59 protein-coding genes and 1 pseudogene (2 of these 60 cut by a window edge) are annotated in these 56878 nt (G+C 46.2%); 48 read left to right on the plus strand and 12 right to left on the minus strand.

Going from position 1 to position 56878, the window contains the following annotated elements:
• Positions 1-373: the final stretch of a YibE/F family protein gene (locus NtB2_RS04145; protein WP_109245686.1), read on the plus strand. The gene continues 383 nt to the left of window position 1, outside the view; only the last 373 of its 756 coding nucleotides appear in the window; its start codon lies off the left edge, out of view; it ends in the stop codon at positions 371-373.
• A gap of 3 nt (positions 374-376) precedes the next feature.
• Here the strand turns inward: NtB2_RS04145 and NtB2_RS04150 are convergent, their stop codons facing one another.
• The 3 genes from NtB2_RS04150 to NtB2_RS04160 are packed head-to-tail and all read right to left on the minus strand — an operon-like array spanning position 377 to position 2030.
• Positions 377-1012 carry an ATP-binding cassette domain-containing protein gene (locus NtB2_RS04150; protein WP_109245687.1) on the minus strand — a complete coding sequence of 212 codons (636 nt, stop codon included), beginning with the start codon at positions 1010-1012 and terminating at the stop codon, positions 377-379.
• Positions 1009-1662, minus strand: coding sequence for a molybdate ABC transporter permease subunit (gene modB / locus NtB2_RS04155; protein WP_109245688.1), 654 nt, complete (start codon positions 1660-1662; stop codon positions 1009-1011). The genes NtB2_RS04150 and modB overlap by 4 nt, the downstream gene beginning before the upstream one ends.
• Complete coding sequence (locus NtB2_RS04160) at positions 1659-2030, minus strand: MerR family transcriptional regulator (protein ID WP_109245689.1); 372 nt, start codon at positions 2028-2030, stop codon at positions 1659-1661. Before NtB2_RS04160 ends, modB begins: the two co-directional genes overlap by 4 nt.
• A gap of 69 nt (positions 2031-2099) precedes the next feature.
• Between NtB2_RS04160 and NtB2_RS04165 the strand changes: the two genes are divergently transcribed.
• Complete coding sequence (locus NtB2_RS04165; RefSeq protein ID WP_109245690.1) at positions 2100-2471, plus strand: carboxymuconolactone decarboxylase family protein; 372 nt, start codon at positions 2100-2102, stop codon at positions 2469-2471.
• 153 nt (positions 2472-2624) lie between these two features.
• Here NtB2_RS04165 and modA read toward each other — a convergent pair whose 3' ends face one another.
• The 4 genes from modA to NtB2_RS04185 form a co-directional block, all read right to left on the minus strand.
• On the minus strand, positions 2625-3419 hold the full coding sequence (modA, locus tag NtB2_RS04170) for a molybdate ABC transporter substrate-binding protein (RefSeq protein WP_109245691.1): 795 nt from the start codon (positions 3417-3419) through the stop codon (positions 2625-2627).
• A gap of 65 nt (positions 3420-3484) precedes the next feature.
• Positions 3485-3733 (minus strand): hypothetical protein, encoded by a 249-nt coding sequence (locus tag NtB2_RS04175; RefSeq protein ID WP_109245692.1) that lies wholly within the window; start codon positions 3731-3733, stop codon positions 3485-3487.
• On the minus strand, positions 3733-4197 hold the full coding sequence (locus NtB2_RS04180) for a MogA/MoaB family molybdenum cofactor biosynthesis protein (protein ID WP_109245693.1): 465 nt from the start codon (positions 4195-4197) through the stop codon (positions 3733-3735). Before NtB2_RS04180 ends, NtB2_RS04175 begins: the two co-directional genes overlap by 1 nt.
• Complete coding sequence (locus NtB2_RS04185; protein ID WP_109245694.1) at positions 4190-5182, minus strand: HesA/MoeB/ThiF family protein; 993 nt, start codon at positions 5180-5182, stop codon at positions 4190-4192. The genes NtB2_RS04180 and NtB2_RS04185 overlap by 8 nt, the downstream gene beginning before the upstream one ends.
• A 95-nt stretch (positions 5183-5277) precedes the next feature.
• On the opposite strand from NtB2_RS04185, the gene NtB2_RS04190 reads away from it, so the two are divergent.
• From NtB2_RS04190 to NtB2_RS08530, 7 genes are all read left to right on the plus strand, one after another.
• Positions 5278-5853 carry a hypothetical protein gene (locus tag NtB2_RS04190; protein ID WP_109245695.1) on the plus strand — a complete coding sequence of 192 codons (576 nt, stop codon included), beginning with the start codon at positions 5278-5280 and terminating at the stop codon, positions 5851-5853.
• 257 nt (positions 5854-6110) lie between these two features.
• Positions 6111-9752: a nitrate reductase subunit alpha gene (locus NtB2_RS04195; protein ID WP_109245696.1), complete on the plus strand. Its 3642-nt coding sequence runs from the start codon at positions 6111-6113 to the stop codon at positions 9750-9752.
• Positions 9753-10381: 629 nt separating this feature from the next.
• A complete protein-coding gene (gene narH / locus NtB2_RS04200; RefSeq protein WP_109245697.1) occupies positions 10382-11944 on the plus strand; it encodes a nitrate reductase subunit beta in 1563 nt (520 codons plus the stop codon).
• Positions 11937-12515: a nitrate reductase molybdenum cofactor assembly chaperone gene (narJ, locus tag NtB2_RS04205; RefSeq protein WP_109245698.1), complete on the plus strand. Its 579-nt coding sequence runs from the start codon at positions 11937-11939 to the stop codon at positions 12513-12515. Before narH ends, narJ begins: the two co-directional genes overlap by 8 nt.
• A complete protein-coding gene (narI, locus tag NtB2_RS04210) occupies positions 12508-13203 on the plus strand; it encodes a respiratory nitrate reductase subunit gamma (protein WP_109245699.1) in 696 nt (231 codons plus the stop codon). Before narJ ends, narI begins: the two co-directional genes overlap by 8 nt.
• A gap of 87 nt (positions 13204-13290) precedes the next feature.
• Complete coding sequence (locus tag NtB2_RS08525) at positions 13291-13971, plus strand: ParA family protein (protein WP_125194951.1); 681 nt, start codon at positions 13291-13293, stop codon at positions 13969-13971.
• Positions 13972-14189: 218 nt separating this feature from the next.
• The gene (locus tag NtB2_RS08530; RefSeq protein WP_125194953.1) at positions 14190-14408 is read left to right on the plus strand and encodes a hypothetical protein; all 219 of its coding nucleotides are present in this window, start codon (positions 14190-14192) and stop codon (positions 14406-14408) included.
• A 47-nt stretch (positions 14409-14455) separates the two neighbouring features.
• On the opposite strand, the gene NtB2_RS04220 is transcribed toward NtB2_RS08530, so the two are convergent.
• Entirely contained in the window at positions 14456-14989 is a 534-nt protein-coding gene (locus tag NtB2_RS04220) for an NTP transferase domain-containing protein (protein WP_109245700.1), read from the minus strand.
• 28 nt (positions 14990-15017) lie between these two features.
• Between NtB2_RS04220 and mobB the strand changes: the two genes are divergently transcribed.
• The 17 genes from mobB (at position 15018) to NtB2_RS08610 (ending at position 30047) form a co-directional block, all read left to right on the plus strand.
• Positions 15018-15506 (plus strand): molybdopterin-guanine dinucleotide biosynthesis protein B, encoded by a 489-nt coding sequence (mobB, locus tag NtB2_RS04225; protein ID WP_109245701.1) that lies wholly within the window; start codon positions 15018-15020, stop codon positions 15504-15506.
• Between the two features lie 2 nt (positions 15507-15508).
• Complete coding sequence (locus NtB2_RS04230; protein WP_109245702.1) at positions 15509-16456, plus strand: FAD:protein FMN transferase; 948 nt, start codon at positions 15509-15511, stop codon at positions 16454-16456.
• Positions 16457-16471: 15 nt separating this feature from the next.
• Positions 16472-17077, plus strand: coding sequence for an NADPH-dependent FMN reductase (locus tag NtB2_RS04235; protein WP_109245703.1), 606 nt, complete (start codon positions 16472-16474; stop codon positions 17075-17077).
• Between the two features lie 15 nt (positions 17078-17092).
• Positions 17093-18325: an NAD(P)H-dependent oxidoreductase gene (locus NtB2_RS04240; protein WP_109245704.1), complete on the plus strand. Its 1233-nt coding sequence runs from the start codon at positions 17093-17095 to the stop codon at positions 18323-18325.
• 10 nt (positions 18326-18335) lie between these two features.
• Entirely contained in the window at positions 18336-18821 is a 486-nt protein-coding gene (locus tag NtB2_RS04245; protein WP_109245705.1) for an SRPBCC domain-containing protein, read from the plus strand.
• 69 nt (positions 18822-18890) lie between these two features.
• Positions 18891-20108: a nitrate/nitrite transporter gene (locus NtB2_RS04250; protein WP_109245706.1), complete on the plus strand. Its 1218-nt coding sequence runs from the start codon at positions 18891-18893 to the stop codon at positions 20106-20108.
• The gene (locus tag NtB2_RS04255) at positions 20098-20679 is read left to right on the plus strand and encodes a uracil-DNA glycosylase family protein (protein WP_109245707.1); all 582 of its coding nucleotides are present in this window, start codon (positions 20098-20100) and stop codon (positions 20677-20679) included. The genes NtB2_RS04250 and NtB2_RS04255 overlap by 11 nt, the downstream gene beginning before the upstream one ends.
• A gap of 37 nt (positions 20680-20716) precedes the next feature.
• Positions 20717-21064, plus strand: coding sequence for a nucleoside triphosphate pyrophosphohydrolase family protein (locus NtB2_RS04260; RefSeq protein WP_109245708.1), 348 nt, complete (start codon positions 20717-20719; stop codon positions 21062-21064).
• On the plus strand, positions 21061-21717 hold the full coding sequence (locus NtB2_RS04265) for a thiamine diphosphokinase (RefSeq protein WP_109245709.1): 657 nt from the start codon (positions 21061-21063) through the stop codon (positions 21715-21717). Before NtB2_RS04260 ends, NtB2_RS04265 begins: the two co-directional genes overlap by 4 nt.
• Positions 21718-22075: 358 nt before the next feature.
• The gene (locus NtB2_RS04270) at positions 22076-23170 is read left to right on the plus strand and encodes an alanine dehydrogenase (RefSeq protein ID WP_109245710.1); all 1095 of its coding nucleotides are present in this window, start codon (positions 22076-22078) and stop codon (positions 23168-23170) included.
• 33 nt (positions 23171-23203) lie between these two features.
• The gene (gene tdcB, locus NtB2_RS04275; protein ID WP_109245711.1) at positions 23204-24244 is read left to right on the plus strand and encodes a bifunctional threonine ammonia-lyase/L-serine ammonia-lyase TdcB; all 1041 of its coding nucleotides are present in this window, start codon (positions 23204-23206) and stop codon (positions 24242-24244) included.
• A 211-nt stretch (positions 24245-24455) separates the two neighbouring features.
• Positions 24456-25646: a glycine C-acetyltransferase gene (locus NtB2_RS04280; protein WP_109245712.1), complete on the plus strand. Its 1191-nt coding sequence runs from the start codon at positions 24456-24458 to the stop codon at positions 25644-25646.
• Between the two features lie 54 nt (positions 25647-25700).
• Positions 25701-26654, plus strand: a complete 954-nt coding sequence (locus tag NtB2_RS04285; RefSeq protein WP_109245713.1) for an L-threonine 3-dehydrogenase — start codon at positions 25701-25703, stop codon at positions 26652-26654.
• 481 nt (positions 26655-27135) lie between these two features.
• A complete protein-coding gene (locus NtB2_RS04290) occupies positions 27136-28542 on the plus strand; it encodes an APC family permease (RefSeq protein ID WP_109245714.1) in 1407 nt (468 codons plus the stop codon).
• A gap of 78 nt (positions 28543-28620) precedes the next feature.
• Complete coding sequence (locus NtB2_RS04295) at positions 28621-29544, plus strand: Gfo/Idh/MocA family protein (protein WP_109245715.1); 924 nt, start codon at positions 28621-28623, stop codon at positions 29542-29544.
• A 12-nt stretch (positions 29545-29556) separates the two neighbouring features.
• Positions 29557-29883, plus strand: a complete 327-nt coding sequence (locus NtB2_RS04300; protein WP_109245716.1) for a heavy metal-binding domain-containing protein — start codon at positions 29557-29559, stop codon at positions 29881-29883.
• Positions 29880-30047, plus strand: coding sequence for a hypothetical protein (locus tag NtB2_RS08610; RefSeq protein ID WP_165814953.1), 168 nt, complete (start codon positions 29880-29882; stop codon positions 30045-30047). Before NtB2_RS04300 ends, NtB2_RS08610 begins: the two co-directional genes overlap by 4 nt.
• Before the next feature lie 399 nt (positions 30048-30446).
• Here the strand turns inward: NtB2_RS08610 and NtB2_RS04305 are convergent, their stop codons facing one another.
• Complete coding sequence (locus tag NtB2_RS04305; protein WP_109245717.1) at positions 30447-30746, minus strand: GIY-YIG nuclease family protein; 300 nt, start codon at positions 30744-30746, stop codon at positions 30447-30449.
• A 68-nt stretch (positions 30747-30814) separates the two neighbouring features.
• Here NtB2_RS04305 and NtB2_RS04310 point away from each other — a divergent pair, with 68 nt between their 5' ends.
• The 10 genes from NtB2_RS04310 to trxB all read left to right on the plus strand — a co-directional run bounded on the left by NtB2_RS04310 (position 30815) and on the right by trxB (position 41490).
• Positions 30815-31489, plus strand: a complete 675-nt coding sequence (locus NtB2_RS04310; protein ID WP_109245718.1) for a hypothetical protein — start codon at positions 30815-30817, stop codon at positions 31487-31489.
• Positions 31490-31675: 186 nt separating this feature from the next.
• Positions 31676-34492: an excinuclease ABC subunit UvrA gene (gene uvrA, locus NtB2_RS04315; RefSeq protein ID WP_109245719.1), complete on the plus strand. Its 2817-nt coding sequence runs from the start codon at positions 31676-31678 to the stop codon at positions 34490-34492.
• A 93-nt stretch (positions 34493-34585) separates the two neighbouring features.
• Positions 34586-35689, plus strand: coding sequence for a 3-phosphoserine/phosphohydroxythreonine transaminase (serC, locus tag NtB2_RS04320; protein ID WP_109245720.1), 1104 nt, complete (start codon positions 34586-34588; stop codon positions 35687-35689).
• Entirely contained in the window at positions 35673-36863 is a 1191-nt protein-coding gene (locus NtB2_RS04325) for a phosphoglycerate dehydrogenase (protein WP_109245721.1), read from the plus strand. The genes serC and NtB2_RS04325 overlap by 17 nt, the downstream gene beginning before the upstream one ends.
• Positions 36864-36865: 2 nt before the next feature.
• On the plus strand, positions 36866-37519 hold the full coding sequence (gene serB, locus NtB2_RS04330; RefSeq protein ID WP_109245722.1) for a phosphoserine phosphatase SerB: 654 nt from the start codon (positions 36866-36868) through the stop codon (positions 37517-37519).
• 110 nt (positions 37520-37629) lie between these two features.
• Positions 37630-38490, plus strand: coding sequence for a transporter substrate-binding domain-containing protein (locus NtB2_RS04335; protein WP_109245723.1), 861 nt, complete (start codon positions 37630-37632; stop codon positions 38488-38490).
• 113 nt (positions 38491-38603) lie between these two features.
• Positions 38604-39500, plus strand: a complete 897-nt coding sequence (locus NtB2_RS04340) for an amino acid ABC transporter permease (protein ID WP_109245724.1) — start codon at positions 38604-38606, stop codon at positions 39498-39500.
• A complete protein-coding gene (locus NtB2_RS04345; RefSeq protein WP_109245725.1) occupies positions 39497-40252 on the plus strand; it encodes an amino acid ABC transporter ATP-binding protein in 756 nt (251 codons plus the stop codon). The genes NtB2_RS04340 and NtB2_RS04345 overlap by 4 nt, the downstream gene beginning before the upstream one ends.
• The gene (locus tag NtB2_RS04350; RefSeq protein WP_165814954.1) at positions 40253-40486 is read left to right on the plus strand and encodes a DUF4059 family protein; all 234 of its coding nucleotides are present in this window, start codon (positions 40253-40255) and stop codon (positions 40484-40486) included.
• Between the two features lie 74 nt (positions 40487-40560).
• Complete coding sequence (gene trxB / locus NtB2_RS04355) at positions 40561-41490, plus strand: thioredoxin-disulfide reductase (RefSeq protein WP_109245726.1); 930 nt, start codon at positions 40561-40563, stop codon at positions 41488-41490.
• 117 nt (positions 41491-41607) lie between these two features.
• Here the strand turns inward: trxB and NtB2_RS04360 are convergent, their stop codons facing one another.
• From NtB2_RS04360 to NtB2_RS08785, 3 genes and pseudogenes are all read right to left on the minus strand, one after another.
• Complete coding sequence (locus tag NtB2_RS04360) at positions 41608-42036, minus strand: hypothetical protein (RefSeq protein WP_109245727.1); 429 nt, start codon at positions 42034-42036, stop codon at positions 41608-41610.
• An 8-nt stretch (positions 42037-42044) separates the two neighbouring features.
• Positions 42045-42899, minus strand: a complete 855-nt coding sequence (locus tag NtB2_RS04365) for a C39 family peptidase (RefSeq protein ID WP_165814955.1) — start codon at positions 42897-42899, stop codon at positions 42045-42047.
• A gap of 51 nt (positions 42900-42950) precedes the next feature.
• Positions 42951-43046, minus strand: a pseudogene (locus NtB2_RS08785) (hypothetical protein); the annotation flags it as partial.
• A 228-nt stretch (positions 43047-43274) separates the two neighbouring features.
• Here NtB2_RS08785 and NtB2_RS04370 point away from each other — a divergent pair.
• The 12 genes from NtB2_RS04370 to glgA all read left to right on the plus strand — a co-directional run.
• The gene (locus NtB2_RS04370; RefSeq protein WP_109245729.1) at positions 43275-44282 is read left to right on the plus strand and encodes a CAP domain-containing protein; all 1008 of its coding nucleotides are present in this window, start codon (positions 43275-43277) and stop codon (positions 44280-44282) included.
• Between the two features lie 67 nt (positions 44283-44349).
• The gene (secG, locus tag NtB2_RS04375; RefSeq protein WP_109245730.1) at positions 44350-44598 is read left to right on the plus strand and encodes a preprotein translocase subunit SecG; all 249 of its coding nucleotides are present in this window, start codon (positions 44350-44352) and stop codon (positions 44596-44598) included.
• Between the two features lie 38 nt (positions 44599-44636).
• Positions 44637-46805 carry a ribonuclease R gene (gene rnr, locus NtB2_RS04380; RefSeq protein WP_109245731.1) on the plus strand — a complete coding sequence of 723 codons (2169 nt, stop codon included), beginning with the start codon at positions 44637-44639 and terminating at the stop codon, positions 46803-46805.
• 33 nt (positions 46806-46838) lie between these two features.
• Complete coding sequence (locus NtB2_RS04385; RefSeq protein ID WP_109245732.1) at positions 46839-47426, plus strand: isochorismatase family protein; 588 nt, start codon at positions 46839-46841, stop codon at positions 47424-47426.
• A complete protein-coding gene (locus tag NtB2_RS04390; protein ID WP_109245733.1) occupies positions 47426-48466 on the plus strand; it encodes an endonuclease/exonuclease/phosphatase family protein in 1041 nt (346 codons plus the stop codon). The genes NtB2_RS04385 and NtB2_RS04390 overlap by 1 nt, the downstream gene beginning before the upstream one ends.
• Before the next feature lie 80 nt (positions 48467-48546).
• Positions 48547-48909: a hypothetical protein gene (locus NtB2_RS04395; protein WP_109245734.1), complete on the plus strand. Its 363-nt coding sequence runs from the start codon at positions 48547-48549 to the stop codon at positions 48907-48909.
• A 93-nt stretch (positions 48910-49002) separates the two neighbouring features.
• Positions 49003-50328, plus strand: a complete 1326-nt coding sequence (gene eno, locus NtB2_RS04400) for a phosphopyruvate hydratase (RefSeq protein ID WP_109245735.1) — start codon at positions 49003-49005, stop codon at positions 50326-50328.
• Between the two features lie 247 nt (positions 50329-50575).
• Positions 50576-52912, plus strand: a complete 2337-nt coding sequence (locus tag NtB2_RS04405; protein ID WP_201797349.1) for an FdhF/YdeP family oxidoreductase — start codon at positions 50576-50578, stop codon at positions 52910-52912.
• A gap of 137 nt (positions 52913-53049) precedes the next feature.
• Positions 53050-53634 carry a hypothetical protein gene (locus NtB2_RS04410; RefSeq protein WP_109245736.1) on the plus strand — a complete coding sequence of 195 codons (585 nt, stop codon included), beginning with the start codon at positions 53050-53052 and terminating at the stop codon, positions 53632-53634.
• A gap of 675 nt (positions 53635-54309) precedes the next feature.
• A complete protein-coding gene (locus NtB2_RS04420) occupies positions 54310-55455 on the plus strand; it encodes a glucose-1-phosphate adenylyltransferase (RefSeq protein WP_109245738.1) in 1146 nt (381 codons plus the stop codon).
• Complete coding sequence (gene glgD / locus NtB2_RS04425) at positions 55445-56605, plus strand: glucose-1-phosphate adenylyltransferase subunit GlgD (RefSeq protein WP_109245739.1); 1161 nt, start codon at positions 55445-55447, stop codon at positions 56603-56605. Before NtB2_RS04420 ends, glgD begins: the two co-directional genes overlap by 11 nt.
• A 36-nt stretch (positions 56606-56641) precedes the next feature.
• Positions 56642-56878 carry the 5' end (the start) of a glycogen synthase GlgA gene (gene glgA, locus NtB2_RS04430; protein ID WP_109245740.1) on the plus strand. 1203 nt of this gene lie beyond the right edge of the window, so 237 of the gene's 1440 nt are visible here — the first part of the coding sequence; the start codon lies at positions 56642-56644; its stop codon lies beyond the right edge, outside the window.

Genomic DNA, 56878 nt, shown 5'->3' on the forward strand with positions numbered 1-56878 from the left:
TGCCATCGTTGTCATTGTCATCTCGATGATTGGAGCTGTGGCCGAAGCCGCTATGGCACTGACTGCCAACCTCTTTGAGGTCATCGAGCAGGACGAGGCCATGACCCTCAGCCAGTTCCGCAATCAGCGACTGATCATCAGCCAGCAGATCCTGGGGACAGCCGTCAACACGCTTTTCTTCGGCCTCCTCGGCTCATCTGTCGGCCTGGTCCTCTGGTTTGTCCGCCTGCATTATAAGCTTTCTGAGATTCTTAATTCAAAGCTTCTTATGGCTGACCTAGCCGCCATGCTCGTCGGGATGCTAGGGATTCTCCTAGCCATCTGGCTGGCTGGCTATTTCGTAGAGCGGGAATTTGATAAGAAAAAAGCCTGATTGTCAGGCTTTTTTAGTAATACTAATGATGTCGTCGCAGAGGGCCTCAAGCTCGCTCTTGCGATGGGAGACAATCAGGGTCGGAATCTGAGCCTCTAGGATGATGCCTTTGATGAGGGCCATGCTTTGTTCAGTCGTTGCCTCATCGAGCCCGTTAAAAGGCTCATCTAGTAATAAGAGGCTGGGCTGGCTATAGAGGGCCCGGGCCAATGCCACCCGCTGTTTTTGTCCGCCAGAGAGCTTCTGGATGGGCTGATGGAGAAAGGCCTCAATCGAGAGCTCTTGGGCTAATTTTTCAATTAAATTAAGGTCTTCGCCCAGTGAAGCCTTTTCTTTTGTTCTTCTCGAAAAGGCGACATTATCAAGCACATTCATGTTGGGAAAGAGAGCGACCTCCTGCATAACATAGGCAAGATTCCGTTTGTGGGCGGGAACAAAGGCTTTCCTGTCCTCCCAGACCTGACCTTGAAAGGAAATCTCAGCCTGGTCAGCCCGGGTCAGGCCGGCGATGATATTGAGGATGGTCGTCTTACCAGCACCAGAAGGGGCAGAAATCCCTGTGATGAGCTGGTCGAGCTCAGCCTCAAAATCCAGCCGTTCAGGATAGAGTTGATGATGAATTTTTACAGACAAGCTCATGATATTTTTCTCCTATTGGTCAAGGCGTAGATCATCGAAAGGACGAGCAGGCCAAAGAGGACGTTGACAAGGCTCAGCTGGAGGGCCCGTGTATCCTCTCCATTTTGAACGGCAAAATAGATGGCATTGGCAATCGTGTCCGTCTTGCCAGGAATGTAGCCAGCCACCATCAGACTGGCCCCAAACTCGCCCAGAGCCCGGGAAAAGGATAGCAGGATGCTAGCCAGAACAGCCGGCCAACAGTTGGGTAGAATCACTCGAAAGAGGACCTCAAAAGGGCTGGCAGAAAGTGTGGCAGCGACATCAATCAGATTTTTAGGGACTGCAGCCATGGCCGACTTTAGACCCTGATAGACCAAAGGCAGGATGATGATGCTACTGGCAATCACGGCTCCTGACAAATTAAAGATGATGGTCAGATTAAAAAAGTTAAGAGCCTGGCCGAGCAAGCCGTAGTGGCCAAAGGCCTGGAGAAGGTAAAGGCCGACCACAGTAGGTGGCAGGACCAGAGGGAGCAGAAGCAGGCTTTCGACGAGCCACTTGCCGGCGTATCGCTTAAAGGCCCCCAGATAGGCCAGGGGGAGCATGAGGATGAAGGCGATGGCTGTGGCGATGCTACTGACGATGAGCGAGTGAATGATGGGGGTCATAAGTCTTGGTTTTGATAGTCTTGATAGGACTTTTTCTTGTTTTGGATAAAGGCGATATGCCCTTGGAGTTCTTGGATTTTAGCTTGTAGTAAGCCTTCTTGCTCATCGAGTAGAAGGAGGCGGGCCTCTATCGTGCTGTCGCCCTGCTCTCTGAGATGAGAATATTCGAGAATTTTATCTAATGACATGCCAGTAGCCTTTGCCTTTTGTATAAATTCTAGCCAGGAGAGGTCTTGCTCACTAAAGCTCCGGTAATTGCTCTGATTTCTCTGTGGCTTAATAAGACCGATTTCTTCATAATAGCGAAGGGTGGCTACTGAAAAACCAGTCAAGTCCGCAATTTCTGAAATTTTATAGTTCTTTTTCATCTTATGCCTTGCTATCAAGTTAACTTGAGGGTTTATAATGATTATATCACATGAAAGGAGAAAATAGTGATGACATATGAAAGAGGTCTAAAGACCAGGATTGAAGTGATTGGTAAGGCCAATAGTGACCTGGTCACAGAGAGTTTGAAGGACCTGGCTCCTATCGTTGATGATTGGACTCAGAGAGCTTTTGAGGACGTGATTGACCGGCCAGTTTTAGATATAAAGATGCGGGAGATGATTACCATTACGAATCTAGTCAGTCAGGGTGATACCGCCCCTCAGCTCAAGATTCATATTCAAGGGGCCTTGAACACAGGCTGGACAGTGGAAGAGATTCTTGAAGCCTTCATTCATCTGATTCCTTATAGTGGCTTTCCCCGGGTCTTGAATGGGATTCGGATAGCGAAAGAGCTGTTTGAAGAGAAGAAAAGCCTGTGAGGGCTTTTTTTTAATTCACATCAGTTTGTCTTTGCTATAAATTTGTCTTTGGTTATAAGCGTTCACTTGAGATGAGTTTGGCTGCTTAACTTGAACTTGTAATTTATCAAATTTTTTGTAAATAAAAATGAGGCAAAAATTTGCCTTCATTTTTTATTTCTTACTAAATCCATAACTGGCAAAAATCTTCTGAGCCTTAGGACTCGATAGATAGTCATTAAAGACCTTGACCTGGCTATTATATTTAGTCGTCGTCACAGTCGCTGTATAATAACTGATTTTTTCATGAAGATTTTCTGGCACTGTCGCTAAAATTTTAACATTCTTATTGTTCATGGCGTCAGTCTTGTAGACAAAGCCGACATCAGCATTACCAGCAGCGACGTAGGAGAGGACCTGGGTCACGTCTGAGGCCTGGACAAACTTAGACTTGAGGCTGGATAAGAGGCCGAGCTTGTCCAGGCTTTCTTCAGCGTATTTGCCGGCAGGGACGGTAGCAGGCTCGCCGATGGCGATTTTTTGGGCAGTCTTCAATGTATCAGTGATGCTGTCAGCTTCTTCAATATCCGAATTTTTATTTGCAATCATCACTAGGCTGTTGCCGAGGACTGCCTGAGCCTCAGTGGCTTTCTTAGAGCTGGTCAGCTTTTCTGTATCGGCCTTTGAAGCCAAAAAGACTGCATCAATCGGGGCTCCGGCCTCGACCTTTTCACGGACGGCACCAGATCCTGAAAAATCAAAGTCAATTTTAATTTTAGGATGCGTTTTTTCAAAGTTGGCATAGGCCTTGGTCAGTGACTTTTGGAGGCTGGCCGCAGCAGAGTAATGAAGATGGACGGCCGGGTCATTGTCATCAGAAGCCTGGTTAGCCTTGTTTGAGCAGGCAACCAGTGAGAGGCCAGAGAGGGCGACTGCTGTGAGGGCGAGAAATTTGAAGTGACGTTTCATGTGACGGCCTTTCTAAAGCGTTTTAATTATACTAACAAATTAAGATTAAAAAATACTTAAGCTGACTAATCGTAGTAATTTTCAAGGTCAATCTTGATGGTCGGGTCCAGCATGGCCTTGTAGTGGTCATAGTCTCTTGAGATAAGCAGAATGCTGTGATCAAGCTTTTCAAGCTCATCATCACGTTCCAGAGTGCGCATTTCTTTGTTGAGCTCTGCGACTTGATTTTCAAGAAGTGTCTTTTGGATAGCTAGGCTTTGGAGAGCAATGTGTAGAAGTTTTTGAAGGTCTCCGTCAGTGATGTTTTGAGGCATTATTTTCTTCTTTCCTTGATGAGGTGATAGACTTCTTTATTGATAATTTCTTCCATAGCAAGCTTTACAGCAGCTGTTGAGCCGGGAAGAGCAAAGATGAGTTGGTCTTGTTTTGTGAAAAATGCAGTGGCGCGTGAAGCAATAGCGTGACTTCCAATATCTTGAAAACTCAGCATCCGGAAGAGCTCTCCGAAGCCTGGAATTTCTTGACTGATAAAAGGACTGAGGGCTTCAAAAGTCACATCACGTTTTGCAATGCCTGTGCCGCCATTGCAGATGATGACGTCAAAGTCTGGCCAGGACTTGATTGCTTTTTGGATTTCTAGAATGTCGTCTTTAACAATTTTCCTAGTGACTTCTTGTTGAAGTTGTTGAGTAATTTCATCACCAGAGCTGTCATTATCAAAGTTTCTAGTATCTGAAATTGTCAAAACGGCGATTTTTAATTCGATTTTTTCAGACATTGGCGATGACTCCTTCTAGTAACGCTTTGGCGTCGTTTTCTTCAAATTGATAGAAGAGGAGACGGCCTGTCCGGAAAGCAGTAATACTGCGCTCTTCATCAATACTAATCCGGCTGGCAATAGGATTGCGTTTAAGTGGCCAGTCTTGACTTTCACAATAGGCTAGCCACTTGTCATTATCAAAGCTTGAAAATATTGCCTGATAGACACCGCCACAGCTCTTATCAAATTTCACCTTATTATTTTGACTTTGAACTTGACAAGCTTCACAATTATCTCGCTTCTTGACTTTGAACTTATCAATACTGAGCCTCCAAGCATCTACGATATGAAGGCTTTCCCAGTCGACTTTTTCAGGTTCGATAAGAATTTGGAAGGCAAGAGAGACTTCTAAAGAAGCAATGAGTGGAAGAAGTGGGGTAATTACTCCTAAGGTTTCACAGTCTTTCTCAAGCTCCAGTAAGTCAGGGAAAACACAGCTCAAGCATGGCGAGTTTTGCCCGGGCTTTATCGCCATGACTTGCCCGTTTGTGCCAGCAGCTGATGCAAAAACAAAGGGAAGATGATAATAAAGGCAGAAGTCATTAATGGCCTGTCTTGCAAGGAAATTATCCGTACAGTCGAGCACAAGATCAACTTCTGAAAAGTTCTCAAAATGCTCAGCTTCAAATTTTTCTGAGTAGACATCAATTGTCAAATCAGGATTGATTGCAAGAAGTGCTTCTTTGCTAGCCTCTACCTTTAGGCGGTCAAGGTCACTGTTTTTGTAAAGGCTTTGCCTTTGCAAGTTGCTGAGCTCTATTCGATCGTCATCAAAGAGACTGATGCGCCCAATTCCGGCACGGGTCAGTTGCTCAGCGACATTGCTGCCAAGACCTCCTGCACCGATGATGAGAACATGGGAGCTCGAAAGCTTTTCTTGCCCGTCTTGCCCGATTCTTCCGACACGGACTTGCCTGTCGAAACGTTCATTATTATATGTCATGGTTTGCCTTATTTCCTAAAAAGTGTTAAAAATAATAGGAATAAAAATTATATTCTTGTTCTATTTTATCATACGAGAGCAGGAAGAGGAGAAACATGGATATTAGAAAAGAATTTAGCAATGCTTTAACAGCATTTGAGCCAATCTTTAACGACACATTTGGACAACAGCGCCAGGCTGAGCAAGAGGATGTAGAAATCATCAAGATTCTCTCTGAACAAGAGGATACAGCTGAAAAAGAAGATGTCATTGCCAATATTGATAATCTGGAAAAAGTCTATGATGTTGTACAATTTCAGACCGAGATGATGGTAGAATATGTTCGGGCGACGGTTGGTAGTATTGCTGCTCGCTTTGACGACGAAGCGACACAGGATGACGAACGTCTTCAAATGCTGCTTTTTGTCCATGAAAAGATGGTGAAGCTGCATAACCAACTGGATTTCTTCTTTTCATCTTTTGAAGAAGAAGATCTAAAAAAAGGTTTCAGTATTGCCCGTCGCTCAGTGACGGCAATGGCCTTTAAGAAAAATACGGAAAAAGATCAGATGATTGCCTTTGTCCGTGAGCTTCGGAGCAATACAATGAAATACCTAACCATCGTCAATAACATCCACGACTGGTTGCATAGCATTTTGGATATGCTGGACAAGGAGAATGCTCCGGCATAAGATAAAAGCTTTTAACAGTGGTTTTTCAGAAAGGAGTTCAGCCTCATTAGGGCTGGACTTTTTCTTTTTAAGTAGGAAATTGGCGGAGTTTTTCTTGTATCTTGGCCTTGAGCTAAAAACTTATCCTAGACTTAACTGTGTTAAATAAGTTTGACACAGTTTAAATCTATCAACACAAAAAATTTGGCGTTATAATATAATCAGTTAATTCTACAATGAAAGCCTTTTCCTCCCATCGAAAAGGTATGGAGAATCCTATGAGAACCCCTAAATTTTTCTCAAAAGTCGAAAAGTTCAATGGCTCATTTAGCCAGCTTGAAGAAAACAACCGCCGCTGGGAGAATATCTACCGGCGTCGCTGGTCACATGACAAGGTCGTCCGTACCACGCACGGTGTCAACTGTACGGGTTCATGTTCCTGGAACGTTTATGTCAAGGAAGGACTGATTACTTGGGAACACCAAGCGACAGATTATCCGACCTGTGGCCCTAATATGCCTGACTATGAGCCGCGTGGTTGTCCGCGTGGTGCCTCATTCTCATGGTATGAGTACAGTCCGCTTCGTATTAAGTACCCTTACATTCGTGGCGTCCTTTGGGGACTTTGGGAAGAAGCACGAAAAGCCAACAATGACGATCTTGTTAAAGCCTGGGCATCTATCGTAGAAGATCCAGCAAAAGCAGCAGAATACAAGGCTGCGCGTGGTCGTGGTGGGCTTGTCCGTGTGAAATGGGACGATGCACTGGAAATGATTTCGGCGATGCTGACCTATACTATTAAGAAATATGGTCCAGACCGGATTGCAGGATTTTCTCCAATTCCAGCCATGTCTATGATTTCTTATGCTTCTGGCGCACGATTCCTTTCACTGCTCGGTGGGGAATTGCTCAGTTTCTATGACTGGTATGCTGATCTTCCCCCTGCTAGCCCTCAAATCTGGGGTGAGCAGACGGACGTTCCTGAAGCAGGTGACTGGTATAACTCACAATACATCATGATGTGGGGTTCAAACGTGCCATTGACACGTACACCAGATGCTCACTTTATGACTGAAGCCCGTTACAAGGGAACAAAAGTTGTTGCGGTCAGCCCTGACTATGCTGAAAATGTTAAATTTGCAGATAACTGGTTGGCACCAAAACCTGGTACAGACGCAGCCCTTGCACAAGCAATGACGCATGTCATTCTTCAAGAATATTACCAAAATCAAAGCACTGAATACTTTACAAATTATGTAAAACAATATACTGACTTGCCTTTCTTGATTACTTTGGACAATAAAAATGGCGGTCATTTCCAATCTGGTCGTTTCGTTCGCCTGTCAGACCTCGGTCAAGCTGACGAACACGCAGAATGGAAGCCTGTCCTGATTGACGAAGTCGACGGACAAATCAAAGCGCCAAACGGAACCATCGGTCAACGTTGGGAACACGGTCAAGACTGGAACTTGAAGCTTGACGGCATCAAGCCACAGCTTTCTATCGGTCTGGACAATATGGTCAAGATTGACTTCCCTTACTTCGATGAAAAAGGCGCATCAATCCTCACGCGTAATGTTCCTTCAAGAACAATCCAGTTCGCAGACGGTACAGAACAGCGTGTAACGACTGTCTTTGACCTGATGATGTCTCAATACGGGATTGACCGTACAGGCAATGATGAACTCGCTGCAAAAGGCTATGATGATGCGACATCAGCCTTCACGCCAGCTTGGCAAGAAGCGATTACGGGTGTTAAGCAAAGCTTGATTATCCAAATCGCAGAAGAATTTGCACAAAATGCCCTTGAAACAGAAGGAAAATCAATGGTTATCATGGGTGCCGGTATCAACCACTGGTTTAACTCAGACATGATTTACCGTTCTATCATCAACATGCTCCTGCTCACAGGTTGTGAAGGTGTCTCTGGTGGTGGTTGGGCTCACTATGTGGGTCAAGAAAAACTCCGTCCTGCTGAAGGCTGGGGAACGATTGCTTTCGCAAAAGACTGGACTGGCGGTGCCCGTCAACAACAAGGAACCTCATTCTTCTACTTTGCAAGTGACCAATGGAAATATGATGAGCTGGATAATGAAGCCCTGAAATCACCATTGTACACAGCTTCAAGCAATTCCTATAAACACCCTGCTGACTATAACCAAATGGCGATTCGCCTTGGCTGGCAGCCAAGCTATCCGCAGTTTGACCGCAACAGTTTGGACTTCGTCAAACAATACGGCACGACAGATGAAAAAGAAGTCGTTTCTAAACTCGTTGAAGAATTGAAAGCAGGCAGCCTAAAATTTGCTGCTGAAGACCCAGACAAGAAAGAAAACCAACCTAAAGGTCTCTTTGTATGGCGGAGTAACCTCTTCTCAAGTTCTGGTAAGGGTCAAGAATATTTCATGAAACACTTGCTCGGAGCTGAAAATGGTCTCCTTGCCAAGACAAATGACAACTTCCGCCCTGAAACAATGGAATGGCACGAGGAAGAAGTCCAAGGGAAACTCGATCTTGTCGTTGACTTGGATTTCCGTATGGTTGCCACACCAATGTACTCTGATATCGTCTTGCCAGCAGCAACTTGGTATGAAAAAGAAGACTTGTCTTCAACAGACATGCATCCCTTTATTCATCCATTTAACGCTGCGGTGAGTCCACTTTGGGAGTCTAAGACAGACTGGAATATTTTCCGCGAGCTTGCTAAGAAATTCCAAGCTTTGGCTGAAAAAGAATTCACAGAGCCTGTTTATGACTTGCATGCGAGTCCGATTGCTCACGATACGATTGGGGAAATTGCTCAACCAATGGGGCAAGTGAAGGACTGGAAGAAAGGTGAAATCGAAGCTATTCCAGGTCAAACCATGCCTAACTTTAAGCTCGTGAAACGTGATTATACTAAAGTTTATGACCAATACAATGCCTTAGGCCCACTCATGGAAAATGGTAAAGTGGGTGCGATTGGTTTGACTTATTCGATTGCTGATCAGTATGAAGAACTTAAAGCAACGCTCGGTACGACAAAAGATGGCTTGCCAAAACTTGATGATGCCAAGAAAGTTGCAGATGCCATTCTTACCTTGTCATCCACCACCAACGGTAAAGTTAATAACAAGGCTTGGGCGGCAGCTGAAGAAGAACACGGTGTGCCATTGAAAGACATTGGTCAGGACTATGGTTCTGTGCATATGAACTTCAAGAATATCACGGCTCAACCAATGGAATCTATTCCAACACCGATTGGAACATCAGCAAATACTGACGGCGAACGTTATTCTAGCTTTACCTTGCAGATTCGTCGTCTTGTACCCTTCCGTACTTTGACAGGACGTCAACAGTTCTATATTGACCATGAAATCTTCCAAGAGTATGGTGAAGCCTTGACGACTTATAAGCCAACATTGCCTCCACAAGTCATGGGTCCAAAAGACCAAGATATCGAAGCAGATGGCTCAGAAATTACGCTCCGTTACATGACGCCACACGGTAAGTGGAATATCCACACCATGTATCAGGACAATCTCATGATGCTCACTCTTTTCCGTGGTGGACCAAATGTTTGGATTTCTGATGTTGATGCGAAGAAGGCTGGGATCAAAGATAATGACTGGCTCGAACTCTACAACCGTAATGGGGTCATGACTGCGCGTGCTGTCGTTTCACACAGAATGCCAGAAGGCACAATGTATGCTTATCACGCACAAGATATGACAATCCAAGAACCGCTTTCTACGATCACAGGAAACCGAGGCGGTTCACACAACGCACCAACGCAAATCCACATCAAACCAACCCAAATGGTCGGTGGATATGCCCAACTCTCATACGGTTTCAACTATTACGGCCCTATCGGAAACCAACGTGATCTCTACGTCAACGTCAGAAAACTCAAAAAAGTAGACTGGTCAGACGAAAATTAATTACCCTTGAGCGGGCAGCACTCTGCTCTTGGGATGTTTCTAGTAATGGGTGCTCGCGGAATTAGCTTCGAGTGTTGCTAAGCCCTGCTTAGCCAACAACCTCACATCTTCGATATGAGGTCAGGCTGTCCCGGAAGTCTAAGTGCTAAAGCACTAAGACCCTCGGGCAGTCTCGCTTACGCGAGCCGTCGCAAGGCAAAGCAACACTACTTGCGGATTTCCGCTCCGCGGATTACACGACAGCAGAGCTGTCGGTAATCCCACTACTAGAAAATCCCTCTGGGATTGGCCTTCGGCCGTTTGGCTAAGCCAAACCCGCGAAGCGGTCCGCCTTTCAAAGGCGGAAAGGCGAAGTCCTTATTCTAATAACGCGAAGCGATTCGCCGCAGGCGAGGGCGAAGCCCTAAAAAGGGGATTTTCTAATAATGGGAAGACAAGCAGCTTTGCTGCTTAGTCTTCTGCACAGGGGAGATCCGCAAGTACTATTTCTTAGGCTGATGACGGCTCCCGCAGGGAGACTAAATCAGACTTAGAAATAGTCGCAGCTAGCTTCCCGAGCACTCCATTATTAGAAATATCCCCAAGCCCGAAGGGCCAAAGCCGTACGCAGTACGTATGAAAGGAAAAATATGAAAGTTAAAGCTCAAATCGGGATGGTCCTCAACCTCGACAAGTGTATCGGCTGTCATACATGTTCAGTAACATGTAAAAACACTTGGACCAATCGCCCAGGAGCAGAATATATGTGGTTCAATAACGTCGAAACCAAACCGGGTGTCGGCTATCCAAAACGTTGGGAAGACCAGGAACAATACAAAGGTGGTTGGAAACTCGACAAACATGGTAAATTGACCCTCAAATCTGGTGGTAAAGTAGAAAAAGCAGCCAGCCTCAAAATTTTCTACAACAACGATATGCCAACAATCGATGACTACTACGAACCTTGGACTTATGATTACCAAAATCTTTTTGGTAAAGCACAAAAGCACCAACCAGTTGCTCGTGCAAAATCACAAATCACAGGGAAAACAATGGATCTCCAATGGGGACCAAACTGGGATGACGACCTTGCAGGTGGTGAAGCTTCTATCGCTAACGACCCCAATATTGCAAAAATCGAGTCAGACATTAAGGCAAACTTTGAAACAGCCTTCATGATGTACTTGCCACGTCTTTGCGAACACTGTTTGAACCCAGCCTGTGTGTCAGCTTGTCCAAGTGGCGCCATGTACAAACGTGATGAAGACGGGATTGTCCTCGTCAATCAAGACCAATGTAAAGGTTGGCGTTTCTGTATGTCAAGTTGCCCTTACAAAAAAGTTTACTTCAACTGGTCAACCAACAAGGCTGAAAAATGTACTTTCTGCTACCCACGTATCGAAGAAGGTTTGCCAACCGTATGTTCTGAAACCTGTGTTGGTCGTATCCGTTACATCGGTGTGATGCTTTATGATGCAGACCGTGTGGCAGAAGCAGCGAGCGAACCTGATGAAAAGCTCCTCTACGAACGTCAACTTGAAGTTTTCCTCGATCCATACGATCCAGAAGTCATTGCTGCAGCGCGTGCAGAAGGGATTTCTGAAGAAATGCTTGAAGGGGCTCAAAATTCTCCGATTTACAAGATGGTCATCGAAGAAAAAATCGCTTTCCCACTTCACCCAGAATACCGTACGATGCCAATGGTATGGTACTGCCCACCACTTAGCCCAATCATGAGCTATTTCGAAGGTAAAAACACACTTCAAAATCCTGAAATGATTTTCCCAGGCATTGATGAAATGCGTATTCCAGTGGATTACTTGGCTTCTATCTTGACAGCTGGTAATGTCGAACCTGTCAAACAAGCCCTTTACAAGCTTGCCATGATGCGTTTATTCATGCGTGCTCAAACTTCTGGTAAGGCCTTTGACGAGTCTAAACTTGCAGAAGTTGGACTTGATGCAGACACAGCACGTAGCCTTTACCGTCTCCTTGCCATCGCTAAATATGAAGATCGTTTCGTGATTCCTAAAGCTCACCGTGAAGACTACATGGAAGCTCCTGATAAAGCTCAAGGTGCTGTTGGTTATGAAGCATGTAACGGTTGCTCACTTGCAGATATGCACGCTTCTATGATTCAAAAAGCCCAAAATGGCACTAAGGGTGCAGACATCTATGCGGAAAGCTTCTACGGAGGCATATGGCGTGATTAGTGCTCAAAAACTTGAAGAGCTGAGAAATGCTTATCTTATTTTGGCTCAAATGATGGACTTCCCTGAGGAAGAGCTTTTGACATCAGACTTTCTGGCTGAAGTCAAAGGACTCTTCCCAGAGACTGAGGAAAAAGCAGAAGTCATCGCCATCCTTGAGGCCTTGCAAGGCAAGAATTTGATGGTGCTCAAAGAAGAATACACAGGGATTTTCGAGCTCAACAAGCGGATTACCTTGTATACGACTTATTATCGTTTTGATGATAGTCGTGAACGTGGTGGCGTGCTTGCTAAGTTGAAAATGCTTTATGAGATGTTTGGGGTCAGCCTTGATGCGGCTGAACTGACAGACTATTTGCCAAGCATGCTTGAGTTTCTCGGCATGGGCGAATGGGCTGGTGATGAACGTTTAGAGGATTTGCAGCTCCTCTTTGACGTTTTGGAAGATGGTACTTACGAGATCCTTCAAGCTGCGAAAGAGATCCAAGACGAGCCATATATTCGTCTGATCTCAGTGATTAGAAATACCTTACGCTATGCCCTCATTAACGAAAGGAAAGAAGTAAATGGCTAATTTTGGAAGTTTCTTACTTTGGGTTGTTTTCCCATATGCAATGATGCTCTCCTTTGTCTTTGGAACCATCTGGCGCATGAGAAAGCCGGGTTCTGTTACAGCGAAATCAAGTGAATTGATGGAGAAGAAAACGCTGATTTGGGGTTCAATCCTCTTTCACCTTGGTCTGCTCGGTGTCCTTGGTGGACACATTATCGGGATTTTCATTCCGGAGTCTTGGACACAAGCGATTGGCATCAGCAATGAAATCTACCACAAAGTGCTTGCTCTCGGCTTTGGTGGTGTCTTCGGTGTCATGTTGCTTATCGGTGTGATTACCTTGGCTTACCGTCGCTTTAGCAATCCACGCGTCTTTGCGACCTCATCAATCAATGACAATATCGTTATTATTGCCTTGACCATTACGATTGTCCTTGGCATGCTCAGTTCTTTCTGGGCGGGTCCAATGACACCAGGATTTGACTACCGTACAACGATTTCTATCTGGGGACGGACACTCTTCGTCCTTCATCCTCAATATGAATTGATGGCAAATATTCCATTGTTTTATAAACTGCACATCATCTGTGGCTTTGCGATGTTTGGCTTCTTCCCTTACACCCGTCTCGTCCATGCCCTTTATGTGCCAATGCAGTATCTGACACGTCGTTTTGTGGTTTATCGTCGTTATCCTGGAAAAAATTTTTAGAAAATATTTCAGCAAAATTGGAATTAAGGAAAAGACGAAAAGGAATGTATCGTCAAAATAAGTTCCACAATCAGATAGGAGGTTTAAATGAAAATTATTTCACTCTTTAATAACAAAGGTGGTGTTGGTAAATCGACTCTAAGTTACCATTTGGGATGTGCTCTGGCAGAGCTAGGAAAACGAGTTCTTTTTGTTGATCTGGATCCTCAGTGCAATTTGACGATTAACTCAATGTTTGAGGAAGAACTGGAAGATATTTGGGCAAAGGAAGAGCCTTATATGGAGGATTTTTCAAGTGCACGAGCAAATTTCGGTGATGAAATATTGGAATCACCACGATCTGTTCATTTCCTACTAAAACCTGTACAAGATGGACAAAATGATATTGATAATCTTCCACCTGCAAAAGAATTAAGAGAAAATTTGTGGATTTTGCCCGGAAGATTATCTCTATATCAGTTTGAAGCAACAATTTCAGACCGTTGGAATCGACTATATGAAGGGGATCCACTGAGTATAAGGACTATAACCGCTTTTAGGACACTATGTCAAGAGTACGGTGATAAGTATAATTGTGATTATGTTATTGTGGATACTTCATCAAGTTTGGGAGTCATGAATAAAACAATTATTTCAACAGTAGATGGATTTTTTGTTCCAACACTTCCAGACATGTTTAGTCTGTATGGAATAAAGAATATTGGAAGTTCATTGAGTGGCAGAAGCAGTTTGATACGATTAAAAAACTTATTGGAGAGAATAAGGTAGCTAAATTTCCAGAACACTTTGTTCAATTTATAGGATTTACCATCTATAATGCAAAAAAATATTCACCTACAAAAAATCCAAACAAATATAACTTAGCTTCTGCCCATTACAGGTATGTCAACTTAATCCCTGAGATTATCAAGGAAAATATTCAACCAAATAACATAGCTAATATTGGAGATGATGCTCTAAAAACACCTATAGGTGAAGATAGTGTAATGTATACTCATAACACTTTCCCATCAGTCGCACAAGGCTTAAAATGTCCGATGTGGCTAGTTCCTGAAACATATAAGAAATATAAAGAAGAAAAAACTGAATACATAAGTGAGAACGATATTCAATATAATGGTGGTGCAGCTGGAGCATATAGAAAGACTTTAGAAGCTTATAAAGTCTTTGCTGCAGATGTTATGAAGCGTTCAGAAGTATTATAATTGTTCGAGGAAGAGACACATTCACTTTATTAAGATAAATTACTCTTTCAGGCTTCATTATGATTCACTAATTCCTCATCTGGAAGTTGGATGGCCGAAGCAGCTAACTGATTTAAAAATCCAATCACTCGGCGTTGACCTGTTTGAAGATAGCTTTCAATATCGTCAGCTGAAAAACGGAGATATGCGATGGTGAAATGATTTTCAGCATATTGATTAGGCTGACGCATCAAGCTTCTTAGGGAATTTATGGAGATTTCGGGGTTATCAACAGACAGGATCAAATAGTCTTGAGCTTGTCCTTGAGGAAAGTGCTTAGCCACACTGTAAAGTGCCGAGAGTGGCCCTTCACCAGAGAAATCGGAATGATCAAGTTGGATATGGCCACCGGCTAAGTCCTGCTTGATTTTTTCATAGTTTGTGGCTGATGCTGAGATAAAGACCTCATCAGAGACTTGCTTGAGCTTGTCAAAAGCGATCTCAAGCCAGCTTTGACCGAGTCTTTCATCAAAAAATAAGGCCTTGTCGCCTTGCTTAAAGCGGGAGGATTTTCCTCCAGCTAGTAAAATTCCTATTGTCATAGCTTTATTTTAACATAAGAAAGAAATCATGAAAATTTTACAAATCGCTGGACGAAAGAAATCTGGAAAGACGACGACCACCATTGATTTTATCAAGGCTGCCCGCGAGCTCGATCTTAAAGTGGCGACCTTTAAGCACAGCCACCACTGCGTTGCAATGGATGTCGAAGGGACGGACACCGCCCGTTTTTCCGAGGCTGGTTGCCAGCAGGTGGCCCTGTCTAATGATTCTGGCTTTTTCTGGCATGAAGTCAGAAAGCCCAAGCGCTTAGAAGAAGAAATCCGCGACTTCGTGGATCCAGATACAGACATCGTCTTCACAGAGAGCTTCAACCATGAGGCACTCCCTAAGCTCTTACTGGTCCGACCGGAAGATGACTCAGAAAGTCTTGACAAATTTAAGCCAGCAGATTATATTGCGAGCATTTATAATGAAGCGGATTTCACGGATAAGATTGACCTGTCCACAGAAGCTTTAAGAAAAGCCTGGCTCAAGGCCTGGCTAGCCGAGGCTTAAAGATGAAACAAGCCTCAAGACAAGTCCAAATGATGGGCACGACCATCGACCTGCTTTTTGAAGCAGAAGAAGGGCTGCTAGAAGCCCTTCTCGATGAAGCCATCGAGCGACTCAAGCTTTATAATCATCGCTTTTCTGCTAATGATGCGGATTCTGAGCTCTCAGCGATTAACCAGGCAGCGGGATTGAACGCCGTCAGTGTGCAAGGAGAACTTTATGAACTCATCAAAAAGGGTAAAGAGGAGAGCTTAGCTGAGCCGAGTAATCTCGACATCGCCCTGGGCCCAGTCGTTCAAAGCTGGCGGATTGGTTTTGATGATGCCAGAAAGCCTTCTGAGCAGGAAATTGAGCAGGCCTTAAAGCTGACGGATCCAGAGCAAATCCAGCTCAACGATGCTGAACAGTCGGTTTTTCTGGCGAGATCTGGCATGAAAATCGATCTGGGTGCCCTGGCCAAAGGTTATATTGCTGACTTGCTCATGGCCTGGCTGAAGACGAGGCCGGTCCAGTCCGCCTTAATCAATCTGGGGGGCAATGTCCTTGTCTACGGCGATAATTCTAAGCAGCCAGATGGCCTCTGGTGGATTGGCCTGCAAGCGCCCGGCTCAAAAAGAGGCCAACACATGGGCCTCATCCCTATCCAGAATGCTTCGCTCGTCACCTCTGGCATCTACGAACGCCAGTTTGAGCTGGACGGTCAGTGCTATCATCATATCTTTGACCGGAAGACAGGCCAGCCCATCGAGACAGAGATGGCCAGCCTGACCATCCAAGCCAGTTCTTCACTGGCCTGTGAAATCTGGAGCAGCCGACTTTTTGGTCTGGACCTCTGGACGGCCATGTCAACCATTAATGCTGTTCCCGACATCGAAGGAATTATCGTTTTAAAAAATCAGAAAATCTTGCTGTCTGACGGCATGAAAAATAAATTCCAGGCCCTGCCTGAATAGAAAAGAGGAGAATCAATGAAATTGATTGGTCTCGTTGGTACTAATAATGCCAACTCTACAAATCGCAAGCTCCTTCAATTCATTCAAAAGCACTTTGAAAAAGATGCTGAGATCGAATTGATCGAAATCAAAGATTTGCCGATGTTTAACAAACCGGCAGAAAAGAAGTTACCAGAAGTGGTTACTGAGATGGCGGTTAAGATTGATGCAGCCGACGGTGTGATTATCGCAACGCCTGAGTATGATCACGCGATTCCAGCAAGCCTCATGAATGCTCTTGCTTGGCTATCCTATGGTATCTATCCATTCTTGAATAAGCCGGTAATGATTACAGGAGCTTCCTATGGTACGCTAGGTTCATCACGTGCCCAGCAGCAGCTCCGCCAGATTCTGGATGCACCAGAGCTCAAGGCCAGTGTGATGCCAGGCTCTGAATTCTTGCTCAGTCACTCCCTCCAGGCTTTTGATAGTGAGGGGAATCTCAATGATATTGAGCTTACTCAAAAGCTTGAAGCCTTGTTCACTGACTTCCGCCTTTTTGTCAAAATGAATGAAAAATTGAGTCATGCCCAAGCTCTTTTGCAAAAAGAAGCGGAAGACTTTGACTGGGAAACACTTTAAGAGAGGAGCTGAGATATGAAATTAGTTGCACTTGTTGGCTCAAATGCTGAGCAATCCTATAATCGCATGCTTTTGCAGTACATCCAAAAGCAATTCAAACTCAAATTTGAACTTGAACTTTTAGAAATTAAAGATGTACCAATGTTTAATCAAGACGAAGCAGAACTGCATAAAGACAACTTTGCTTTGACTTATATTAACAATAAAATCGAACGTGCAGACGGGGTTATCATTGCCACACCTGAGCATAATCATACCATCACAGCTGCTTTGAAAAGCACGCTTGAATGGCTTTCTTTCAACCTTCATCCTTTTGAAAATAAGCCTGTTATGATTATCGGTGCCTCATACTATGACCAAGGCTCGTCTCGTGCCCAGCTCCAACTGCGTCAAATTCTTGATGCCCCAGGTGTGAATGCTTATGTTTTGCCAGGCAATGAATTCCTCCTCGGTAAAGCTAAAGAAGCCTTTGATAATGAAGGCAATATCACCAATCAAGGCACAGTACAATTCTTGGAAAGCTGTCTTGACAATTTTATTAAATACATTGAGGTGGTCACACCATTGAAAGTACCTAAACCAATCGCTTCTGAAGATCTCGACTGCAATCATCCGATTAAAACAACGATTTCTGGGATTGACCCAGATGATCCAGAATGGTTGGAAAAAGCGGCTGCACAGGTCGGTGCAGTCTCTGGCGATAGCTATGTCAAATTGGATAATGGCCTCTTGACCGTTGACCAACTCAACATGTTCCTCCAAGCCATGCCATTTGAGTTGACTTATTCAGATGATAATAACCAATTCCTCTATTATAATAATCAGGCGCAAGAAGCTTCTACGATGTTGGCGCAACGTGTTCCCGAGCAAGTCGGTAACCGTTTGAGTACAGTTCACGGTTCATTACAAGCAGCGCGTATGAAAAATGTAGAATGGGTGATTGGCAGCCTCCGCAATAACAATCAAGAATACGTTCGTACCGTTATTCCTGGGACACCAGAAAGCTTGATTAACGTTCACAATTACCAAGCCATGTATTATCCCAATGGTAATTTTGCTGGGATCAATGAAATTGTCTTTAACTTCAAACCTTGGCTTGACTGGTACTTGAAAGAAACAGGTCAACGTTTGGTTGGTGGGAATGCTGGCGCAGCCGATGCGACGACCGGTGCGTCAGATGCTGGCGGACATGGTGGAGGCCATGCAGCACCTACAGCTGATGCGACGACGGGTGCTTCAAGCCATTAGAAAGTAAAACATGATTGAAATTCAAACAAGAATGCTGATTAAAGCGCCAACTGAAGCAGTCTATCAGTCTTTTATCAATCCTGACCGCATCGGAAACTTCTGGTTTTCAAATGCTTCAGCGACTTGGGAAGTGGATAAAGAAATTCAGCTCAGCTACGAAGAATTTGAAGGTAAAGTTGACCTTCGCGTCCTTGACCTCAAAGAAAACAGTCGAATCATCTTTGAATGGGGACCAAGTTCAGACAGTCGAGTGGTGACTATTGCTATTAAAGCACTTGGTCCTGCTCAAAGTTTGGTAGAAGTCAAAGAACAAGGTTTTAAGGATTTTGAAGGTTTGCTGACAGACCCTAATCTTTCGGAAATTCTCAGCTTTGAGTATGAAGATATTCTCGATAGTCTGATGGGGGGGAAAGCAGGTTGGACCTTTATGCTCACTTGTCTCAAAGCCTACCTCGAATCAGGCATTACAAGTTTAAGAACAGGTTTGATGCCTTAAAAATATTATGCTGCTTGGCTGACTTTTTGGCCAGACAGTCATTAGAAAAGGAAAACAAAACTAAAAACAATGGAAAATGTAAAAAATAAAAAGTATGCGGCGACCATGGCCCTAATCATGGGAACGCTCGCCATGCTTGTCTCATTCATGGCTTGGTCCAGCATCGCACCACTAGCCACAGCCTTTGCCCCCAAGCTCGGCTTTGAAGCAGGTTCTGCAGCTCAAAAAATGCTAGTTGCTGTTCCTGTCTTGCTTGGCTCTATCGCCCGCATTCCGATGGGAATTCTCTCAGACCGCCTAGGTGGGAAGAAGGTCTATCTGGCCCTCATGGTCTTTACACTGATTCCCCTCTTGATCATCCCTCATGTCCACAGTTACAGCGTCATGCTCTGGGTGGCCCTCTTGCTCGGTATGGCAGGGACTTCATTTGCCGTTGCCATCTCATACGTTTCTGTCTGGTTCCCTGCAGAAAAGCAAGGTCTTGTCCTTGGTATCGCCGGCATGGGTAATATCGGTAACGCCGTGTCAGCCCTCATCTTGCCTACGATCATCGGTGCCAACAAAGACATCAGCAAGGCCTATACCTTCCTGGTCATCCTCATGGTCATCTTTATCATCCTCTTTGCCGTCTTGACCAAAGAAATGCCAACGGATAAGAATAAGACTATCGGTCAAGCCCTCTCAGTAGCCAAGGAAAAAGATACCTGGTATCTCTCACTTTTCTACATGTTGACTTTTGGATCATTCATGGCCTTTGGTAACTTGATTCCAACCTTGATTGGTAAAGGGAATGTCAACCACTTTGTCATTGCAGACTCACCTGCCAAGGTCTTGGTCGTTGCTGGTTTCTGGGCAGCTGGATTTTCAGCAGTTGCTACTTTATTGCGTCCAGTGGGCGGTATGCTGGCCGATAAGATTCTTCCTAAGAAGCTCTTGATGCTTGTCTTTGGCGGTGTTCTCATCTCTACACTGATTCTTGCAGCAGGCAGCCATAGCTTTGCTATCCTCATGACAGGGATTTTCGTCCTTGCTGTCTTCGCAGGGATTGGTAATGGTGTTGTCTTCAAGATGGTGCCATATGTCTCTAAGAAAAATACAGGTGCTGTAACAGGATTTGTCGGTGCCATTGGTGGACTTGGTGGATTCATCTATCCATTCGTTGTTGCTGGTATTGGCAACCTCAAGACAAGTTTCCTCGTCTTGACAGCTTTCACAATCCTTTGCGCAATTGTCCTTTATCTCGTATTCTTCCGTGGCGGAGATACTGTTGTTGAAAATGAAAGATAAATTAAAAGACATCTTTGAAGCGATTAAAGCTGATGAGATGAACCAAAACTATAGCAAAGCGGGCATTGACCCGCTTTATGCTGTCCATCCCAAGGCAAAAATCCTGATCATTGGCCAAGCACCAGGTCAAAAGACCCAAGATGCAGGCATTTATTGGAAAGATAAGTCTGGGGATCGTCTTAGAGATTGGCTCGGTGTGACTGAAGAAGACTTCTATAAGCCGGAGCAATTTGCGATTCTCCCCATGGACTTTTACTTTCCAGGTAAAGGAAAATCGGGGGATCTGCCACCCAGAAAAGGCTTTGCAGAAAAATGGCACCCAGAGCTCTTGGAACTCATGCCAGAGATAAAGTTTACGCTCCTGATAGGAAACTATGCTCAGCACTATTATCTGGACATTCCAAAGACCATGCCTTCGACCCAAGTGATAAGAAATTATCAAGATTTTCTACCAAGAATGTTGCCTTTGCCGCATCCTTCGCCAAGAAATAATATTTGGCTAGCTAAGAATGCTTGGTTTGAGGTAGAAGTTATTCCGGAGCTTAGAAAGAATGTAAAGAAGTGGCTTTAGTCACTTTTTTCAATCCCCAATCTGCTATAATAAAATCATGAATCTCAACGACTACCAAGAAAAAATTATAAAGTTTGACGTTAACGGCCCAATTACGGATATAGAACAGGTCGATCTAGCCTTTATCGATAAGGTCCTAGGTCTGCCAGGTGAGGCGGGCGAAGTGGCTGACAAGGTCAAGAAGCTAATTCGTGACCAGGAAGGCCGTATCAAGGCTGAAGACAAGGAGGCTCTTGCTAAAGAGCTGGGCGATGTCCTCTGGTATCTTGCGACGACAGCCCGCTACCTGGGCCTGTCGCTGGAAGAGATTGCTAAGGGCAATATTGACAAGCTGGAGAGCCGGCTAGAACGCAATGTGATTTCTGGAAATGGAGATGAACGATGAAAATTCTTGTGGTGGCTGGTCTGCCCTCATTTTTGCCTGATGAGGCCTTTGACTTTATCATCGGTGTCGACCGGGGCAGTCTCTGGCTGACCGAGCAAAAACTCCCTTTAGACCTTGCTGTGGGCGATTTTGACTCGATTACTGAGAAGGAGAAGTGCCTGGTCAAGGTCCATGCCAAGAGCTTTGTTGAGCTAGCGGCTGAAAAGAACGACACGGACACAGAAGTCGGCTTGAGGCTGGCCTTTGAGCAAGACCCGAAAGCCCAGGTTACGATTATTGGTGGCATGGGTGGTCGGGCTGACCATCTTTTGACCAATGTTTTTATGCCTATTTCTGAAGAGTTCAAAGAACATTGCAGGCAGGTGACACTGCTTGACCCGCAAAATGAGCTGACTTATTTTCCTGCAGGAAGCCACCAAATCAAGAATGACCCATCCTATAGGTACCTGGGCTTTGTTGAGGTTGGTATTCAGAAGAGCCTGGCCATTCAGGGAGCCAAGTATGAGCTTGAGGCCGGCCAGGGCTTTAGCCATATTTATGCGAGCAATGAGTTCAAAGATGACGAAGTAAGCTTCAGTTTTGCCGAAGGCCATCTGATTGTCATTCGTTCTAAAGATGGGAGCCCATCAAAAAATAAGGAAAACATCAGTTGAAGACTGCCTTTTGGGCAGTTTTTCTCTATCTTCAGAAGGAGAAAATTCGTTTTGTTTTCAGAACGCACAAAAGGCTTATTTCATACATTAACATTAGTGAAACCGTTAACAAAGCCTCTAGAAGGAAAAAATATTTCTGAGTAAGAGCAGACAGTTTAGTTTTTCGGGCGAATTTCCTATCCTTTTACGGAAGATAAAGAATAGGGAAGCTCGGAATAAAATCCTGTTAAAAATAGATGTCATCGCCAATGAAGCCTTGTCAAAAGTTTGTGAAAGTGCTATCATTAAATTTGTGAAGGCGGATTCATAAATCTGGACCTGCCTATCAAATAATGTAAAAATTCCAAAGGAGACCAAAATGAAAATTGGTGTAATCAAAGACCCTAAACAAGGTGAAGCTCGTGTCGGCATGACCCCTGAAAATGCGAAGATCCTCGTTGAAGCAGGCAACGAAGTCCTCGTTGACAGCAATGCAGGTGCAGGATGTGGCTTTACAAACGACCTCTACGAAGCAGCAGGTGCCAAAATCGTGGACACTGAGACTGCTTGGGAGGCTGAGCTCATCGTCAAGGTCAAAGAGCCAATGGAGTCTGAATACAAGTACTTCAAGCCAGGTCAAATCATCTGGGGCTTCCTTCATTTGGCAGCCAACAAGGCCTGTGTTGAAAAGATGATGGAAGTGGGCGTGACAGCTATCTCTGGAGAAAACATCTCTATCAATGGCGTCCTTGAGCTCTTGAAGCCAATGTCAGCCATTGCTGGTCGTCGTGCCGTTAACATCGGTCAATACTATCTTGAAAAACAACATGAAGGCGAAGGCATCCTCCTTCCCGGTATTCCTGGTATCGAAGCAGGTACTGTTGTCATCTTCGGTGGTGGTAATGCTGCTGAAAATGCGGCTGATATGGCGGTTGCCATCGGCTGTAAGGTCATCATCATCGAACTTGGCGATGCCCGGATTGCACAGCTTAAAGAACGTTATGCCGGCAAGAATGTAGAAATCGTTAAGTCTACGACGGAAGCCCTTGAAGAAAACATTAAAATCGCTGACGTCTTCATTTCTACCATCTTGATTCCTGGGGCTAAGCCACCAAAACTCGTCAAAGAATACATGGTGGAATCTATGAAACCAGGTTCAGTGATTGTCGATATCGCCATCGACCAGGGTGGTACAGTTGAAACCATCGACCACGCCACCAACCACGCTGACCCAGTCTTCATCAAGCACGGCATCATTCACTACGCTGTGCCAAACATGCCAGGTGCAACACCACGTACTGCCACTATCGCACTGGCTCAGGGCAATATCTCATTCCTCAAAGACATCTCAGTTAAGGGTCTTGATGAAGCCTTGAAGGACGAAGAACTCCACTCAGGACTTAGCGTTTACAAAGGTAAAGTCGTTTCTAAAGCCCTTGCGGAATCTATCGACGTTGAATACACTGAACTTTAATTAAATCTAGTCAAAATTTAAGGAAGAAAAATCATGACAAATTTAGAAAACCTACCTGTAACCATTACAGATATCAAAAAAGCCCAAAACACCGTAAACCAATTTGCTCGTCACACACCACTCCTCCAGTCCATGTTCATGACTGCCAAGACCGGTGGCGAAGTATACTTGAAGCTTGAAAACATGCAGTTGACTGGTTCTTTCAAGTTCCGTGGGGCCTTTAATAAAATTGCCCAACTTTCTCAAGAAGAAAAAGACCGTGGCGTGATTGCATGTTCAGCGGGTAACCACGCTCAGGGTGTGGCCTTGACCTCAAAATTGCTGGGTATCAAGAGCATCATCGTGATGCCGAAGGGTGCTCCAAAAGCCAAGGTTGAAGCAACCAAGGGCTACGGTGCAGAAGTCATGCTTGAAGGCGACCAATTTGATGATTCTAAGGCCTTCTGCGAACAGTATGCCAAAGACAACAACCTGACCTACGTGCCACCTTATGATGACAAGGAAGTCATGGCAGGCCAAGGAACTATCGGTCTTGAAATCCTTGACCAACTCTGGGATGTTGACACTGTCCTCTGTCCAGTTGGAGGTGGTGGCCTGATTTCAGGTCTGGCTGTTGCCCTTAAATCTTTCAACCCACACATCAATGTGATCGGTGTGCAGGCTGAAAACTGCCACGGCATGACCGCTTCATTTAAGGAGCGCAAGAAGGTTCATCATGACGAAGCTCCAACTATCGCTGATGGCTGTCACGTGGCCTACCCAGGCGATTTGACCTTTGAAGTGGTCAACCAAATCGTTGACAACATGGTCCTCGTGACTGAAGACGAAATCGAGCTGGCCATCAAAGACCTGATGCAACGGACAAAAATCGTTGTTGAAGGTGCTGGAGCCCTTGCGACTGCAGCCATTCTTGCCGGCAAGGTAGACGAATACGTCAAGGGTAAGAAGACTGTCGCTATCGTCTCTGGTGGTAACGTTGACCTCTCTCGTATCGAGTCAGTGGTTGACCATTTCTTGATTGCTAATGATGCAGAAGAAAAAGTTTGTGAAGAAGTGGTTGTTCAAGCCTTCTAAAATAATAAAACAGGACCTTTGCTGGCCCTGTTTTTTAATATTTTGACAATTATTCACTTCACTAGAAAGATTACGCTTGCATTTAGTTTCAATAAAAAATCAAATTCTGGCTTGTGAATTCTTGCCTGACTTTGTGAAAAATGTTAGAATGATTCATGTAATCGGTTACATTTTCTATTTCCCGATGTTAAAAAAGAAAGAAGGTTTATCAATGACTTCAAAAGTTTTAACAGACTTCCTGGAACAAGGCCTGGGCGAGCTGAAAAGCAAGGGCCTGCTCAACACCATCGATGTGCTTGATTCAGCCAATGGCCCAATGATCACAGTCGAGGGCAAGGAGCTCATCAACCTGGCTTCAAATAACTATCTGGGCTTTGCGACCCGTCCTGAGTTGATCAAGGCGACCATCGACGCAAGCAACAAGTACGGAGCCGGTGCAGGTGCCGTCCGGACCATCAACGGAACGCTCGACATCCACATTGACCTTGAAAAAACCATCGCTGAATTTAAGGGGACTGAGGCGGCTATCGCCTTCCAGTCTGGCTTTAACTGTAATATGGGAGCCATCTCAGCGGTCATGAAAAAAGGCGATGCCATTCTCTCTGATGAGCTCAATCACGCTTCTATCATCGATGGTTGCCGGCTTTCTGGGGCGAAAATTATCCGGGTAAAACACCAGGACATGGCTGACCTTGAAGCTAAGGCCAAAGAAGCCAAGGCCTCAGGCGAATACAATAAGCTGATGTATATCACGGATGGTGTCTTCTCAATGGACGGCGACGTAGCTAAATTGCCTGAAATTGTTGAGATTGCTGAAAAATACGACCTGATTACCTATGTCGATGATGCCCACGGCTCAGGTGTCATGGGTGGCGGTGCTGGAACGGTCAAGCATTTCGGCCTCCAAGACAAGATTGATTTCCAAATCGGGACTCTGTCTAAGGCCATCGGTGCCGTAGGTGGCTATGTGGCCGGCTCTAAGCTCCTGATTGACTGGCTCAAGTCTCAAGGCCGTCCCTTCCTCTTTTCTACCTCGCTCACGCCAGGTGCAGCAGCGGCGGCCAAGGAAGCCTTTGTCCTCATGCACGATCATCCAGAATATGTCGATACACTCTGGGACAATGCCAAATACTTCAAAGAAGAGCTCAAGAAAGCTGGCTTTGATACGGGTGTCTCTGAAACACCAATCACACCAGTGATTCTGGGCGATGAAAGCAAGACTCAAGAGTTTTCTAAAAAACTCATTGAAAATGGGGTCTACGTGAAGCCTATCGTCTTTCCTACTGTCCCTCTGGGAACCGGTCGTGTACGGGCCATGCCTACAGCAGCTCATACGAAGAAAATGCTCGACGATGCGGTCGCTGTCTTTGCCAAGGTCGGCAAGGAAATTGGATTGATTTAAGTTGTTTCATACAATATTGCAATTTAAGAAAATAAAGATAAGGGAGAAGAACACATGAAAAAAGTACTCATCACTGGTGCACTTGGACAAATCGGCTCAGAACTGACAGAACGCCTCCGCCGTGATCTGGGTGTCGATAATGTCATCGCCAGCGACGTCCGTGAACTCGAAGGCAATCCTGTCGTGACTGACGGCCACTTTGAAATTCTCGACGTCATGGACCGTGATCGGATGATGGCCATCGCCAAAGATAACGGCGTCGATACCATCATCCACCTGGCGTCACTCCTTTCAGCCGTCGCTGAAGCTAAGCCACAGATGGCCTGGAACCTTAACATGGGTGGCCTGGTCAATGCCTTGGAAACTGCCCGTGAGCTGGGTCTGCAACACTTTTCACCATCCAGTATCGCAGCTTTCGGCCCAAGCACACCAATGGATGATACACCACAGGTAACCATTCAACGCCCTAACACCATGTACGGCGTGACTAAGGTTTCGATGGAACTCCTCGCCGACTACTACCACAGCAAATTTGGGGTTGACACCCGTGGTGTCCGCTTCCCAGGCCTGATTTCATACAAGACCCTGCCTGGTGGTGGTACGACCGACTATGCCGTAGACATCTATTACGAAGCTATCAAGAACGGCCACTACTCAAGCTTCATCGGTCAAGGCACCAAGATGGACATGATGTACATGCCTGATGCCATTGATGCCATCGTTGACCTCCTCAACGCCCCAGCTGATAAGCTCATCAACCGCAATGCCTTCAACATCACAGCCATGAGCTTTGAGCCAGAAGAAATTGCAGCGTCTATCAAGAAATTTATGCCAGACTTCACCATGGACTACGATGTCGACCCTATCCGCCAAGGCATCGCCGACAGCTGGCCAAACTCAATCGACGCCACAGCAGCCAAAGAAGAATGGGGCTTCAATCCAAAGTACGACTTAGACGCCATGACCAAAGACATGCTTGAAAAGCTTGGGGAAAAGCTTAAAGCTTAAGAAGCTTTATCTTTGGCGAAGCCATCCGGGGAAAGCCGGGAGCGAAGCTCTAAGCCAAGGGGATTTTCTAGTAGTAGGATTATGAGAAAGCTCCGCTTTCCCATAATCCGCGGAGCGGAAATCCGCAAGTAGTGTTGCTTTGCCATGCGACGGCTCGCGTAAGCGAGACTGCCCGAGGGTCTTAGCGCTTTAGCACTTAGACTTCCGGGACAGCCTGACCTCATATCGAAGATGTGAGGTTATTGGCTAAGCAGGGCTTAGCAACACTCGAAGCTAGTTCCGCGAGCACCCAATACTAGAAATATCCCAAACCCCAAAGGGCCCAGCCTTGTGCCAGCAAAAAAACATATGTTAACGCTTGCACAAAACCCCAAAAAAGACTAAAATAGTAGAGTAGCCAAAGGGGCTGCTCTTCGTGCTGACAAGGATTTGTCGGCAACGAACTTATTAATTAAATTTTCTTTATTAAAAAGGAGCTTCCATGGAAGAAAAACAAGAATTTAAGAAGACGCTAGGCTTCTTCCCTGTCCTCGCAATGGTCATGGGGACCGTTATCGGGTCTGGCGTGTTCTTCAAGGCGGGGACCATTGCTGGCCTCACAGGTAATGCTGGCCTGCACCTGCTCGTCTGGTTGTTGGGTGGTATTCTCTCGCTCGCAGGTGGTCTGACGGCCGCAGAACTTGCCGCTGCTATCCCTGAAACTGGTGGTCTCATCCGCTATATCGAGCGTGGTTTCGGTAAGGCCTGGGGCTTTGTCACAGGTTGGGCACAGATGCTCATCAACTACCCTGCACAGATTGCAGCCCTGGCTACCGTCTTTGCGGCTCAGTTCCTCAATCTCTTTGGTCTGAAGGATTCAAATGGGGTCTTGACCATTGTCGTCGGCCTGATTGCAGCGCTCTCTGTTACCCTGCTGAACTTTATCTCAGCCAAGGTTGCAGGTGGCATCCAGTCTGTGACCCTCGTGATCAAGCTCATCCCTATCGTCTTAATCATCATTGTTGGTCTCTTGGTGAACCCCCATCCAGTAAGCTTCTCGCTCTTCCCTGTAGCGGTAGGTTCTGCTGTGGCCAATCATCCGTCGCTGGCTCAGACCATCGGTCTTGGTCTCTTGGCAACCATGTTTGCCTATGACGGCTGGATCTATGTTGGTAACGTTGCCGGTGAAATGAAGAATCCTAAGAAGGACCTGCCTCGTGCGATCATCTTTGGTTTGATTGCCATCACATTGATCTATGTCTTCATCAATGCTGCCTACATCCGGACCCTTGGTGTTGACGGCTCAAACGGCCTTCTTGCTAACGCTGGAAACACTTCTATCCTTCCGGGCATGGTTGCCAACAAGCTCTTTGGTGGTGGTGCTGGTACTCTGATTACCATCGGTATCATGATTTCCGTTTACGGGACCATTAACGGCTACACCATGGCCGGCTCTCGTGCAACCTTCGCCTTTGCTGAAGACAACAAGATTGGTTGGCTGAACAAGCTCTCTAAAAATGGTGTCCCTGTCAATGCTGGTATCCTGCAAATCATCATCGCTGTTCTCATGCTCTTGACAACACTGATTCCTGCCTCTGGTGAATTTGCAGCGGCTGGTGGGGCCTTCGGTCTTTTGACCAACCTCTGTATCTTTGCCAACTGGCTCTTCTACACCATGGTCTTCATCGCCGTCTTTGTCCTCCGGAAGAAAGAACCTGATATGGTTCGTCCATACAAAGTACCGCTTTATCCAGTGATTCCAATCATTGCGACACTCGGTGGTGTCTTTATCCTTGTGATGACACTGACTGGTTCATTCCTTGGCTACCAGCTGCCAGCCATCATCGGCTTGATTGTAGTGATTGTCGGCTTCCCTGTTTACAGCCTGGTCAATAAGAAAAACAAATAATGAGAAATAGCGGATAGCCTCAGCGATGCCGCTATTTTTTTGTTAAAATATAGGAAAAGATAAGGAAAAGGTAAAACTATGATCATCGGAGTCATCGGAGCCACATCAAATATCGCAGGAAAGGCCTATCTGCCGGTCTATGCGGCCGCCCAAAAAGAGCAGCGCTTTATTCTTTACTCAAGAAATTGGGAGAAGGCTGAAGAAGTCCGGAAGAAATATAAATTTGAGTATGCAACCACAGACTTGTCTGCCCTTGAGACGGTGGACCTGGTCATGATTCATGCGGCGACGAGCGAGCACTTCGCCCTGGCCAAACGCTATATCGAAGCCGGTGTTCATGTCTATATGGATAAGCCAGTTTCTGAAAATCTAGCTGAAGTCAAGGCCTTGATGAAATTGGCAGAAGAAAAAGAAGTCCTTTTTGTCATTGGCTTTAATCGGCGATTTGCCCCATTGACCGACCAGCTCAAGAGCCTGCCAAATAAGAACACCGTCAAGGCGACGAAGAACCTCATGCATCATAAGGGTGACGCCCAATTCCTCCTCTATGATGTTTTCATCCATCCGCTGGATACTATGATTTACCTTCTGGATGATGAGATTGAGTCTGTCCAGACTTCTGTGAAGCTGGATGCTGAAGGCAAGCTCAGCCGGGTCAATGTCCTGGTAGATACGAAGACAGCGACAGGGCTTGCCAGCATGAATCTGGACTCAGGTGCGGTTAACGAGGAATTTATCGTCGAGAGCCCTGATGAGTCCAGAAAGCTGTCAGAGTTGACCCAGCTGGAGCTGATGACTGGTATTGATAAGAGCGTCAAGGGCATGAACGGCTGGAATCCTGCGACCTATAACCGGGGCTTTGATGACATCTTTAAGGGCCTGACTGCAGCAGTAGAAAATTACCAGCCAGAGCAGCGGGCTGAACTGCTTGAGGGCTTGAAACAAAAGAACATTCTGACCTCTCACGAAATCATCGATGAGATTTTGAAGAAAATCAAATAAAAGGAGAAAAAGATGGCAGAACTATTAATCGTGACAAGTAATGACATCCCAGGCTACAAAATCACAGAGGTCTATGGCGAGGTCTTTGGCCTGGCCACCCGTTCCCGCCACATCGGCTCAAACATCGGTCAGGGCCTGAAGACCGTCGTCGGTGGCGAAATCCAGGGCTACACCAAGCTCCAGCGTGAAACCCGCGACCATGCGATTGAACGGCTGATCGAAGCGACCGAAGCCAAAGGCGGCAACGCCGTCATTGCCATGCGTTTTGACAGCTCCACCTTCCAGAACATTGATTCTGTCGCAGCTTATGGGACGGCAGTGAGGATTGAAAAAGGATGAGTAAATTAAAAACTTGGCAACAGTTTGTCTTGATTTTTCTCTATTTCTTTGCCTTCAACCGTCTGGCTAAATTTTTTCCAGCCTATAAGTGGTGGATTTTTGGGCTGATGATTATTGGGGTCGTGACCTTCTTATTGGTTGCGAGAAATCGGGGAAAGAAATAGGCTTGCTTCATTGATTCCGTTTCATTCCAGAAATCCCAGAAAACTGCTGTGAGACACGCAAGCGAAGCTTCGCTTCCATTGCTAAGTGTCGAGCCAGTTGGTCTCGCCACTTGTCTTTTTCACAGCTGTTTTCCGGGATTTCTTCTATTTCAATCTTGCAAATTTTATATTAGGACTTTCTCTATTGCTTCAGCGGGAATGTCAGCATTTGATATAGGCGTATACAATTTTTAAGCTACTAATGAAGTGGAAGAAATCTGGGCCCAGTGCTGGTGTAAAAAGGAAGTTTGGGAGACCTTGGGCTTCCAAACTAGCAATGAGACACGGTAGCTGTCTGCTTGCGGCCACACCAGCACTGGGCCCAGATTTCTGGAACGGAATGAACAAAAAAAGAAGGATCTACTGCCGCCCCTCCATATACTCCTCAAAAGCCTCCCGCAAGGCTTTTTTCCTTATCAGCGCTAGCTTTTGAGTCTTAGTCAGCTTGTGCTTAAACCACCACTCACACTTCATGGCCAGTTTCTTATCTGGAAAATCCAGACTGTAGAGTAACTCGACAGGTAGCCTCGCCTTCGTATATTTTGCCCCCTTTCCCTCATTGTGCGTCGTCAATCGGCGGGCCACATCATCCGTGTAGCCGCAATATAACGTATCGTCCGCACAGTGGAGAACATAGGTATAGTAAGCTTTTTCAGTCATTCTAATATTATAGCATTTTTTTAGTTCAATCTTGAGCCCCCTCTTGACAGAGATGATATAATAGAGAAATGATTACAGTTTTAAGTATCCTGTCCAGTATTGCGGTGATTGTCTATTCAATCATAACTTACTGGCAGTACCAGCTCTCAAAAAAACAGCATCATAATCTTCTGGTGATTAGCCAGCTCAACAAGCAAAAAGATGACTTTATCCGTTGGTTTTATGATTATCTTCACATGACTCAGTTGGCCTTGAGGCATTCCATCCAATATCATATGGACCTCTTAGAAGAAGCCTATTATGCAGATAAGGATCTGACCAGCGACTTTAATTCAGAGCGACGTCAAGAGCGGATCAGTGAAAATGCCCGCTTTTATGACCGCTGTATCACCGATATTGACTATCAGATGATTCGCCTGAATTTTGTCATCGATGATCGCTATCCTTATCTTGGCGATGCAAAAAAGAGTATTTTGGCCAGCCATGCCTTGCTTGAAAAAGAGTTAAATGGCTTTAGTGACTATATCCATCACGACCTGAAAGAAAAAGTCCGAGCGGCAGAAAGCTATGAGGCCTTCCGCGAGCTCATGGCAGAGGCCAGAGAGAATGCGCGCGAGACCCGGGCGAGGATTGATGCCTGCAATCGTGAGATGGGCAAGGGAGTGCGGGATGACATTCACCTGCTGGAAGATCAAATCCTGAAGCATGTCGGGAAAAAGATTACAATGAAGCTCGATAATTAATGATGTCAACGACTATTTTTATTGGATCTATAACATTAGTCAGCTGCTTAAGGTGGAAAGCTTCGCTTTCCTTATTTGCAACCTCACTCGCGAGGTCTAGGGCTTCAATGCTTCCTTTGGTCGCATTGCTTTCCAAGACCTCGGCAGAGCAACAAACTTAACAATAACAGAAAAGAAGAATTAAAAATGCCACAAAATAAAATTGTGATACACGGTGCTCGTGAGCACAACCTTAAGAATATTGACGTAGAAATTCCCCGCGACAAACTCGTTGTCGTCACAGGTGTTTCTGGCTCAGGAAAATCAAGTCTGGCCTTTGAAACCCTCTATGCTGAAGGTCAACGGCGTTACGTAGAAAGTCTTTCGGCTTATGCGCGTCAATTCCTCGGCAATATGGATAAGCCAGACGTTGACAGTATTGACGGTTTGTCACCTGCCATTTCTATTGACCAGAAAACAACGAGTAAAAATCCGCGTTCAACGGTTGGAACAGTGACCGAAATCAACGACTATCTTCGTTTGCTCTATGCCCGTGTTGGGACGCCTTACTGTATCAATGGTCACGGCAAGATTTCTGCTCAGTCTCCTGAAGAGATTGTTAACCAAATTTTAGAATTGCCAGAGCGGACCCGTCTGCAAATTTTGGCGCCGATTGTCCGTGCTAAAAAAGGGACGCATGCTAAGACTTTGGAAAAGGTCCAAAAAGACGGCTATGTGCGTGTCCGTATTGACGGTGAAGTCGTTGATGTGACGGAAGCCCCTGAGCTTGATAAGAATAAAAAGCATGATATCGAAGTCGTGATTGACCGTATTGTTGTCAAGGAAGGCATTCGCTCCCGTCTTTTCGACTCTGTCGAAGCTGCCCTTCATCAGTCTGAAGGCTATGTGATTATTGACACGATGGATGGCAATGAACTCTTGTTCAGCGAGTTTTATGCCTGTCCTGTCTGCGGCTTTACGGTGCCAGAATTAGAGCCCCGTCTCTTTTCATTTAACGCACCATTTGGTTCATGTCCTGACTGTGACGGCCTGGGTATGCGGCTTGAGGCAGATGAAGACCTCTTGATTCCTGATAAGTCTAAGACCTTGAACGAAGGGGCGATTGTCTATTGGTATGGGAAGTCTTCGACCTATTATCCTGCTCTGTTAGAGCAATTCTGCACGCAATTTAATATTGACAGGGACACGCCCTGGGAGAAGATGAAGACAAAAGACCAGGACTTAATTCTCAATGGTTCTGGCAATAAGACCTTCCACTTTTATCATGAGGGTGATTTTGGCCTGCGCGACCAGGACATGCCTTTTGTTGGTGTCATTCCAAACCTTTGGCGCCGCTATAAATCTGGTATGACAGAGTCTGCGCGTGAAATGGCACGTTCTTACATGACAGAATTGCCTTGCGGGACTTGTCATGGTGACCGTCTGAACAGCCAAGCTTTGTCTGTAAAAGTTGGCGAGAAAAATATTGCTGAGTTTTCTAAGCTGGCCTTGAGCGATAGCCTGGATTATGCGAATAACTTAAATTTGACAGAGCAAGAAGAAATGATTGCCAGACCTATCTTGAAAGAAATCGCTGACCGATTGACCTTCTTGAAAAATGTCGGTCTCGACTATCTCAGCTTGTCACGTTCTGCTGGGACCCTTTCAGGTGGTGAATCACAACGTATCCGCCTCGCCACGCAAATCGGTTCAAACTTGTCTGGTGTGCTCTATATCTTGGACGAACCCTCTATTGGACTCCACCAACGCGATAATGACCGTCTGATTGAAAGTTTGCAAAAAATGCGTGACCTCGGCAATACGCTGGTCGTCGTTGAGCATGATGAAGATACGATGATGGCTGCGGATTACTTGATTGACATCGGTCCCGGTGCTGGCGACCTTGGTGGTGAAGTCATCGCTGCTGGAACGCCTCAACAAGTTTTGAAAAATAAAAAGTCTTTGACAGGACAATATTTGTCAGGGAAGAAGTCAATTCCTGTGCCTGAAAAACGTCGCAAGATTGACAAAAAGCATCAAGTGAAAATCACAGGTGCTGCTGAAAACAATCTGCAAAACTTGTCAGCTAGCTTCCCACTCGGTGTGATGACTGCTGTGACTGGCGTTTCTGGTTCTGGAAAGTCAACGCTGGTCAACAGCATTCTTAAAAAGGCACTGGCACAAAAGCTGAACCACAATACGGAAAAACCAGGCAAGCACAAGTCGATCACTGGTTTTGAAGGTATTGAGCGTTTGATTGACATTGACCAAAGTCCGATTGGGCGTACTCCTCGCTCAAATCCAGCGACTTATACAAGCGTTTTTGACGATATACGGGATCTTTTTGCTTCGACAAATGAAGCGAAAATCCGTGGTTACAAGAAAGGACGTTTCTCATTTAATGTCAAGGGCGGGCGCTGTGAAGCTTGTTCGGGCGACGGGATTATCAAGATTGAGATGCACTTCTTGCCAGATGTTTATGTGCCTTGTGAAGTTTGTCATGGTCGTCGCTATAACTCTGAAACCCTTGAAGTTCATTATAAAGGGAAAAATATTTCAGAGGTCTTGGACATGCGTGTTTCAGATGCTTTGGAGTTCTTCCGCCATATTCCTAAAATTGAGCGAAAACTTCAAACCATCGTTGATGTCGGCCTGGGCTATGTGACCCTTGGACAGCCTGCGACGACCCTTTCAGGTGGGGAGGCTCAGCGGATGAAGCTGGCCAGCGAGCTCCAGAAACGCAGTAATGGCAAGTCCTTCTATATCTTGGATGAGCCGACGACTGGTCTTCACTCTGAAGACATTGCGACCTTGTTGAAGGTCCTGGAACGTCTCGTAGACCAAGGCAATACGATTGTTGTCATTGAGCATAATTTGGATGTGATTAAAACGGCAGACTATATCATTGATCTCGGTCCTGAAGGTGGTGCTGGTGGCGGGACGATTCTTGCAACTGGTACACCTGAGGATGTGGCCAAGGTAGAAGCTTCCTATACCGGACAATACCTGAAGAAAAAGTTATAAAAGCATAAGAGTGAGGCTGAGCCTTACTCTTTTTCTTATATTGGCTTGAATTATCAGAAAAATATGTTACAATATACAAAAATGTGAGGTGTACTGATGGTCTATAATTTTGCTGCAGGGCCTGCTGTCCTGCCCCAAGAAGTCTTGAAAAAAGCCCAGGCGGAGCTTCTGAACTATGCTGGTTCAGGCATGTCGGTCATGGAGCTGAGCCACCGGGGAGCTGAGTTTTCGATGATTTTAGAGCAGGCTGAAGCCAATCTCAGAGACTTGATGAGGATTCCAGACGATTATAAGGTCCTCTTTCTTCAAGGCGGGGCCTCGCTCCAGTTTTCTATGCTAGCGATGAATCTGGTGCTTGGGAAGAAGGCCTATTATCTCGTCTCTGGCTCCTTTGGCAAGAAGGCGTATTCTGAAGCTGTTAAACTTTCTAAGACATTAAATTTTGAGCCTATTTTACTTGCTTCTAGTGAGGATGAGCATTTTGCAGAGCTTGCAAAGTTTGAGCCGCTGATGATTGACCCAGAGGCCTCCTATGTGCACGTCACGATGAACAATACCATTGAGGGCACGACGATTTATGAACTGCCTGAGACGAATGGCGTTCCCTTGGTGGCGGATATGAGCTCTGATATTTTAGCTGTCGACTATGATGTCAGTCGCTTTGCTTTGATTTATGCGGGTGCCCAAAAGAATATGGGACCGGCTGGGATGACGGTCGTCATTGTGAGAGAGGATTTTCTGCCTCAGGATGAGGTTCTTTCTTCAATGTTAGATTACCGGATTTTGGCGGAGCATCAGTCGCTTTACAATACACCACCGGCCTTTAGCATTTACATGTCTGGTCTCGTCTTTGAATGGGCCAAGGCAGAAGGAGGTGTCAAGGCCCTAGAGGCCAGGAATTGTGAAAAAGCCAGACTATTATATGATACTATTGACGCTAGTTCCTTTTATAATAATCCAGTAAAATTTAAGGCTGAACGCTCTATCTGCAATGTCCCCTTTAGAACACCAACAGCAGAGCTAGACACCGCCTTTATCAAAGAGGCAGAAGTGGCTGGCTTCAAGAATCTAGCCGGCCACCGCTCTGTCGGAGGCATGCGGGCAAGTATCTACAATGCCTTTCCCAAAGAGGGGGTTGAGGCACTGGTCGACTTCATGAAAGCTTTTGAGGAAAAACATCATGACTTATCAGATTAAAACGATTGGAAATAACATTGATCAGGAGGGTCTCCGCTCTTTTGGCGAGGCTTTTGAAATTGACAAGGTCGCTGAAGAAGAAGCCCAGGCCTTTATCTGCCGGACTCAGGACTTTCACGGCTATGACTGGTCGGACGAGCTATTGGCTATCGGCCGGGCTGGTGCAGGCTTCAACAACATCCCCATCGAGGATTGTGCCAGCCGGGGGATTGTGGTCTTTAATGCCCCTGGAGGCAATGCTAATGCGGTCAAAGAGCTGGTCCTTGCCATGATGATTTTTGGCAGTCGAAAGCTAAAACCGGCCAACAAGTGGCTCTCCCAGCAGTTGGGATCTGATCAGGCCATTGACCTAGCGGTCGAAGATGGCAAGAAGGCCTTTAACGGTCGTGAAATTGCAGGTAAAACTTTAGGAATCATCGGCCTGGGCAATATTGGCTCAAGAATTGCCAATGATGCCCTGCAGCTCGGCATGAAGGTGGTCGGCTATGATCCCTTTATCGCTGTTGAGCGTGCCTGGGAGATTTCCCACCGGGTCAAGCGGGTCGACGAGATCTCTGAAATCTTTGAAGCGGCCGACTATATCACGATTCACACGCCATTGACAGCCGAAACACGAGGGCTTTATTCGGCAGAAAATTTTAAGAAGATGAAAGAAGGCGTGGTCCTGCTCAATTTTGCCCGGGATGAGATGGTCGTGAAAGAAGATCTCTTAGACTATATTGAAAAAGGCAAAATTTCTTACTTTGCGACGGACTTTGGCTCAGAGACTTATTATCATAATGAGAAAATATTTGTAAGCCCCCATCTGGGAGGCTCGACAGAAGAGGCCAGCCTCAACTGTACCCGGATGGTGGCCGATTCTATCAGCAGCTATCTCAAGACTGGCGAGATTATTAACGCTGTGAACTTCCCCCGTGTGATTCAGGCCCTGAGAACACCCTACCGGATTACCATCATCAATAAGAACGTCCCCAATGTCGTCGCCAGCATCAGCCAGGCGGTCTCAGAGGAAGATATTAATATTGACAATATTATTAACCGGGCGAGCGGAGAATTTGCATATACACTTTTAGACTTAGACGAGCAGGATGAGGGTAAACTCAAAGAGTTGGTCCAGCGTTTTGAGGCTGAGGAAAATATTATTCGGGTCCGCCTTATCAAGAAAGAAGGCTGAGCATGGCAGAAGAAAAGCGACTCCTGGTCATGGATGTCGACGGCACCCTCATCAATGAGGAAGTAATCGACCTCTTGGGCGAACTAGCAGGCCGAGGACAAGCGATCGCAGAGTTAACGGCTCGGGCAATGAAGGGGGAGCTCGACTTTCGTCAGGCCCTGACGGATCGGGTCGCCCTCTTAAATGAGCTTCCCGTCAGTGTTTTTGACCAGGTCTATGATAAAATAAGTCTGACGATGGGGGTAGAAGCAGTTGTCAAGGAAGCCCATGAACGTGGATGGAAGGTCGGCCTGGTCTCCGGCGGTTTCCATGAAATCGTCGATCGCTTGGTCGATAGGCTAAGAATAGACTACGCCCTGGCTAATCGGCTGGAAGTCAAGTCAGGTCGCCTTACAGGGCGTCTAAAGGGCGAGCTCATCAGCCCAGAGATTAAGCTTGCGACCCTAAAGGCCTGGGCAGAAGTAAATAGCCTTCCTCTAAGCCAGACCATCGCTGTCGGAGACGGGGCCAACGATATTCTAATGCTCCAGGCCGCAGGCATCGGCATCGCCTTTTGTGCCAAGCCGGCCACTCGGAAAGCAGCCGCCTATCATCTGGACGAACGGGACCTCAAAAAGCTCCTGCCCATCATCGACCAGGTATCAAATCAGTCCTAGCAAGCTTTTCGCTGCCATTAAAAAATCTTATGGCCAGCCATAAAGAAATTTTATGATGGCCTATAAAGACGGATGGTATCATATTTTATATCCTTCTTAAGGAGAAAGAAATGAAAAAGTCTATTAAATTTTCTATCGCAGCCGGCTTATCCCTCATCGCACTGGGAAGCCTGGCTGCCTGCGGAAATTCAAGCTCTAAAGAGAGCAATAGCAGTTCGGCGAAAAAGACAGAAATTGTCATCGCTGCAGACGGAAGCACCAAGCCCTTTGAGTATTCTGACAGTCAGGGAAATCTGACAGGTTACGACATCGCCGTAGCCAAGGCTGTCTTCAAGGAGCTCCCTCAATATGAGGTCAAGTTCCAGACGGTCGACTTCTCAGGCATCACGCCGGGTATCACGAGCGGTCGCTACCAGATGGGGGCCAATGACTTTGGCTGGAGCAAGGAACGGGCTCAGAGCTTTAACTTCTCAAGTCCAATTTCTAAGAGCCAAAATGCTGTTGCCGTCAAGTCAGGCAGTTACAGTAACTTTGCTTCATTGGCCGGCAAGAAGACGATTGGTAATCCTTCATCAAACTATAGCAAGGAAATCGAGGCTTGGAACCAGGCCCATCCTGACAAGAAGATTGACATCAGCTATGCTTCAGACCAGACTTCAATCAACACCCGTCTCAACCAGATTGACACCGGAAAGATTGACTTCATGCTCTATGACAAGATCAGCCTGACTCAGGCGGTCAAAGAGCAAGGATTTGACGACCTCAAGGTCCAGTCTGTTGACACGACTTCAGGAGACCCTGAGCACGATGGCTACGAGTACTTTATCTTTGGCCAGGATAAGCTCGGTGAACAGCTCAAGAAGGACGTTGATGGCGAGCTCAAGAAGCTCCAGGCCGATGGGACTCTCTCTAAGCTCTCTAAGGAATACTTTGGTGGCGACTTTGTCCCAAAGGCTGAGCTTTTCAAATAAGGCTGATATAAGTCATCTAAGGCGATAAAAAGCAATAAAAATAGTATAATAAAATTAAATATTTTATGAAGAAGAAACTGCCCTCGTCATGAGGCAGTTTCTTGAGGTTTAACATGTCACGCAATAAAAAAATTCTTCTGGGCGTCGCCATTCTGATTGTCGTCCTCCTGCTCTTGAGCTCGCCCTTCCTCTTAAATCAGGGCCAGTACAGTTTTCATGACTTCTGGCAACTCTTTTTCACAAAGATTTTCAGCTGGAAGGCCTTTATTTCAGCCTTTGGCCCGATTGCCAGTGTGATTCCGGCCTCGCTGATCATCACCTTTGTGGCCATGTTCTTTGGACTGCTGTTGGGGCTCTTCTTGGCACTGATTCATCTGAACAAGATTCCGGTCCTCAACCAGCTCCGGGCGGTCTTTGTCAGCTTTATCCGGGGGACGCCCATCATCGTCCAGCTCTTTTTGACCTACACTGGGATTCCACTGATTTTGAAGGCCATCAATATGAATTATGGCACCAACTATACGGTCAATAGCATCCCGCCCATGCTTTTTGTCATCATTACCTTTGCCCTCAATGAAGCGGCTTATGGCTCAGAGACCATCCGTGCGGCTATCCAGTCGGTCGACAATGGTCAGATTGAGGCCGCGAAATCCCTCGGCATGACGAATTTCCAAGTCTTCATGCGGGTGACGGTCAAGGAGGCCTTGACTGTAGCGACCGCCCCTCTGGGAAATGCACTGATTAGCCTCTTGAAGTCAACCTCGCTGGCCTTTGTCGCTGGTGTGGTCGAAATGACGGCCCAGGCCCAGATTATCGGTGGTTCAAATTTCAGACAATTTGAGACTTATTCAGCCCTGGCCCTGCTCTACTGGCCAATGGTCATCATTTTAGAGTTGCTCATTCGCTGGGTTGAAAAGAGTCTAGAAATTAAGATGAAGCCTGGGAAACAGCTCAGGACAGGCCTCTCAGTCAAAGAAAATCCTTTTGATAATGGAGGAAGCAAGGCATGATTAAAATTTCAAACTTAACGAAAGAATTTTCAGGCGTCAAGGTCTTAGACGGCCTAGACCTTGAAATTAATGAAGGCGATGTGGTTGCTCTGATTGGTGCCTCTGGTGCCGGCAAATCGACCTTTCTCCGCTCGATTGATTATCTTGAAGAGGCAGATTCTGGTATAATAGAGATAGATAATTTTAAGGTTGACCTTGCTAACATTAACAAGAAAGAAATCTTAGAATTGAGACGGCGGACGGCTATGGTCTTCCAGCAGTTCAATCTTTTTGAAAGAAAGACAGCCCTGGAAAACGTCATGGAGGGCCTGACCCAGGTCAAGAAGCTCTCTAAAGAAGAGGCGAAAAGCCTGGCAGAAGAAGGCTTGAAGACCGTCGGCCTCGAAGACAGGATGGACTATTATCCTAAGTTCTTATCTGGCGGGCAGAAACAACGGGTCGGCATTGCCCGGGCTGCAGCGATGAATCCAAAGCTTTTGCTCCTGGACGAGCCGACCTCTGCCCTCGACCCTGAGCTGGTTTATGAGGTCCAAGAGACAATCTTGAAGCTGGCTAAGGCCGGCCAGACTATGGTCATTGTCAGTCATGAGATGGATTTTGTCTACAATGTGGCGACTAAGGTCCTCTTCCTTGAAAAAGGCAAGATTATCGAAGAAGGCAGTCCTGAAGAGGTCTTCAATAGACCGAAGAACGACCGGGTTCGTGACTTCCTCATGCGACACAATAAAAGTATAGAAGTAGGAAATATATAATTGTTTGGTTTGATTCTTGAGCTCTATATCCAGGGCCTTATCTTCTCTTTTATCCTTATAGCGGTCCTTTGTGGTCTCTATATTTTTGCCTTTCTGGTAAGAAATCCTGAGAAATCAAGGGCAGAGCGACGAAATAGGGTCATGGATGCCATCCTGGTAGCCGTCTTAACCATCCCGATTTTGAGCTTTGCCCTGCTCGGTTTCCTCGTGATTCTAAGAGCCAAACATTTATAAGACGACTTGCTTGCATTTTAATGTTTACTCATGTAAACTGTAGCTAAGAAAAAACAAAAGGAGATTTGATTGTAATGACCGATACACGATACGATAGCATCATTATTGGAGCTGGGCCTGCAGGAATGACTGCTGCCCTTTATACGGCGAGAAGTGATATGAAGACGCTCCTCCTTGAGCGTGGTGTGCCTGGTGGCCAGATGAATAATACAGCTGAGGTAGAAAACTATCCCGGTTATGAAAGCATCCAGGGGCCAGACCTCTCAATGAAGATGTACGAGCCACTCGAAGGCTTGGGTGTCGTCAATGCTTATGGCTTTGTGACCGGCATCGAGGACAAGGGCGACTATAAGATTGTCCACACAGAAGAAGAGGATTTTGAGACTAAGACTGTCATCATCGCAACTGGTGCCAACCACCGCAAGCTGAATGTACCCGGCGAAGATGAGTACGGTGCTCGTGGCGTTTCCTACTGTGCCGTCTGTGATGGTGCTTTCTTCCGAGAACAAGAGATTCTTGTTGTCGGTGGTGGTGACTCTGCCGTTGAAGAAGCACTTTATCTGACCCGTTTTGGCAAGAGCGTGACCATCATGCACCGTCGTGACCAGCTCCGTGCCCAAAAGATTATCCAAGAACGTGCCATGGCCAATGATAAAATCAAGTTCATCTGGGATTCTGCTGTCGAAGAAATCAAGGGCGATGATAAGAAAGTCCAGACAGTCACATATAAGAACGTCAAGACAGGTGAAGTCAGCGAGGCTGAATTTGGCGGTGTCTTCATCTATGTTGGCCTTGACCCTGTCACTGAAAGCATCCGTGACCTGGGCGTGACCGATGAAGCAGGCTGGGTCATCACAGATGACCATATGAAGACTAGCGTCCCTGGTATCTATGCCGTTGGTGATGTCCGTCAGAAGGACTTCCGCCAGATTACTACGGCTGTGGGTGATGGAGCTCAAGCTGCCCAAGAAGCTTATAAGTATGTTGAGGCTTTGGAAGGCTAAAAAAATGCTCTCAGGAGCTTTTTTTGTAGATTAAATTTATGATAGAGCAAGTCTTTCAATGAATTTTGGATAAGAAAAAACGTCGCTTACTATTAGTAAACGACGTTTTTCAAAGCATCAAAGATTTGGATAGAGTGACTTGAGGTGACTGATAAAATCAATATGCTGAGCCTTGGCTTCTCTCCAAGCTGAAAGCACTTGGTCGTCCGTTAGGCTGGCCGAATTGATGCCTGCCGTATAGAGGCTGATGCGGGCCTGACTCAAATCAGTCTTATCGTCTTGCAAACTTGCTGAAGATGATGCTGGTGTTTGCGTTGTTGGACTGGTTGGACTGCTCGTTTCAGGAGCTTTGCTAGCAGAGCTGTAGTCAGGCTTGCTCGTCGAGCTAGTTTGGCTTTGTGAGGTCGATTCCTTAGGCGTGCTGGCCACAGAGCTAGCTTTGGAAGACTCAGAAGGCTTAGCACTGCTTTTAGAAGGATTACTTCCACAAGCTGTTAAGCTCGTCAACACTAATAGTAAGAGAGAAAAAGAAAGAATTTTTTTCATGCTGCCACCTATTTGATTGCAAATACTGGCCGACCTGCATTCCAGTCTTCAGTCAATGGAGATGGAATTGCCCAGAGGCCTGAGACAGTACCTGTTCCATTTGGATAGAACTGGCGGTGCCAAGGGTCATTGACCATTGTTGTGCCATTGTTGTAGCCATAAGCGACAACGGCGTGGCCTGTTCCGACATTAATGAAGAAGATAAGAGGATAGCCTGCTTTAAGGAGGTCGATGGCCCTTTGCTGACTGCCGACCACTTCGACGTTATGACCGTATGAATTAACGGTACGGATAAGGTCTTGTCCATTCATACCAAAAGGTTCTGATCCTGGAATGTAATTATTGGCCCTTTGGGCAACGGTTCCTGGGTCAAGATTCATGCCATAAGATCCCTTGAGGACCATGGCGATAGAAGTAGGCACACATCCGGCCTGACCAACAGTATAGCCAGCAGGACCAATGCGAACATTAGACCAGCGAGGGTCCCATTGTGAATAATAGACAGGGGCCTTGGCATATGGCTTTGGTGAAGTCGGTGTTTTAGGTGGAACATAGCTGGTAACCACCGGATCAGTTGTCCCATACCAGGCGATTCCTTCGTACTTCCAGCCCTGTTTGATCAGCTGGTCACGTTCGTAGCTACTTGATGTGGTAAAGTGACTACCGACACCTGCTGCTGGATTGTAGAGGCGATAGTCTGCTTTGCCTTGTTTTGCATCAGAGTAGAAGGCAGTTCCCTCGTTAGACCAGTGATAGCTGGCGACGAGGACAGAGGCTTCGTTAGCATCTCTGGTGTAGAGGTGTTCTCCAGATTTAGGATTATAAACCCGGTAGACAGGGACAGATGAGCTGTTAGGGGCCATCCATGAGGCGCCTTCATACTTCCAGTCACTGTCCATGATTTTAAGAAGGTTTGAAGCTTCACTGGTGCTCAGAGTATAAAGGTGTTCGTGATTCCTCGAATTATAGAGGCGATAAACAGGCTGACTAGTGCTGGCGGCTTGGGCAATGTGCCCCCCCTGCCAAAGAAATGACGGAGGCCGCGGTGATAAGACCGATTGTGGCGAGTGTTTTTTTCATAAATTTTAACCTCTAATATATTTTCATTTAATATTGTATCAAGTTTAAGTAATTATATCAATCTAAGTAATAAGAAGACAAAGATGATTTTGTCCCCTGCAACATCTATGTTATAATGATTCAAGCATAATATTAAGAGCAATAAAAAAGGAGCAAGCATGAAAAAAGCATTGATTAGCTTACTGGCAATGATGGCAGTGGTCTTTTTTTCAGGTCTGATGACTAAGGAAGGCCATGCGGCGACCATTTATCGAAATTATAATCTTCTGACAGGAGAACACCTTTATAGTTCTTACAATGAATGGAATACACTGCCGACCAAGAGTGCTTATTGGCAACAGGACACGGTGACCTTCTCTGCTCCAAGCAAGGGAGCAAGTGTCTATCGTCTTTATAATTCTAGGTCAGGAGAGCACCTCTATACGACAGGTCTGAATGAAAAAAATACGCTGGCAAGAAGAGGCTGGACCTATGAAGGGGTTGCCTTCCATTCTGGCGGAAAAGTCAAGGTTTATCGCCTCTATAATCCTAAAGCAGGGATTGGGGCCCACCTCAATACAGCAAGCAGTCTCGAGAAGAATACCTTGGTCAAGCGGGGCTGGAAGTATGAGGGCATCGCCTGGTATGCGAATGCTTCAGGAACGACACCGGCTAATATTACGGTGACCCTCAAATACAATCCTAACTATCGGCCTAATTCAGATGCCATCAGCAAGTGGATGGTCTACTATATGAATCAACTCCGACAAATCAACGGGATCAAGGCAATGACACATGTGGACAGTCTGATGTTGAAATATGCCAAGGCTGATGTTGCTGTGATGGACAAGAAAAACATTATGGTCGACCATGCAGCAGGCAAAAAGCCAGAAGAAAAATTCTATAATGCCTCATCCTATGGCTATCGTGGTTCCGACCAAGAAACGGCCTATCTTCAGCTAGTCAACTGGTACAATGAGGTCGGAAATGTTGATAAAAAGACCTACCCGTACGGCCACCGGGCGACCCTTCTTTATGGAGGAACCGGCATCGGTATGGCTGTTTCTAACAAGGGTTATGCCTCGCTTGAGCTGAGGGGGACCACAGATTGGAATGCCTGGCAGAAAATCAATAAGGGGGCCGCAGCGAAAGGCCTTCAGCGGGTTACCTTCAAGTACGTGCGATAATTTGGAGATAGCTTTCATTTGTGATATAATGATTTTAAGTTAATCTTCTAAAAGAAAGTTTATAAAAATGGAACACACACTATACAATGTCCTTATCGTGCTGATGCTGGTGCTTTCAGTGATTATCATCGTTGCTATCATGATGCAACCCTCTAAGCAGGATGGGGCGGCTGATGCCTTTTCAGGCGGGACTGGCGAGCTTTTTGAACGCCGAAAGGCCCGCGGTTTTGAAGCCATCATGCAACGTTTTACGGCAGTGATGATTGGGGTTTGGCTCTTGGTGGGCTTTATCCTCGTGATTCTGTCAACAAAATAAGAGAAGGGGCGGACTGCTAATGGTTCGCTTTTATTGTTATGTTAAAAGATAAAATCATTGATTTTCTGGAGGAACAGCCAGGCGAGGCCTTTGATGTGGCTGAAATCTTGGGACAGTTAGATGAAAAGGCTGATTATAAAGCCTTTTTTGGAGCGGTCACAGAACTTGAAAAAGCCGGTTTGGTCGCCTTTAATGAACAGGGGCGCCTGGTCGCTCCTACTGCTGTTAAAGACCTTCAGGGGATTTTTAGAAGCAATAGCAAGGGCTATGGCTTTGTAAGCTTGCCTGGCGGTGATGATGATGAAGAAGTCTATATTCCTAAGGATGAGACGTCCTTTGCCCTAGAGGGGGATGAGGTGGCTGTTGAAATCACGAAAAATGCCCACTACCTCAAGGGGACAAAGGCGGAAGGCCGGGTCATTCAGGTCGTCAAGCGGGCTCAGACGGAATGGGTCGGAATCTTTCATGAGGCCTTGGCGGAAGGACATATTGGCAGGGTAAGCTTGCGGAATAAGAAACTGCCTGACATTATTGTCACTAATCAAGGTATGAAGGCTGAAGAAGGCGAGCTGGTTCGTCTGAAAATCCTGAAATGGCCGTCTAAAAAGCATCCTAAGACCATGCTTGGAGAAGTGGTCGAGCGCTTAGGGCGACCTGAAGACGAAGGGCTGGATGTATTGGAAATCCTAGCTTCTATGGGAATCAGTCCTAACTTTCCTCTATCAGTAGAGGCAGAAGTTTCTAAAATCGATCGTCAGATTCATCCTGAAGAATTAGAAAATCGAGAGGATTTTAGAAATGAAATCGTCTTTACGATTGATGGGGCAGATGCCAAAGACCTGGATGATGCGGTCCATGTCAAAAGACTTAAAAATGGGAATCTTGAGCTCGGCGTGCATATCGCTGACGTATCATATTATGTAAAAAAAGATGCTGCGATTGACCAAGAAGCCTACGAGCGGGGCAGCTCTGTCTATGTGACCGACCGGGTCGTGCCCATGCTTCCACCAGCCTTGTCAAACGGCATCTGCTCACTCAATCCAAGAGAAGACCGGCTAACCCAGTCCTGTATCATGGAGCTTGACAGTTTGGGCCAGGTTCTGAGCTACCGAATCGTCCAGTCTGTGGTCTGTACAGCTGAGCGGATGACCTATGACAAGGTCAATCTTATTCTCGAAGGTGATAAGGCAAGTCGTCAGGACCATCCCCATCTTCTTGAGAGTCTTGAGCTGATGGCTGTCCTTCATGAGCAACTGCTTAGAATGCGGGAAGCCCGTGGTGCGATTGACTTTGAGACAGTAGAAGCGAAAATCATGGTCGATGATAGAGACAAGGCCAGCAGTATCGAAAAACGCCAGCGGAAGACAGCTGAGCGAATGATTGAGAGCTTTATGCTTTTGGCCAATGAGACGGTGGCTACTGACTTTGAGCGACGAGGCCTCCCCTTTATTTATCGGATTCACGAGGAGCCAAAGCTTGAGCGATTGCAGCACTTTAGCCAGCTGGTCAGCTCGCTAGGCTTTAAGCTTCCGGCTCAGTTGAGCAAGGAGAGTCTGCACACTTTCAGAGAAGAAATCAAAGGCCATCCGGCTGAGCAGGTCCTCTCAAACATGCTCTTGCGGGCTATGCAACAGGCGAGGTACTCTGAGGAAAACCGGGGACACTTTGGCCTGGCAGCTCCTGTCTACACTCACTTTACGAGCCCTATCCGTCGTTATCCGGACTTGATTGTCCATCGCTTGATTCGTGAGCTAGCTGAGCCAACAGGGCAGACTGTCCAGACCTGGGAGGACTTACTTCCAGCGATTGCCCATCAGTCAAGCCAGCGTGAACGCAGGGCAGTCGAGGCTGAGCGAGAGGTCGAGAAGATGAAGAAGGCAGAATACATGTTTGACTTCATTGGACAGGATTTTGAAGGGATGATTTCTGCTGTGAACCGCTATGGCTTCTTTGTTGAGCTGGATAATACGGTGGCCGGGCTAGTGCCGATTGAGAGTCTGGAGCAGGATGCTTTCAGCTATGATGAACGGCGGATGCAGTTGATTGGCCGACGGACGGGGATGATTTTCAAGATGGGGAATCGTCTGAAGCTTCGCCTGACCGCTGTGGATAAGGAGACGGGAGAGATTAGCTTTAGCTATCTGCCGAGCCCTCTTGACCAGGCTGGCCAGATAAGGCGGCAAGGACGCTCGCGTTCTATAAAATAAATCAAACATTGTCATAAAAAATGGAGAAGAAATATGGACAAATTAACACTAAAAAAGACAGCACTGGTCATTATTGACATGCAAAAGGGTATCGCAAGTCGTGAGGGATTGGCTCCCTACTCAGCAGAAGAGCTGCTAGCCCAGAACGAAAAGCTAACGAATAGCCTTCTGAACACAGAGGCATTGGTCGTTTTCGTCCATGTGAAAAATCATGGGGGAGAGGCACTGAAGCCGATTACGGATGCGATGATTGCTCCGGCTAGTCAGCCTGCGGCTGATTTCAGCGACTTTATCCAGGAATCTGCCTATGACCAAAATAATAAGAATGTGATTCATGTGGCTAAGCACAACTGGGGAGCCTTTTACGGAACGGATCTTGATGTTCAGCTCCGCCGTCGGGGGATTGACACGATTATTTTGACGGGGCTGGCGACGACAATTGGCGTGGATACTACGGCCAGAGAGGCCTACCAGGCGAATTACAATGTCATCGCGGTCGAGGATGCCATGACAGACTTTAATCCAGCCCTTCACAAGGCCATTACAGAGGGGATTTTTAAGCGACTGGGCCGAGTTCGTTCGACGGATGAGGTCCTGGCGATGATTAAAGAGGCAGAATAATGTTAGAGATTTTCTTAATTATTATTGCTGTTTTTATCCTTCTGATCCTTGCCTACATCATCTATGTCTATGCTCAGTATCATCGAATTCCGGATAATCAGCCCCTTGAAATTGAAAATCAGGAGAAATCTTCTGAGCCTGTTGAGGTCGGGAAAGTCTATAACATCATGACCTATAACATTGGCTATGCTTCTTATCCTGCTGAATATGACTTTTTCATGGATGGCGGAAGTAATTCCAGAGCCTTTTCGAGAGCAGCGGTTCTTGGAGCTCTGAAAGAAGACTTAGACTTGATTAAGGAAGCTAATCCTGATTTTATCGGCCTCCAGGAGGTAGACTGGGAGGGGGACCGCTCTTGGCAGGTTGACCAGCCTACTTATTTTAAGCAGGAACTTCCTGACTATGCTTCAAGTCTGGCCCAAAACTACGATTCAGCCTATCTTTTTTATCCGATTAAAAAGCCGATAGGTAAGGCGAAATCAGGCCTGTTGACTCTCTCAAAATATCGTTTGGAGTCGGCGACGCGTTTCCAACTGCCTATAGAGCAAAATTTTGCCAAGTTCTTTGACCTGGACCGGGCCTTTAGTGTCAATATTTTTCCAGTAAAAGCATCAGATAAGAAGCTGGTTATTATTAATACTCATTTATCGGCCTTCATTAAAAATCAAGTCATTCAAAGAGAGCAGTTGTTAACCCTGTTTAGCATGCTTGAGAAATACCAAAAGGCGGGCGATTATGTGATTTGTGGAGGCGACTTTAACCATGTCTTAGCAGGCGAGGCTCATCCAGAGCTGACCTGGCTCAAGCCCTTTCCGCTTGCTGACCTTCCGGAAGGCTTGAGGGCCCTTGCTCCGACGAATGGGCCAACCGTACGGTCAAATGGGACGCCCTATGATAAGGAAAATCCTAAAAATACCTTTGGTATCATCGATGGTTTCATCCTATCTGATAATATAAAAGAGAAAGAAATTCGGACAATTTCTAATGATTTTAAGTCGAGTGACCATCATCCTGTTCTGATGAGCTTTGAACTCCTATGATTGGAGCGGGGCTCTTTTTTATTTTCAAATCCGGAAAGCCACAAAAAGCCATGTTATCCTAAAAATAAAGGAGACATGCGATGAATCAATCCAAATCAGAATCTGGCCTTGTCTGCTTGCTCTTGAATATCCTCTTTGTGGCTAGTCTGGCCATCTTTGACCTGCTGGACGGTCGTTATTGGCAACTGCTGGCCACACTGTCGCCGCTCTTCGTGACTGGAGCAGTGATCACCGCCTTGATTGTAGAGTACAAAAAGCCTAAGGCTTGGCAGAAGAAGTGTTGTAGAATTTATATTTTTGCCTTGTTGCTGATTGCCTTTGCTGTCATCAGCATGGTCATCCGAATCCCTGAAGGCCACCTGCTCCTGAAGTTCTTTCAGCTGATGAACCTCTATGAGATTGGCAAGTATATTATTAAGGAAATGAAAAGGATTACAATTTAATTTGCGAACATTTTCACTTGAAGTAATGATCGAAAAATAGTAAAATGAGAGAGTATTAAGAAGTGCTCAGCACGTAAAAATAAGGAGACTCAAATGTCAATTATTACTGATGTTTACGCTCGCGAAGTCCTTGACTCACGCGGTAACCCAACACTCGAAGTTGAAGTGTACACTGAAGACGGTGGTTTCGGCCGCGGTATGGTTCCTTCAGGTGCCTCAACTGGTGAACACGAAGCTGTTGAACTCCGCGACGGTGAAGCTCGTTACGGTGGTAAAGGTACTCAAAAAGCAGTTGATAATGTTAACAACATCATCGCTGAAGCGATCATCGGTTACGAAGTAACTGAACAACAAGCTATCGACCGCGCTATGATCGCTTTGGACGGCACTCCTACTAAGGCTAAACTTGGTGCGAACGCTATCCTTGGTGTTTCTATCGCTGCTGCACGTGCTGCTGCTGATGAACTTGGTGTTCCACTTTACAACTACCTTGGCGGTTTCAACGCTAAAGTATTGCCAACTCCAATGATGAACATCATCAACGGTGGTTCACACGCTGACAACTCTATCGACTTCCAAGAATTCATGATCATGCCTATCGGTGCGCCTACTTTCAAAGAAGCGCTTCGTTACGGTGCTGAAGTCTTCCACGCTCTTGCATCAGTTTTGAAGGCTAAAGGCTACTCAACTGCTGTCGGTGACGAAGGTGGTTTCGCTCCTAACCTTAAATCTAATGACGAAGGTTTCGATGTTATCCTTGAAGCGATTGAAAAAGCTGGTTATGTTGCTGGTAAAGATATCGTCTTCGCTATGGATGCTGCTTCATCAGAATTCTACAACAAAGAAAAAGGTGTTTACGAATTCGGTAAATTGGCTAACAAACCTGAATCAGAATGGGAACTCCGCTCTGAAGATGACATGATTGAATACTACGCACAACTCGTAGAAAAATATCCAATCATCTCTATCGAAGATGGTCTTGACGAAAACGACTGGACTGGTTGGAAGAAACTTACTGAACGTCTTGGTAAAAAAGTTCAACTCGTTGGTGACGACTTCTTCGTTACAAACACTGACTACCTTGCACGTGGTATCAAAGAAGGTGCTTCAAACGCAATCTTGATCAAAGTTAACCAAATCGGTACTTTGACAGAAACTTTCGAAGCCATCGAAATGGCTAAAGAAGCTGGCTTCACAGCAATCGTTTCTCACCGTTCAGGTGAAACTGAAGATTCAACAATCTCAGACATCGCTGTTGCTACAAATGCTGGCCAAATCAAGACTGGTTCACTCTCACGTACAGACCGTATCGCTAAATACAACCAATTGCTCCGTATCGAAGATCAATTGGCTGAAATCGGTCAATACAAAGGAATCAAATCATTCTACAACATCAAAGACAACAAATTTGCTGAATAAGATGTTTTTGAGAAAAGTCCATTTGTGGGCTTTTTTTGTTTTTCGTAGAAAGATGTTTCAGGAAATACCAGCGACAGATGGCCACACGGCATTACTCCCCGGCTTCTGAAATGGAACGAGGCCCGAACATTACACAAAAAAGGCAAATATGTACAACTCTTTTGACACCGGTATCATTTGACTAGTAACAGGCTTTTTAGGATAATAAAGGATAAGAAAGTCTATCCAAATGAGAGGTATGATCACTATGGAAAATAAAACGCAAACGAATTTCGGTTTGATGCCTAATGAGCCACGTCAGGGAGGATTTGGTCCGAAGACGGATAAGGCCTGGTCTCAGGAACCCTACCACCACGCTGCGGCAGGTTGGGGGGCGACCATGTCTGTGGGTAAGGTTGTCATGAGGACCATGGAACCTTACCGTGGTACCCGGGCCATGCTGACGATGAACCATCCCTGTGTTGGTTTTGACTGTCCAGGCTGTGCCTGGCCTAATGATCCAGATGGCATCATGCTGGACATCTGTGAAAATGGGATTAAGCACGCCACCACCGAGATGACTTCTAAGCGGACAACGCCAGAATTCTTCTCAAAACATACAGTGGCTGAACTTTCAAAATGGACCGACTTTGACCTTGAAAACGAAGGTCGCTTGACCGATCCTATGAGCTATAATCCTGAAACAGACAAGTACGAAACCATCTCATGGGATGATGCTTATAAGATGATTGCCGAAGAATTGAATGGCCTTGATAATCCAAATCAAGCCGCCTTCTATACTTCAGGCCGGCTTTCAAACGAAGCGACCTATGTCTATCAGGCCTTCACCCGGGATTATGGGACCAATAATCAACCCGACTGTTCAAATATGTGTCACGAAGCGACCGGCCGTGCCTTGAACGCATCGATTGCTACTGGTGTAGGAACAGTTGACCTCAGAGACTGGCGTCAGACTGATGCCCTCTTCGTGGTTGGTGCCAACTCTGCCTCTAATACACCCCGGATGCTGACAGAGCTTGCCCACATCAAGAAACACGGTGGTAAACTGGTTCACGTGAATCCCCTGCGTGAGGCGGCCTCTACGAAGACCATCGTCCCTCACGAATTCATCAATATGGCGACCTTCAATGCCACAGACATCTCAGGACTTGACCTCCAAGTTCGTTTGTCTGGTGACATGGCCCTCTTCCGCGGGATTGCTAAATGCGTCTTTGAGGCAGATGCTGCTGGTGTCGAAGGGGCGATTGACTATGACTTCATTGACAAGTACTCTCAGGCCTTCCAAGATTACCGTAAGCTGGTCGAAGAAACTTCTTGGGACTATATCATGGAACAATCAGGCTTGACCGAAGAAGAAATCCGTGAAGCCGGTCAAATCTACCTTGATGCTGATAAGGCAATCATCGCTTGGTGTCTTGGTTTGGCGCAACAGGAATTTGCTGTCGACGCCATTCGTGAAATCATGAATGTGCTCTTGCTCCGTGGCAATATCGGCCGTCCAGGTGCCGGTCCTTCACCAATCCGTGGTCACTCAAACGTCCAAGGTAATCGTACTGTCGGGATTAACCACCACCCAGAAGAAAGCTTCCTTGTCGCCCTTGATAAGGAACTCGGCATCACTTCACCACGCGAACGCGGTAAAGGTACTGTCGACACTTGTATCGGCATGATGACAGGTGACATCAAGGTCTTTATCGGTATGGGCGGCAACTTTACGATGGCTGCTCCTGATACAGCCTTTACAGCTGAAGGCATGAGCAAATGTAATCTGACCGTTCAAGTTTCTACGAAATTGAACCGGAGTCACTTGACCCACGGTAAAAAAGCCTTGATCTTGCCATGTTTGGCTCGTTCTGAGTATGACAAGCAGGCGGCTGGTAAGCAAATGGTTTCTACCGAAGACTCTATGAGCTGGATCCAGCTTGGGGCAGGAAAGAACCGTCCAGCTTCTAAGAACCTTCGTTCAGAAGTCGCGATTATCTGTGAAATGGCGATGGCGACACTTCCTAATTCGCCAGTCAACTGGCAGGCCTTCAAGGATGACTACGATGTGATTCGTGACTCTATGAGCCGTGTCATCACTGGCTTTGAAAACTTCAATGAAAATGTGAAACAAAAACGTGGCTTCCGTCGTCCTCAACCTGCCCGGGAACGCCGTTTCCTAACTCCTAGCGGTAAGGCTGAATTCTCACTGGCTCCACTGCAAAACGTGATTCCAGAAGCAGAAGGGGCACTTTCCCTGCAGACCATGCGGAGCCACGACCAGTGGAATACAACCATCTATACCAATAACGACCGCTACCGTGGCGTGAAGAACATCCGTGAGATGATCTTCATGAACAAAAGAGACATGAAGATGCGTGGCCTTGAATCAGGTGATTTGGTCGACATCAAGGCGACAGCAAAAGACGGCTCTGTCCGTGAAGTCAAAGCCTTCCGGGTGATTGGCTACGACATTTCGCGTGGCTGTACAGCAGGCTATATGCCTGAGCTGAATGCCCTGATTGGCGTGAGCGACATGAGCCATCAGTCTGAACAACCCCTGATGAAGTCACTGCATGTGCATGTTACTAAGCATGCATAAGATGTGAGGAAGACCGCTTAGAAAGCTTGAAATTTAGGGAACTGAAGGAAAGCCCGCAGGGCTTGGAGTCAGGTCGTCTAATTTCCAAGCTTTCTGGTCTTTCGAGCTCAGTTACATAATTTAGATAAGGAAATATCATGGAAAATCTGATTCCAGTCCCACAGCTCCTCGAAATCGGAGCGACTGGGCGAAATTCTGGCAAGACCTTCTTTGCAAAAGACATCATTGCCAGATATAAGGACGAGCACAAGATTGTCGCCCTCAAGATTATTACCATCCGTGGCAAGCGTGGTGTTTGCCAGCGTGGCGAAGAAGGCTGTGGCATCTGCACCAGCATCTCTGATGGCTACGAGCTCATCGAAGAAAAGAATGCCCGTGGCAAGAAAGACACCATGGAGATGCTCAAGTCAGGCTGTGACCGGGTCTTCATGCTCAAGGCCTTTGAGGATTCACTGGTCGATGGCTTCAAGGCTTTTCTTGAAGAAGTGGGTAATGAATGCATGATCATTTGCGAATCCAACTCACTGCGGAAGTATATCCAGCCTGGGCAATTTGTCATGATCAACAACCAGCGCGGCGTCAAAAAGTCTGCCAAGGAAGTTATTGACATGGCTGACTTTGTTGTCGAGACCGCGATGGTGGAAGATTCTGAGCTGACGGCTGAGATTGTTCAGTCGGATGGCGGATTAACTTGGAAGAAGGCTGTGAAGCTTTCTGCTTAAGTATAAGAGGGCACTGTTCGTGCTCTTTTTTGTGTCGTAATAATGCCGTTTCATTCAAGAAATTTGGCAAAAGATGCTGTGGGGCCACAAGCAGCCAGCTTCGCTGTCTCATTGTTAAATCCAGAGCCCTTTGGTCTCTGGATTTGCCTTATTCTGAAGCATTTTTGGCAAATTTCTTCTATTCCAATGTATTACTCGACGTAAAATGTTATGTAAACACAAAGCAAGGAAAAAGAAATCTGATAATTTTACAGCAAAAAAAGCATAAATGAAGTGGAAGAAGGCAGGGCTGAATGCTGTGAAAAACGGCAACTTTCGAGACCATAGGGCTCGAAAGTTAGCAATGGAACGGCTTGCCGTTCGCTTGCGGCCTCGCAGCATTCAGCCCTGCCTTCTGGAACGCAATGTCCAAATTCATGCCATAAATCTAACCTCAGAAACAAGGCACAAATATTTGCTTAATATCTCTAACAAAGCTATAATTAAATTAAGAAAAGGCTTTCTATAACTGAAAAGAATCTAAAAATTTTGAGTGAAGTTGGTGTTTTTGATAATAGACGGTCTTTGATGATTCCCCTCATTATCAGGCTTTTACCCGTATATCATTTGGAGGATGGGTATGACTTGGTGTAAAATGAGATTATAATTACAAAAACAATAAAAGGGAGAAGGATTATGAGTGTAGAAATGTTAGGTTTGATTCTGGCTGGAGGCCAGGGGAGCCGACTCAAGCAACTGACCAAAGACATTGCAAAACCTGCTGTTCCATTTGGTGGCCGTTATCGGATCATCGATTTTGCCCTGTCAAATTGTACCAACTCTAATGTTAAAAATGTAGGTGTCATCACCCAGTACCAGCCTCTGGCCCTCAATGAACATATCGGGAACGGGGCTTCTTGGGGTCTAGACGGCATCAATACCGGCGTGACCATCCTGCAACCTTACTCAGCCCAGGACGGCTCCAAGTTCTTTGAAGGAACGAGTCACGCTGTTTACCAAAACATCGACTATATCGACAGCCAGGACCCTGATTATGTCCTGATTCTTTCGGGTGACCACATCTACAAGATGGACTACGAAGAAATGCTGGAGACCCACAAGGCCCATAACGCTGACCTGACGGTCTCTGTCATGGAGGTACCCATGGAGGATGCTTCCCGTTTTGGCATCATGGCGACTGACGAAAATGGCCGAATCATCGAGTTTCAAGAAAAGCCTGAAGAGCCAAAGAGCAACCTGGCCTCAATGGGTATTTACATCTTCAACTGGAAACGCCTGAGAGAGGTCCTGGTCAATGGCTACGAAAAAGGCAATCCGATGGAGGACTTTGGCGGAGACGTCATTCCCCACTACCTTGAAGCCGGCGACAATGTCTTTACCTACCGCTTTGACGGCTACTGGAAGGATGTCGGCACCATCAAGAGCCTCCATGAGTCCAATATGGAGTTTCTCGACCTGGACATGCCGCTCAATATCAAAGACAGATACTGGAAGATTTACAGCCGAAATGACATCTCGACCCCGCACTTTATCACAGCCGAGGCCCATGTCAATGATGCCATGATTGGCGACGGATGTTATATTGCAGGGAAAATCCAGCATTCTATCCTGTCACAAAATGTCCATGTCGGCGAGCAGTCGCTTATTGAGGACAGTTTCATCATGTCGGGCTGTTCTATTGGTGACAATGTGACCATCAAATACGCCATTGTCGGCGAAAATGCCAGGATTGGCAACAATGTAGAAATCATCGGAACGCCAGACGACATCAAGGTGGTCGGCCATAAGGAAATCGTGGGGGAAAACAACAATGAACAATAGCAACAAAATGTGTGCACTCTTGTCAAATGTCACGACTTATGACAATCTCAAGCCACTGACAGACAATCGGCCGATTTCTACCCTGCCCTTTGACTGCAAGTACCGGATGATTGACTTTCCCTTATCATCCTTGGCCAACGCCAATGTCAAAGACATTCTTTTGACCTTCAATGAAGGTGAGACCCAGTCGGTCTACGACCACATTGGCTCAGGCAAGGAATGGGGCCTCTCTAGCCTTGGCAGTCATTTCTTTGTCTATATCATGCAGGACTTTCTACGCAAGAAGGAGCAGGGCCTCCCATTTTATGAGACCCAGCTGGAATTCTTGAAGAAGTCAAGGGCTCCATACACTGTCTTGATTGGCTCAAAAATCCTGGCCAATGTCGACCTCCAGGCTGTCCTCAAGGTCCACCAGGCCTCAGGCAACAAGGTCACAGCCGTCTACAAGAAGGCATCCTCAGACTCGCTCAATCCCTATGACAGCGTCCTCCGCTTCGATGAAGAGACCGGAAAGCCACTGGCCATCCTCCACAAGGACCTGGAAGACCCACAGCCGACCGGAAATCTCCTTCTGAATACCTTTATCTGTGACACCGACTTCCTCTCAGATTTCATTCGGGAGCGGCATGCCAATGGCGACGAGGAATTTGCCTCTGTCAACCGCCATATCCGTAACCACCTCTCAAAGCTCGACGGGGTCGGCGTCTATGAGTACACCGGCTACGCCAGCAATATCATTGATATCAAGACTTATTTTGAGGCCAATCTGGAGATGCTGGAGCCAAAGAATTTTACTTCGCTTCTTTATGGGGCCAAGCCGATTTATACGAAAATCAAGAACGAAGTCCCAACCTTCTTTGCTGAAACGAGCGACGTCAATGGCTCCCAGTTTGGGTCTGGCTGTGTCGTCAAGGGCAAGGTCACAGGCTCGTTGATTTCTCGGGGAGTCAATCTCGAAGAAAATACCGACATCGAGCGGAGCCTAATTTTTGCGGGCAGTACGGTTAAGGCCGGAGCCCAGATTAAAAACGCCATTCTCGACAAGAACGTCGTGATTGAGCCGGGCGTGAAAATCATCGGCAAGCCCGACAGCGAGCCACTTGTCATTGCTAAAGGGAGCCGGATTACAGAAGACATTATCGCGGGATAAATATATCAAATTATGTAAAAAAGCAAAAGGAGAGCAATGAAAGTACTATTTGCATCAAGCGAATCTGCCCCGTTTTTCAAGACGGGTGGCCTGGGCGACGTGACCGGTGCCCTGCCTAAAGCGCTTGCTAAAAAAGCCGAGATTGATGAAGTCGCGGTCTTTTTGCCCTATTTTCAACAGATGAAAGATAGCTTCAAGGCCCAGCTTGAGGATGTCTGCTATGACTACGTCGAGGTTGGTTGGCGACGGCAATATGTCGGCGTGAAGAGCCTC

The organism is Lactococcus termiticola (assembly GCF_003116835.1).
GTDB lineage: Bacteria > Bacillota > Bacilli > Lactobacillales > Streptococcaceae > Lactococcus > Lactococcus termiticola.

What these genes read in the sequence shown, in the direction of transcription:
- rnr (WP_109245731.1), top strand. Translation starts at nt 44,637, where the DNA reads ATGTTAAAAGATAAAATCATTGATTTTCTGGAGGAACAGCCAGGCGAG.
- NtB2_RS04420 (WP_109245738.1), top strand. Translation starts at nt 54,310, where the DNA reads ATGAGTGTAGAAATGTTAGGTTTGATTCTGGCTGGAGGCCAGGGGAGC.
- secG (WP_109245730.1), top strand. Translation starts at nt 44,350, where the DNA reads ATGGAACACACACTATACAATGTCCTTATCGTGCTGATGCTGGTGCTT.
- NtB2_RS04235 (WP_109245703.1), top strand. Translation starts at nt 16,472, where the DNA reads ATGAAATTGATTGGTCTCGTTGGTACTAATAATGCCAACTCTACAAAT.
- NtB2_RS04195 (WP_109245696.1), top strand. Translation starts at nt 6,111, where the DNA reads ATGAGAACCCCTAAATTTTTCTCAAAAGTCGAAAAGTTCAATGGCTCA.
- NtB2_RS04255 (WP_109245707.1), top strand. Translation starts at nt 20,098, where the DNA reads ATGAAAGATAAATTAAAAGACATCTTTGAAGCGATTAAAGCTGATGAG.
- eno (WP_109245735.1), top strand. Translation starts at nt 49,003, where the DNA reads ATGTCAATTATTACTGATGTTTACGCTCGCGAAGTCCTTGACTCACGC.
- NtB2_RS04370 (WP_109245729.1), top strand. Translation starts at nt 43,275, where the DNA reads ATGAAAAAAGCATTGATTAGCTTACTGGCAATGATGGCAGTGGTCTTT.
- NtB2_RS04295 (WP_109245715.1), top strand. Translation starts at nt 28,621, where the DNA reads ATGATCATCGGAGTCATCGGAGCCACATCAAATATCGCAGGAAAGGCC.
- NtB2_RS04165 (WP_109245690.1), top strand. Translation starts at nt 2,100, where the DNA reads ATGACATATGAAAGAGGTCTAAAGACCAGGATTGAAGTGATTGGTAAG.
- modA (WP_109245691.1), bottom strand. Translation starts at nt 3,419, where the DNA reads ATGAAACGTCACTTCAAATTTCTCGCCCTCACAGCAGTCGCCCTCTCT.
- NtB2_RS04285 (WP_109245713.1), top strand. Translation starts at nt 25,701, where the DNA reads ATGAAAAAAGTACTCATCACTGGTGCACTTGGACAAATCGGCTCAGAA.
- NtB2_RS04360 (WP_109245727.1), bottom strand. Translation starts at nt 42,036, where the DNA reads ATGAAAAAAATTCTTTCTTTTTCTCTCTTACTATTAGTGTTGACGAGC.
- NtB2_RS04175 (WP_109245692.1), bottom strand. Translation starts at nt 3,733, where the DNA reads ATGCCTCAAAACATCACTGACGGAGACCTTCAAAAACTTCTACACATT.
- NtB2_RS04250 (WP_109245706.1), top strand. Translation starts at nt 18,891, where the DNA reads ATGGAAAATGTAAAAAATAAAAAGTATGCGGCGACCATGGCCCTAATC.
- NtB2_RS04265 (WP_109245709.1), top strand. Translation starts at nt 21,061, where the DNA reads ATGAAAATTCTTGTGGTGGCTGGTCTGCCCTCATTTTTGCCTGATGAG.
- NtB2_RS04270 (WP_109245710.1), top strand. Translation starts at nt 22,076, where the DNA reads ATGAAAATTGGTGTAATCAAAGACCCTAAACAAGGTGAAGCTCGTGTC.
- NtB2_RS04220 (WP_109245700.1), bottom strand. Translation starts at nt 14,989, where the DNA reads ATGACAATAGGAATTTTACTAGCTGGAGGAAAATCCTCCCGCTTTAAG.
- serB (WP_109245722.1), top strand. Translation starts at nt 36,866, where the DNA reads ATGGCAGAAGAAAAGCGACTCCTGGTCATGGATGTCGACGGCACCCTC.
- mobB (WP_109245701.1), top strand. Translation starts at nt 15,018, where the DNA reads ATGAAAATTTTACAAATCGCTGGACGAAAGAAATCTGGAAAGACGACG.
- NtB2_RS04390 (WP_109245733.1), top strand. Translation starts at nt 47,426, where the DNA reads ATGTTAGAGATTTTCTTAATTATTATTGCTGTTTTTATCCTTCTGATC.
- NtB2_RS04150 (WP_109245687.1), bottom strand. Translation starts at nt 1,012, where the DNA reads ATGAGCTTGTCTGTAAAAATTCATCATCAACTCTATCCTGAACGGCTG.
- NtB2_RS04300 (WP_109245716.1), top strand. Translation starts at nt 29,557, where the DNA reads ATGGCAGAACTATTAATCGTGACAAGTAATGACATCCCAGGCTACAAA.
- NtB2_RS04310 (WP_109245718.1), top strand. Translation starts at nt 30,815, where the DNA reads ATGATTACAGTTTTAAGTATCCTGTCCAGTATTGCGGTGATTGTCTAT.
- narH (WP_109245697.1), top strand. Translation starts at nt 10,382, where the DNA reads ATGAAAGTTAAAGCTCAAATCGGGATGGTCCTCAACCTCGACAAGTGT.
- NtB2_RS04245 (WP_109245705.1), top strand. Translation starts at nt 18,336, where the DNA reads ATGATTGAAATTCAAACAAGAATGCTGATTAAAGCGCCAACTGAAGCA.
- NtB2_RS04395 (WP_109245734.1), top strand. Translation starts at nt 48,547, where the DNA reads ATGAATCAATCCAAATCAGAATCTGGCCTTGTCTGCTTGCTCTTGAAT.
- NtB2_RS04410 (WP_109245736.1), top strand. Translation starts at nt 53,050, where the DNA reads ATGGAAAATCTGATTCCAGTCCCACAGCTCCTCGAAATCGGAGCGACT.
- NtB2_RS04305 (WP_109245717.1), bottom strand. Translation starts at nt 30,746, where the DNA reads ATGACTGAAAAAGCTTACTATACCTATGTTCTCCACTGTGCGGACGAT.
- tdcB (WP_109245711.1), top strand. Translation starts at nt 23,204, where the DNA reads ATGACAAATTTAGAAAACCTACCTGTAACCATTACAGATATCAAAAAA.
- uvrA (WP_109245719.1), top strand. Translation starts at nt 31,676, where the DNA reads ATGCCACAAAATAAAATTGTGATACACGGTGCTCGTGAGCACAACCTT.
- NtB2_RS04365 (WP_165814955.1), bottom strand. Translation starts at nt 42,899, where the DNA reads ATGGCCCCTAACAGCTCATCTGTCCCTGTCTACCGGGTTTATAATCCT.
- narI (WP_109245699.1), top strand. Translation starts at nt 12,508, where the DNA reads ATGGCTAATTTTGGAAGTTTCTTACTTTGGGTTGTTTTCCCATATGCA.
- NtB2_RS04405 (WP_201797349.1), top strand. Translation starts at nt 50,576, where the DNA reads ATGGAAAATAAAACGCAAACGAATTTCGGTTTGATGCCTAATGAGCCA.
- NtB2_RS04190 (WP_109245695.1), top strand. Translation starts at nt 5,278, where the DNA reads ATGGATATTAGAAAAGAATTTAGCAATGCTTTAACAGCATTTGAGCCA.
- NtB2_RS04290 (WP_109245714.1), top strand. Translation starts at nt 27,136, where the DNA reads ATGGAAGAAAAACAAGAATTTAAGAAGACGCTAGGCTTCTTCCCTGTC.
- NtB2_RS04345 (WP_109245725.1), top strand. Translation starts at nt 39,497, where the DNA reads ATGATTAAAATTTCAAACTTAACGAAAGAATTTTCAGGCGTCAAGGTC.
- NtB2_RS08610 (WP_165814953.1), top strand. Translation starts at nt 29,880, where the DNA reads ATGAGTAAATTAAAAACTTGGCAACAGTTTGTCTTGATTTTTCTCTAT.
- NtB2_RS04260 (WP_109245708.1), top strand. Translation starts at nt 20,717, where the DNA reads ATGAATCTCAACGACTACCAAGAAAAAATTATAAAGTTTGACGTTAAC.
- NtB2_RS04180 (WP_109245693.1), bottom strand. Translation starts at nt 4,197, where the DNA reads ATGTCTGAAAAAATCGAATTAAAAATCGCCGTTTTGACAATTTCAGAT.
- NtB2_RS04240 (WP_109245704.1), top strand. Translation starts at nt 17,093, where the DNA reads ATGAAATTAGTTGCACTTGTTGGCTCAAATGCTGAGCAATCCTATAAT.
- NtB2_RS04230 (WP_109245702.1), top strand. Translation starts at nt 15,509, where the DNA reads ATGAAACAAGCCTCAAGACAAGTCCAAATGATGGGCACGACCATCGAC.
- NtB2_RS08525 (WP_125194951.1), top strand. Translation starts at nt 13,291, where the DNA reads ATGAAAATTATTTCACTCTTTAATAACAAAGGTGGTGTTGGTAAATCG.
- NtB2_RS04185 (WP_109245694.1), bottom strand. Translation starts at nt 5,182, where the DNA reads ATGACATATAATAATGAACGTTTCGACAGGCAAGTCCGTGTCGGAAGA.
- NtB2_RS08530 (WP_125194953.1), top strand. Translation starts at nt 14,190, where the DNA reads ATGTATACTCATAACACTTTCCCATCAGTCGCACAAGGCTTAAAATGT.
- NtB2_RS04280 (WP_109245712.1), top strand. Translation starts at nt 24,456, where the DNA reads ATGACTTCAAAAGTTTTAACAGACTTCCTGGAACAAGGCCTGGGCGAG.
- NtB2_RS04335 (WP_109245723.1), top strand. Translation starts at nt 37,630, where the DNA reads ATGAAAAAGTCTATTAAATTTTCTATCGCAGCCGGCTTATCCCTCATC.
- NtB2_RS04340 (WP_109245724.1), top strand. Translation starts at nt 38,604, where the DNA reads ATGTCACGCAATAAAAAAATTCTTCTGGGCGTCGCCATTCTGATTGTC.
- NtB2_RS04325 (WP_109245721.1), top strand. Translation starts at nt 35,673, where the DNA reads ATGACTTATCAGATTAAAACGATTGGAAATAACATTGATCAGGAGGGT.
- NtB2_RS04385 (WP_109245732.1), top strand. Translation starts at nt 46,839, where the DNA reads ATGGACAAATTAACACTAAAAAAGACAGCACTGGTCATTATTGACATG.
- NtB2_RS04160 (WP_109245689.1), bottom strand. Translation starts at nt 2,030, where the DNA reads ATGAAAAAGAACTATAAAATTTCAGAAATTGCGGACTTGACTGGTTTT.
- glgD (WP_109245739.1), top strand. Translation starts at nt 55,445, where the DNA reads ATGAACAATAGCAACAAAATGTGTGCACTCTTGTCAAATGTCACGACT.
- trxB (WP_109245726.1), top strand. Translation starts at nt 40,561, where the DNA reads ATGACCGATACACGATACGATAGCATCATTATTGGAGCTGGGCCTGCA.
- modB (WP_109245688.1), bottom strand. Translation starts at nt 1,662, where the DNA reads ATGACCCCCATCATTCACTCGCTCATCGTCAGTAGCATCGCCACAGCC.